This window comes from Pseudomonas sp. 2822-15 (genome assembly GCF_002742515.1).
Classification (GTDB): Bacteria; Pseudomonadota; Gammaproteobacteria; order Pseudomonadales; family Pseudomonadaceae; genus Aquipseudomonas; species Aquipseudomonas salomonii.
Genome location: NZ_LJRY01000183.1, coordinates 519,045 through 574,902 on the forward strand (window position 1 = coordinate 519,045; position 55,858 = coordinate 574,902).

The window sequence follows — 55,858 nt, forward strand, 5'->3', positions numbered from 1 at the left end:
GCGTAAAAGCGGCGGGATTGATCAGGATAAAGTCCACGCCTTCGCCACGCGCGGCATGGATGCGATCAATCAATTCGTACTCGGCATTGCTTTGCAGGTACAGCAAATGGTGGCCGGCTTCACGCGCCCGGCGTTCCAGATCAAGGTTGATCTGTTCCAGGGTCACCGCCCCGTAGACGCCCGGTTCGCGGGTGCCAAGCAGGTTCAGGTTGGGTCCGTGAAGAACCAGAAAGGTCGCCATCGGCTGTTCCTTGTTATTGATGTGGGTGCGTCAGAACCCGGCGACTATGCCGCAAAGCCTTTGTGACTGTCCAGTTCTATGCAGTAGGCGGCACGATTAGCGATGATTGCGCAAAATTTGTGACTGTGAGGCTTGATTTGGTCAGTGATTGATCGTTCCCACGCTCCGCGTGGGAATGCCGCCCCCGGACGCTCCGCGTCCCGCTCTGAAGTCGTGACGCGGAGCGTCGCAGGATGCATGACCACGCAGAGCGTGGGCACGATCTCGATCGCATTAGACGCGAAACGCCTGCACGGCAGTGTTCAGCTGCCCACCCAGTTCCAGCAAATGCTCACCCTGGCTACGTCCTTGGCCGATGCGCAGCAAATTATCCTCGCCCAGTTGGTGAATCCGCTCGCTGTTGTCACGAATCTCACTGACGGCGCCACTCTGCTGCGCGGTCACATCGGCGATGCGCACGGCAGTGTCGGAGATGGTCTGGATCGCCCCGACGATTTCATCCAGCGCGCCGTCGGCCGCCTGGGCCTGCTGGGCGGTGGCCTCGGCGTGTTCGACCTGGGCGCGCATGCCCTGCACCGACTGATGGGCGGCGCTTTGCAGGCCGGTGATCAACCCCTGGATTTCAGCAGTGGCGCCCGCCGTGCGTTGGGCCAGGGTGCGCACTTCGTCAGCCACCACGGCAAACCCGCGCCCGGCTTCCCCGGCGCGGGCCGCCTCGATGGCGGCGTTGAGGGCCAGCAGGTTGGTCTGGTCGGCAATCGAGCGAATCACGGTGAGCACGCCGCCGATGGTGGCGGATTCTTCCGCGAGTTTCTCGATCATCTGTGCGTTTTGCTGCACTTCACCCACCAGCGCATGCAAGCCGGTGAGGCTCAGGCCGATCACCCGTTGGCCTTGTTCCACGGCCAGGCCCGCACTACGGCTGGCACCCGCAGCTTGGCTGGCGTCGCCGGCCACTTGCTGGATGGTGGCTTCCAGCTCGCCCAAAGAGTCGCGGATCTGTGCGGTATCACCCGCTTGGCGCTGCGCACCATCATGCAAGCCACTGCTCAGCTCGGCCAGGGCGCGACTGCTACCGGCGACTTCTTCGGCATTCCCGCGAATGGTGCCCACCAGGGCCACCAGATACGCGCGCAAGCGGTTCAGCGAGGCTTCAATATCGTGCAGTTCGCGGTTGGTCTTGCCCAACGCAATCGGCTGGCTGAAATCACCTTCGGCCCAGGTCGACAGCGCCGGCGCAAGGTTGGTCAGCAACCGCGCCAGGCGCCGTTGCAGGGTGTCGATCAGCAGGGCAATCAACAGGATCAGGCCGATCATCACGCCTTGCAGCAGGCGGACTTCACCCTGGATCCTGGCGTGTTGGGCACGCACCACCGGCTCCAGGCCGGAGATGGCCTGCTGCACGGCGGCAATTTTCAGGTGGGTGGCGGCCGCCAGTGCGGTGCGCTGCTGGATTTGCTCGCGGGTACGCTGGAGTTCGGCGGGATAGCGGGTCAACAGGCTGTTGAGCTCGCGTTTGAGGTCGACGCCAGTGTCCTGGGCTTCGGTTTTTGTAGTGTTTTCCAGGCCCATCATGGCGGAAAAATCATCGGCGCCGGATTCGCTGCTGGCCTTGACGCCCAGCAATGGCAACGCCGCCAACAGGTCCGCCTGGGTACGGATACTGGCGACTTCGCGTTCCACGTCATCGGCCAACTCCGCGCGCCCGCTGCTGACCAGCTTGTCGCGGGCCAGGGACAGTTTGCCCAGGTGCTGGGACGCGGCCAGCAAGGGCGGCAGGTAGCGAGCGGCGTCCGGTGCGTTGGCGCCTGTGGCGTATTGGCTCAGTTGCTCCAGGTTCGCGCCCAGCTCACGTTCGGCTTGCAGCAACAGGGCTTGCGGATCGCCCGCCAGTTTGCCGGCGGCGAGCAGCTCGGTTTTGCTGAAGGTATCCAGATCCACCAGGCTGGGGCGCAGGTTTTGCGCAAGTTCTGGCGGCAACTCGTCCAGATGCTGCAACAGGCTTTCCAGGCTTTGACTGGCGCTGCTCAAGCGCAGAGCATCGCCGCTGGACAGGTAGTCGTCAATGTTGCGCGCGGCCTGGTTCTGAAAGGTCTGCGACAGGCTCAGGTAGCGTTCCATCAGCAGATAAGGCCGTTCCAGTGCGCGTTGCGACCACCAAAGCGTGGCCCCAAGGGCCAGGCACACGGCCACCAGCAGAAGGGTATTGAGATTGGTCAGCAGCTTCAGGCGCATGCGTGGTTTCAACCGACAGCAAAAGATAAGTGCCTGAAGTTATTGCGTTTCCATTACAAAGTTATGACGGATTCGGTGAATTCCGGTGAAAAGGTGGCACTTTGCTTTGATGTGCGCGCGGCTTGCACGCGGTTGCGTCCTGCGTTTTTGGCGCGGTACAGCGCCTCGTCGGCCTGGGCAGCCATCATCAGGCTGTCGGAATCGTCGCACAGCTCCACCAGCCCGGCGCTGAAGGTGCACCACAAATCCTGCGGCTGGGCCGGGTAGTGAATTTCGGCAAAGCGCCCACGGATTTCGTCCAGCACCTTGCAGGCCGATTCCAGGTCGGTGTCGGGCATCACAATGGCGAACTCTTCGCCGCCGTAGCGGCCGATGTAGTCGGTCTTGCGCAGGCGCTGCTTGAGAAACAGCGCCAGGCTCTTGATGACGCGGTCGCCCATGGGGTGGCCGTGGCTGTCATTGACGCGCTTGAAGTGGTCGATGTCGAGCATCGCAAAGCTCAGCGGCTTGTTCTCGCGGCGGGCGCGGAAGCTGCAGTCTTCGAGCAATTGCAGGATGTGAGTGTGGTTGTACAGCCCGGTCAGGCTGTCGCGCACCATCCGCGCCTTGAGGTTGCGCGCCCGCGCCGCGCGGTTGCGCACGGTGGTGATCAGGTGGCGCGGCTTGATCGGCTTGGTGAGGAAGTCGTCGCCGCCTTCGCTCATGGCGTCCAGTTGTTTATCCAGGTCGTCTTCGGCCGACAGGTAGATGATCGGCACACTGACGTAACGGTCGTTGTGGCGAATCACCTTGGCCAGCTCGGTGCCGGTGCAGGCGGGCATATACATGTCGAGGATGATCAGGTCCGGCTGGAAATCCGCCAGTTCGGCCATGGCCTGGATCGGTTCGATCAAGGTGCGCGTGACGATGCCGGCGCTGTTGAGCAGGCGCTCGGTGTGCAGTGCCTGGGCCCGTGAGTCATCGATGATCAGTACTTTATAGGGTTCGTACTGCGCGACGCAGGTCAGCACTTCGATCTTTTCCAAGAGGCTCGACGCTTCCAGGGTGCCGGTGAGGAACTCCTGGCCACCGGCGCGCACCGCGGCCAGGCGCGTTGGCGTGTCGGTTTCATGCAGGCTGAAAAACAGCAGCGGCAGCTTTTGCTCGAGGCCTTCCTGGGCTTCGGCGGCCAGCTTGAGGCCCAGGCCCGCACCGCAGAAGTCCACATCCATCACAATCGCTGACGGCAGGCGCTCGGCCAGGGAGGCGCGAAACGCCGCCACACTGTCCAGGGACTGGGCGCTCATGCCAAAGAACTCCAGCTGCTTGGCCAGGCGTTCGGCGCGGTCGTGATCGGCCAGCATCACGTAGATGGGCTTGCGCATCGGTGGCAGAAAGGTTTGTTCCAACTGGTCGCCCTGACGCAGGCCGGTGCGGGACAGGCGTTGCATCAGGCGGTTGAGTTCGGTGATGACCTGGCTGCTCAGGCGGCCGCGATTTTCGTCCACCACCTTCAGCGATTCGCCGATGTGCCGCGCCAGTTGGCCGTGTTCCGGCTGTTCGAAACGCTCGGCAAAGCGCAGCAGGCGCAGGTTGGCTTCGCTGAGTTCGGACAAATCGGTGTTCGACCATTCGCTGCGTTGCAGGCGTTGCCAGATCTCAAGAATTTGACGTGCCTGATGAATTACCCGCTGGGCAAAATGGTGCTTGAGACGCTCACGGCTGGGGTCTTCTGGCTCGGTCATATCCTGACTACTAGTGAGGGTGCATGCTGAGGTCGACTGATGGCTCTATGCTAGCACCTCTTTTCTGTTGCATGAGTGTCATACGTCAATTAAGTACACGTCTTGGGTATTCATTTATCGACTCAATGGTCGCGCTGCGTAAAAAGCGTGCATCCTTTATAGTCGAACGCCTCCCACCTGCCACTTTCGGTTAAAAGCCCCGCGCCGATGGGCACGATGGGGTAGGGTTGTGGTCGGAGTGTTTGACCGCACCCGGACAATTGACGTGCATGAACTCAAGTGATTGAAAGGATATCGCCATGCTGGACTGGAAAAACCGTGCAGGCAGTGCCAAAGGCCCCGCCCCTGAGCCAAAGTCGACCCAACGCGGCTACTTTCGCAACCTGCTGATGAGCAAGGCGCTGCTCAGCGTGCTGGCCTTGTACCTGTTGGTCACTGGCGGCCTGGGTTGGTACTGGAGCGAAGAGCCGGCACTGTTCCCGGTCCAGCAAAACGCCCAGCTTGCCGCCGAGAAGGAAGGCAAGCAGATGGTGATTGGCTACACCACCGTCGAAACCCTCAAGACCGTGGTCGGCACCTTGCTGAACAAGCCCGGTGGCTACATTTCCAACGACCGTTTCCCGCCAGGCCTGTGGATGGACAACATGCCGAGCTGGGAATACGGCGTGCTGGTGCAAGTGCGCGACCTGACGCGCGCCCTGCGTAAAGACTTTGCCCGTTCGCAGTCGCAGTCGGCTGAAGACGCAGATTTGGCCAAGGCTGAACCGCGCTTCAACTTCGACAACAAGAGCTGGGTGCTGCCGTCCAGCGAGTCGGAATACCAGGAAGGCATCAACTCCCTGAGCCGCTACGAAGCGCGCCTGTCCGACCCCAATCAGAAGGGCGCGCTGTTCTATGCCCGCGCCGACAACCTGAACAACTGGCTGGGCGATGTCGCCACGCGCCTGGGGTCGTTGTCGCAACGTCTGTCGGCCAGCGTAGGCCGGGTAAAATTGAACACCGCACTGAAAACCGAAGCCCTGGCGCCGGGTGAAGTACCGCAGGTCGATGAAGAAGTGGTGGAAACCCCATGGATGCAGATCGACAACGTGTTCTACGAAGCCCGTGGCCAGGCGTGGGCCTTGTCGCATTTGCTGCGTGCGATTGAAGTCGACTTCGCCGACGTGCTGGCCAAGAAAAACGCCACCGTCAGCGTGCGTCAGATCATTCGCGAGCTGGAAGCCTCGCAGGAACCGGTATGGAGTCCTATGATTCTTAACGGCAGTGGCTTTGGCATCCTCGCCAACCACTCGTTGGTCATGGCCAACTATATTTCCCGGGCAAACGCTGCAGTTATAGATTTGCGTCAGCTCCTCAACCAGGGGTGATGATGGACGCTACTCCCAATGAGGCCGCACACCGTGTGGCCTCTGATGCTGAACTGATCTGCTGGGTCGACGAGCAGGACAACCTGCTCGGTCACCTCGTCAGGTCCGACCTGCGCCAGCGCGGCCTGATCGGCCGGTGCACCTTTATCTTTCTGTTCAACACCGCCGGTGAGCTGTGTGTGCACCGACGCACCCTGAGCAAAGCCCTGTACCCCGGTTTTTGGGACACGGCGGCAGGTGGCATGGTGGCGGCGGGCGAGAGCTACGCGGTGTCGGCTGCTCGTGAGTTGGAAGAAGAACTCGGGGTGGGCGGTGTGGAATTGGTCGAGCATGACCATTTTTACTTTGAGGACGGTGATAGCCGGTTGTGGTGCACATCTTACTCGGCAGTGTGGGATGGCCCGCTGTGCTTGCAGCCCGAAGAGGTCATGGAAGCGCGGTTTTTGCCCCTTGAAACGGTCCTGCAGGAAGCTGAACTCAAGCCTTACTGCCCGGATGCTCAAGAGGGCCTGCGGCGCTATCTGGCCTCACGTCGCTAAAGTTGCATAAATTGGCGCTATTTGGCCCTTAGCAATCGGGCTTTTTGCCGTTACACTGCGCGCCTTTTCACCCGAACCGCCTTGGCGCTTCGGTAGCGCTGCCCCTGCCTGAGTGGGGCTTCGCGGTCGGTAAGTTGCCTTAGCGAATACCGATCAGTCTTTGTCCTCCCAAGAGGATTGCCGGTGGCCAAAAAAGCCGCATCCTTCGCCGCCCTTGGTGGCCTGGTATTTTCCACCGACGCAGGTCGACACTGCCCGGACTGTCGTCAGCCCGTGGATTCGTGTACCTGTAAACAGACCCTGATCCCTGAAGGCGACGGCATTGCCCGCGTACGACGCGAGAGCAAGGGCCGTGGCGGCAAGACGGTGACCACCATCACCGGCGTGCCCCTGGCCGAAGAGGCCCTGAAGGAACTCGCTACCACGCTGAAAAAGCGCTGTGGCACCGGTGGCGCGTTGAAAGACGGCGTCATCGAGATCCAGGGCGATCACGTCGAGTTGCTGTTGGCCGAGCTGATCAAGCTGGGTTACAAGGCGAAGAAATCCGGCGGCTAGCCGCCTCTGTGAAACCCACCCCGATGACCGCTTTGCTGAACGCGAAGGGTCGTCTCCATGGTTTTCACAGAGCCTGTTCCTGACCGGTGTCTAAACTCTGCCCTGCGAGTGGGGTCTACCTTCCTTACAGGCAAATCGTCATTTTCATTCTTTAGACTTCGCCAGCCTTGCAACAAGGCGTGGTGATCTTCGACTTTATATAGGGGACTTCGATGTCCGTACGACGCACACGCAAAGACGATGGCAGCCAATGGACAGTTGCGGACAGCCGCAGTGTTTATGGGATTCGCCATTGGGGGGCCGGGTATTTCGCGATCAATGATGCCGGTCGCGTTGAAGTCCGTCCGAACGGCCCGAACAGCACGCCGGTTGATCTGTACGAGCAAGTCGACGAGCTGCGCAAAAGCGGCCTGTCCTTGCCGCTGCTGGTGCGTTTCCCCGACATCCTGCAAGACCGTGTACGCCAACTGACCGGCGCGTTCGATTCCAACATCGAGCGCCTGGAATACCAGAGCAAGTACACCGCGCTGTACCCGATCAAGGTGAATCAGCAGGAAGCGGTGATCGAGAACATCATCGCCACCCAGAACGTGTCGATCGGCCTGGAAGCCGGCTCCAAGCCTGAGCTGCTGGCCGTGCTGGCCCTGGCGCCGAAGGGCGGCACCATCGTCTGCAACGGTTACAAAGACCGTGAGTTCATCCGCCTGGCGCTGATGGGCCAGAAGCTTGGTCACAATGTGTTTATCGTGATCGAGAAAGAATCCGAAGTCGGCCTGGTGATCGAAGAGGCTGCAAGCCTCAAGGTCAAGCCGCAGGTTGGCCTGCGTGTGCGTTTGTCGTCGCTGGCGTCGAGCAAATGGGCGGACACCGGTGGCGAGAAATCCAAGTTCGGTTTGTCGGCGGCGCAATTGCTGTCGGTGGTCGAGCGCTTCCGCGCTGCCGGCCTGGACCAGGGCATCCGCCTGCTGCACTTTCATATGGGTTCGCAGATCGCCAACCTGGCCGACTACCAGCACGGTTTCAAGGAAGCCATTCGTTACTACGGCGAACTGCGCAACCTCGGCCTGCCGGTCGACCACATCGACGTGGGCGGCGGCCTGGGCGTGGACTACGACGGCACGCACTCGCGTAACGCCAGTTCGATCAACTACGACATGGACGATTACGCCGGTGTGGTCGTGGGCATGCTCAAGGAATTCTGCGACGCGCAGAGCCTGCCGCACCCGCACATCTTCTCCGAAAGCGGCCGCTCCCTGACCGCCCACCACGCCATGCTGGTGGTGCAGGTCACGGACGTTGAAAAACACAACGACGAAATCCCGCAGATCGAGAACAAGGAAAGCCTGCCGGAAACCGTGCAGTGGCTGGTCGACCTGCTGGGCCCGACCGACATCGAAATGGTCACCGAGACTTACTGGCGCGCCACTCACTACATGAGCGACGTGGCCACCCAGTACGCCGACGGCAAGCTGACCCTGGCGGAAAAAGCCCTGGCCGAACAGTGCTACTTCGCCGTGTGCCGTCGCCTGCACAACTCGCTCAAAGCCCGTCAGCGCTCGCATCGCCAAGTGCTGGATGAGCTCAACGACAAGCTGGCCGACAAATACATCTGCAACTTCTCGGTGTTCCAGAGCCTGCCGGACACCTGGGCGATCGGCCAGGTGCTGCCGATTCTGCCGCTGCACCGTCTCGACGAAGAACCGCTGCGCCGCGCCGTGCTGCAAGACCTGACCTGCGACTCCGACGGCAAGATCAAGCAATACGTCGACGAGCAGAGCATCGAGACCAGCCTGCCGGTGCACGGTTTGAACGAAGGCGAAGACTACTTGCTGGGTATCTTTCTGGTCGGCGCTTACCAGGAAATCCTCGGTGACATGCACAACCTGTTCGGTGACACCGACTCGGTGAACATCTACCAGCGTGAAGACGGTTCGGTGTACAGCGCCGGGATCGAGACCCACGACACCATCGAAGACATGCTGCGCTATGTGCACTTGTCGCCGGAGGAGTTGATGACGCACTACCGTGACAAGTGCGCCAGCGCGAAGATCAGTGCCAGCGAGCGTACGCAGTTCCTGGATGCGTTGCGTCTGGGTTTGACGCGTTCGTCCTACCTGTCCTCATAAGTACACTGCTCCCAGGCTGACAAAGATCTCAACGTGACAGAGATCCAGTGTGGGAGCGGGCTTGCCCACGATAGCGGTGTATCGGTCAGCACCTTCAGGGCTGACACACCGCCATCGCAGGCAAGCCCGCTACCACATTTGGATTTTCGTTTGGTCGTACCTTCTGTGTGAGGTCTGAACGATGTCGAGCAAATGGCTGCAAGCGTTAACCCTGGCAGTCGCCGCATTCCTCTCGGCCTGCTCTCCGATCAAAGTGCTCAACGCACTCACCCCTACCAACACGTTCACCAAAACTTCATCCATTGCCTACGGCCCTGACCCGCGTCAGCATCTCGATATCTATCGCCCCGTCACCGCCTTGCCCAACGCCCCGGTCGTGGTGTTCTTCTACGGCGGCAGCTGGAACAGCGGCTCCAAGGATGATTACGGTTTTGTCGGCGAAGCCCTGGCCTCTCGTGGCATTGTGGTAGTGATCGCGGACTACCGGCTCTACCCGCAAGTGCGTTACCCCGCTTTTCTCCAGGACGGCGCCCAGGCGGTGGCCTGGACTCACCAACACATCGCCGAGTACGGCGCCGACCCCAAGCAGCTCTACCTGATGGGCCATAGCTCCGGTGCCTATAACGCCTCGATGCTGGCACTGGATGCGCGTTGGCTGAACGAGGTCAAGCTGTCACCTTCGATGCTCAAGGGCTGGATCGGCCTGGCCGGGCCCTATGACTTCCTGCCGATTGAAAACCGCGATGTGCGCCCCGTGTTTTTCTTCCCGGACTCACCGCCCGATTCCCAGCCCATCAACCACGTCAGTCATGACGCACCGCCGAGCCTGTTGATCGCCTCGGTGAGCGACACGCTGGTCAACCCCGCGCGCAACACGGGCGGGCTGGCGAAGAAACTGCTCGAAGCGGGTGTGCCGGTCGAGACGTTTTACTTCACCAGAACCAGCCACGCGACATTGGTGGCATCCATTGCCAAGCCGTTGCGCTGGCTGGCGCCGGTGCTGGATCAGGTCACGGCGTTTATCCGCTCCACTCCAGGCCGGTGAGGCTGGCTTTACCGGACTATCAGGGTGTACTTGGCGGAGCTTTCGGGGCTGCTTTTCTCCATCGCGACAGACTGCAGCGTGTTTTGCGCTGAAGGGCTGACTGTCCAGCCATCGTCATTCTCCATCAGTGTTCGACCCTGTGGGGGTACCGTCGTTGTTATGCCTAGTCGTGTCACGACGATGTGAAAGTTCGTTTGATTCACAATCTCCACGCCGGCCGGGATGACGGGCTGCGTGGGGAGTGCTGACGGATCGTCATCCAGTTTGAACGACCATTCGGCCGTGTCCGGAGTGACTGGCGCAACCTGAACAGGCGGTTCGGCGACGGTTTCGGTTGGAGGCCTGGCTTTTTTCTTCTTGGACTTACGAAGCACCGCGACAGCTATCAAGACGACCACTATCAACGCGCCGATAATCCAGTAGGTGTTGTTGCTCATGGGGTTCTTCCTTGAGTTGAAAGGTGATCGCAGCCTGAAGCCAAAGACTCTTCAGGCGCGATCTCCATTCAACGCCGGAACGTCAGCGTTGTAACCTGTGAGAACTGACAGGGCCAATTACCCCAGCCATTGATTACGTTTGTTCAGCCGCCAGGCGATTGCACACAGCGTGAGGCTGCGCAGGGCCATGAACACCAGGAAACTTATCCACAGCCCGTGGTTGCCGTAGCCCTGTAACAACCACGCGAAGGGCAGCAGTATCACCACGGTCAGCAGCATGCCATTGCGCATCTCGCGCGCGCGGGTGGCGCCGATGAACAGGCCGTCCAGCAGGTAGCTCCACACCGCAATCAACGGCAGTACGGCCAGATAGGGCAGGTAAGTATCGGCGGTTTCACGCACGCTCGGGATGTCGGTTTGCATGGCGATAAACAGGTGCCCGGCGAAGGTGAACAGCAGCGCGAACCCCACACTGGCAATCAATGACCAGCCACAGGCAACCACCAGCGAGCGGCGTAGCGCCTGGCGATCATGCGCACCGATGGCGTGCCCGCACAGTGCTTCCACTGCGTGGGCCAAACCGTCGAGGGCGTGGGCCGTTAACAGCAGGCCGTTGAGCAACAGCGCATTGGCCGCCACGGTGGCATCGCCCAGACGGGCGCCTTGCACGGTGATCATGAAAAACACCGATTGCAGCGCCAGGCTGCGGATAAAGATATCGCGGTTCACCGCCAGCAGTGGGCGCCAGCTTTGCCAGCGCTTTAATGCCGCCCAGGCGATATGCCCGGGATACGCGCGCAGGGCTTTTTGCGTGAGGGCCAGGCCGAGCAGGGCGCCGGTCCATTCGGCGATAACGGAGGCGCGTGCGGAGCCGACCACACCCCACTCCAGGCCGAGTACAAACCACAGGTTCAAGGCGATGTTGACCAGGTTGGTAGTCAGCAGGATAGCCAGTGGTGCGCGGGCATTTTGCGTGCCGAGGAACCAGCCGACCAAGGCGTAGCTGGCGAGCGCGGCGGGCAGGCCGAACAAACGCGTGTGGAAAAAATCGCGAGTCAGCTGGTTCAGCTCGGGCGAGGGCTGCATCCACTCCAGGGCCAGATGGCTCAGCGGGATGCCCACCGTGCCCAGCAGCATCGCCAGCCCCAGCGCCAGGAGCAAACCTTGCAGCAGGATTTGCCTGAGTGCCGCGCCGTCCCCGCGCCCGGCGGCTTGTGCTGCAAACCCGGTAGACCCCATGCGCAGAAAGCCCATGGCCCAGGCCAGGAAGGTATACAGGCTGGCGCCCACCGCCACAGCGCCGAGTTGATGAGCGTGGGGCAGGTGGCCGATGACCATGCTGTCCACCAGGGCCACCAGCGGCACCGAGATGTTCGACAAGATCATCGGCGCCGCCAATGCCCAGACGCGGCGATGGGTGGAGCGGTCGCGCCAATCCGTCAGCAGGGTGAGTGTTTTCAAGTATTAATGCACAACCCAACTGAGCAACCACAGCCCCAGCATCAACCAGATAATCCCCATAATGATCGACGCACGCATAAACGCACGCACCGCCGAGTACAGCAACATCAACCCGATGATCAGGGCGGCGATGCTGATGATCGAGGTGTCCATGCCCAATGTGCGCGACAGGCCTTCAATAAAGTTGCCGCCTGCGTGGGTCAAGGCGCCGAACAACCCGCTGAGACCGTCGACGATAAAGCGGATGACGGAACCCAGTGCCTGGCCCAACCATTCGAAAAAGCTTTCTACCTGCATGTGTGTGTCCTGATGAAGAGGGGGGCGTCGCTGAGCCTTTGGTCGTTATTACACCAAGCGAGTTCCCTTTTAGCATAGAGGTTGATGCGTTACAGGGATTCACTTGCCTTCGCCCGGCATCCGCCCGAAGCTATACACCTTCAGGAGCCCCCGCATGAACCTCGAACACCTCACCGAACGCTTGCACCGTATTCGCGATACCAACGACTGGAAGCGCTTCCACAGCCCTAAAAACCTGGCCATGGCCGCCAGTGTGGAAATGTCCGAGCTGGTGGAAATCTTCCAGTGGCTGACCGAAGACCAGTCGCGCCAGCTGCCGGCTGACAAACTCGCCCACGCCGGGCAGGAAGTCGGCGATATCGTGCTGTACCTGCTGTTGCTGTGCAGTGAGCTGGGCCTGGACATGAACGAAGTGGTACGCGCCAAACTGGCCGACAGCGAACGGCGGTTCGCCCATGAGTGACCGTCACTTCGACCAGTTGGCCACGCGCTTTGCCGAGAAGATCTACGGTGGCGCCAAAGGCGCGATTCGTCTGGCGGTGTTGCAGGCCGACCTGACTGAAGCCTTGCCCGAGCGCCCGCTGCGCGTGCTGGATATCGGCGCGGGCCTGGGGCATATGTCGTTGTGGCTGGCCGAGCGTGGTCATCACGTGACCCTGGCCGAGCCCGCCGAGCCGATGCTTGAAGGCGCCCGTCAGCGGTTTGCCGAGGCGGGGCAGACCGCGACCTTTATCCACGCGCCCTGGCAGCAATTGCTCGGCCAGCTCACTGAGCCTTACGACCTGGTGTTGTGCCACGCCGTGCTCGAATGGCTGGCTGAACCTCACGCGATTCTGCCGGTGCTGCACCAGCTCACGGTGCCCGGCGGCTGGCTGTCGCTGGCGTTCTACAACCGTGATGCGCTGATTTACCGCAACCTGCTCAAAGGCCACTTCCGCAAAATGCGCAAGAACGACATGGCCGGCGAGAAGCAAAGCCTTACCCCGCAACAACCGCTCGACCCACGGGAACTGGCGGCGCAACTCGAAGGGCTTTGGCAGGTCGAAAGCCAAAGTGGCGTGCGGGTGTTCCACGACTATATGCCGGTGGAATTCCAGGCCCGCGCCGATCTGCAGGACTTGTTGGAGATGGAACTCGCTCACCGTCGTCACCCAAGCTTTGCCGGGCTTGGGCGTTATTTGCACTGGATCTGCCGTCCGGTTTAAGCGGCCCAGTCTGCGGAGGTCGAAATGCGTCGTCTCTGTTTGATCCTGTTATCGCTGGGCGTGAGCGCTTGCTCCACGCCCAACCCCTACGTGGCCGCCTCGGCCCCGATGCCGCCGGCTCCGGCCCAGGCGGCCAATACCTTTGATGCCAGTGCCTACCCGGCGCCGGTGCGCGACTATGGTGCCTACCGCAGTTGGGGCTGGCTCAACGGCCAACTGCCGGCGGGCACGGCCTGGGCCGATTCGGCGCAAATCGCCGAAGCGGTCAGCGGCGCCCTCGACCAGCGCGGCTTGCGCCCCTTGCATGACAACCGCGCTCCCGACCTGCTGGTGAGCGCCGATGTGCGCCTGGAAAAACGCCTGCGCCAGGTGCAGGACGACTATGGCTATGGCTACGGCGGCTATAACCGCTATGGCAATGGCTACGGCATGTACAACACGGTGCCGGTGGTACGCACGTATGAGGTGACGGTGGCGGTGGCGCGCGTGAGCCTGTTCGATGCCCGCACGCGCCAGCCGGTATGGAGCACCAGCGCCGAAACCACCAGCCAGGGCAGCCTGAGCGAACGCGCTGATGCATTGCGTGAAGCGATGCAAAAGGCAATGAGCGCTTATCCACCCAGTTAGCAGCTATTCTCATCTCAGGCTGATTCCGTCTTTTGGAGAACACCCATGCTTCGTCGCCTTGCTGCACTAGCCGTACTGGTCTTGTTGAGTGGCTGCCAGACCAGCCAGGTCAACCACGACTTTGATGCCAGCCGCGATTTTGGCGCCTACCGCAACTGGGCCTGGAAAGACCCGGCGCTGCAATACCGCCCGGATGATCCTCGGATCAAGAGCGACCTCACCGAGCAACGCATCCGCCAGGCCGTGGGTGAGCAACTCGACCAACACGGCCTGCGCCCCGCCGCCGCGGGTGCCAAGGCCGACCTGAATGTGCAGGCCTACCTGATCGTCGAAGACCGCCAGCAACAAGTCACCACTAACTACGGCGGCGCCTGGGGCGGCCCGTGGAATGGCTACTGGGGCGGGCCGATGTACAACGAAACGCGCAACATCACTTACAAAGTGGCGACCATCCAGATCGACCTGCTCGACGGCAAGGACGGCAAACTGGTATGGCGTGGCAGCGACGAGCAGATGATGGCCAGCACGCCGAACCCACAGGATCGCAGTGATGCGATTCGCAGCACAGTGAGCAAGATCCTCTCCAACTACCCTCCGCACTAAAGACCAGCGCAAAACTCTGTGGGAGCGGGCTTGCCCGCGATTGCGGTGGGTCAGTGGTGAATAGGGTGGCTGACACGCCCTCATCGCGGCACAGGTATCTACACAACGTTTGAAGGCAGGCAATTTCTCCTGTGGCGAGCAGGCTTGTCCTGCGTTGGGCTGCGAAGCAGCCCCAAACCCGGACGCTGAGTTCTTTCAGGAAAACTGCAGTGCCTTTACCGGGGCCGCTTCGCGACCCAACGCAGGACAAGCCTGCTCGCCACAACAGCCCACTTGCCACTAACCGGTTGTGTAGATATCGATGGCCATCGCGGGCAAGCCCGCTCCCACATTTTTGGTCTTCACCACCTTCAGCCCTTGTCTACACTCAATTGCATCCCAGGAGAGTAAGCGCTCGGCAACTCGCCGGCACAGGAGTGCTCGATGTCTCCCCGACTTGGTTCCAGGCAACGTGGCGCAATCGGCCTGATGGCTGCCGGCGTGTTGGCGGTGGTGCTGGCCTTTACTTTGCTGATGATCGACAGCGGCCGCCTGTACCTGGAGAAGCGCAAGCTGCAAGGCGTGGCGGACACGGCGGCGCTGGAAGCGGTGAGCCGCAGCGGCACGTGCCTGAGCGGTTTGAGCGCGGCGGCGTTTGCCGGGCAGAGTGTGGCGCGCAATCATTTTGTGGTGGGCAGCGGCAATACCCTGGTGACCCAATGCGGCAACGTAACCACCGCCGCGTCGGGCCGGCGCATCTTCAGTGCCAACCCTGCGGTGTCATCGGCGATTCAAGTGGTGGTGAGCAAAACCGTGACCACCAGCGTGGCCGCCGGGGTGTGGGCGTTGTTCTCCGGCAACCCGGTGAGCCTCAATACCGTATTGACTGCGACCGCCGTGGCGGCGGTGCCCACGCCGCCTTCGGCCCAACTGACCCTCAACAGCAACCTGGCCAGCGTCAACACGGCGAGTGCGAGCCTGTTGAATCCGCTGTTCAGTGGCTTGCTCGGCGGCAACGTCAACCTGACGGTCGCCGGGTGGAATGGTTTGCTCACTACCAATATCAACCTGCTCAGTTACCTCAACCAACTGGCGATCAACCTCAACGTGACCGCCGGCAACTACACCCAGCTGCTCAACACCACCGTCACCGCCGCGCAGTTGATCCAGGCCGCGGTCACCGTGCTGACCGCCAACGGCGCAACGGCGGACGTGATCACCGCCCTGGGCAGCTTGCAAGTCGCCGCGATCAACCAGGCACCGTTGACCGTCGGGCAGATTTTGCAATTGCAGACCGGCACCACCGCTGCGGCGCTGAATGCCAACCTGCAGGTGTTCCAACTGATCCAGGGGGTGGTGCAACTGTCCAACAGCAAAAGCGCGGCGGCGGCGACCTTGCCCGTGAGTGTGCTGGGGTTGGCCAATATCACCACCCAGGTCAAAGTGATCGAACCGCCGCAGTTGTCGGCCATCGGCAACCCGGTGCTGGCAGCGGCAAACCCTACAGGGCCAAATAAAATTTACGTACGCACCGCCCAAGTGCGCACGCAAGTGACCGTGAGCTTGCCGGTATTGAGTGCGTTGTCGGGGCTGAACACGGCGGTCAACGACTTGTTGGGGCCACTGACGCCGGTGCTCGGCAGCCTGCTGAGCCTGAACCTGGTGAGCACCATCAACTCGGCCTTGTGTTTGCTGGGCGCCGGTTGCCAGCAGGCGGATTTGCTGGTGCTGCCCGGCAACCTGCCGATTAACGTCGTGCTGGATGCCGGCGCCGCGAGCAGTTACGTCACCGCCTACAGTTGCCCGACCGGCAACGCCGGCACCAAGAGCCTGACGGCATACACCACCACCTCGCTGGCGTCGTTGAATGTGGGCAGTATCACCAATGCGTTTTCCAGCACCTTACCGATGACGGTAGCGCCGTTGCCGCTGATCGATATTGGCACCAAGACCTGTCACAAGATCCTCGGCATCGGCAGCTGTGACCCGCGCGTGCCGTTTGCCGGTGGCGGTATCGCGATCAAGGTGCAAAGCCCGATTGCGGCAAGTAATCAAACCCTGGTGTTCTCCAGTACTACGCCATTTGCCACACCACCGAATGTGGGGCTTACACCGACCTACAAGGCCGCGACGCCGGCCACCAATGTGGTGAGCAGCCTTTCAACCACGCTCAATGGCGTGGGCATCACGGCGTACCAACCGTCCGGAGCAAGCCCGCTGGGCATTCTGGCGCCTACGGTCACAGCGCTGCTCGGTGGTGTCAGCGCCATCGTCACTCCCGTCGTGGATGGCCTGCTCGGCCCGCTGCTCAACCCGATCCTCAACAACCTGCTGAGCATGCTCGGCATCAGCCTGGTGAATGTGAACGTCGGCGCCAACCTCACCTGTGGCCAGACCGGCGAGGCCTACCTGGTGATTTAAACGTCGGTGGCCCTGGGCAGTTCCACGCAGAACCGTGCGCCGTGTTCGCCATTGCTGACGCTCAGGCGCCCGCCCATGTTCTCGACAATGCCGTAACTCACCGACAGGCCTAAGCCTGTGCCCACGCCAATCGGCTTGGTGGTAAAAAACGGCTCGAAGATGCGCTCCAGCAAGCGTGGGTCGATGCCGCCGCCGTTGTCTTCGACCCAGATGCGCACGTGGCGGCTGTCGTGTTCGGTGTGCAGGGCGATCCAGGGGCGCAGTTCGGGGTTCTTCTCGCGTTGGCTCAACAGCGCATCGCGGGCGTTGACCATCAGGTTGATCAGCACTTGCTCCAGCTGGTCGACGTAGCCTTTGACCTGCACCGGGATATCCGCCTGGGTCAGGCGCACTTCAACGCCTTTGCCACGCAGGCCTTCACTGAGCAACGACAAGGTGCCCTCCAGTGCCTGCGCCGGGTCGAAAGGTTGCTGCTCGACCTCCGAACGGCGGCCGAACACGCGCATATGGTCGACCACCCGCGCCGCACGCTGCACCTGGGCGTCGATGCGCTGGAGCTTTTCGGTCAGATAATCGATCTGCACATCGCCAGTGCTCAGGCGCTTGAGCACATTGACGATGGCCATGCGCATCACGTTCAGCGGCTGGTTGATCTCATGGGCCAGGCCGGTGGCCATTTCGCCGAGGGTGGCCATTTTTGCGCTTTGCGTGAGTTGCTGCTGGGAGCGCCGCACTTCGGTGTTGTCGCGGCCCACGGCCTGCACTTCGACCAGGGCGCCGCGCTCATCGAAGACGCCTCGGTCCGACCACACCCACCAGGCATGTTCGCGGCCAGGCAATTGCAGGCTGATTTCCGCCGTGCTCACCGGGAACTCCGGCGTCAACTGCCGGATGCGCTGCACAAACGCTTCGCGCTGTTCGGTCGACAGCCATTCACCCAGGTTCACCCCGCGCAACTGCGCAGGCGGGCACTCCAGATAATTGGCCAGCGGCGTGTTGCCGAAGGTCAGGGTCAGGTCCGGGCGATAGCGGCAGATCATCGCCGGGGAGTCTTCGACGAGGATGCGGTAACGCTCCTCGCTGTCCTTGACCTGCTGGGCGGCCAGGGTCGCTTCGGTCACATCCAGCCACAGGCCGACGGCTTCGACCGGCACGCCCAGGTCGTCGCGCAGCAGCTTGGCTTCGTCGAGCAGCCAGTGGTAAGCCCCGTGGGTGTCTTGCACGCGGTAACGGCTGCGCACGCTGCCTTCACGCAGCAGTTGGCGGGTGCGCTGGAAGTACAGGTCGCGGTCGTCCGGGTGTACCCATTGCACCAGGCTGTCATGGGTGCATTCGGCGAGGGTGCGACCGAGCAAGGGCAGCAGGCTGTGACTGAAAAACACCGGTTGCAGCGCGCCATTCATATAGCGCTGCACATAGATCACCGCCGGTGAGCTGGCGATCAGGTTGTCCAGGCGCGCGCGGGCGGCGTCGGCTTGCAGTTGCTGGTTCTGGATGTCGCTGATGTCGAGCATAAAGCCGACCCAGCGCCGCTGTTCACCGGCGCCCAGCACCTGGCCCTGCACGCGATACCAGGTCGGCGTGGCGCCGTCGCCACGGTTCAGGCGCACGCTGGCGAGCAAGGGTTTGCCGAGGGTTTGCAGGTCGCGCAGGCGGCTGTGCAACTCCTGGCGGTCGGCCGGGTGGATGTGGTTCAGCCACGCCTCGAGGGGTTGCCGGGTCGGGCCGTCTTCCGGGTCGAGGTTGCGCATCAATTGGGTGGCAAGCTGGATTTCGTCGCTGGCGGGCAACAACTCAAACCAGCCCGTGCCCAACAGGCCTTGCAACGCTTCCTGGCGTTCGAGTTGTTGATGGTGACGGTGTTCGCGCAGGCGGCTGAGCAAGGGCGCGGCGAGGGCGGCGGCGAGGTTCAGCCAGTCGCGGTCGTTGCTGTGTGGCTGGCCGCTGTAGGCGCCGCACAGCAGCCAAGCGGCGATACCTTGACCGTCGCGATAGGGCACGAGGAAGCCATCGGCATTGCCGAAAATGCTGTGCAAACGCGGGTGCTCGCCGCGCCCATAAGGGGCTTGCAGGCTCAGCGGCGTGGTGCCGTTGAGGCTGTCCAGGCAGGTGCCCAGGCGCTGGCCGGTGTGCCAGAACAGCGGCGCGTCATGGTTGGCGTACTGGCTGTAAATCACCCAGCCCTGGTCTTCTTGATCGAGCAGGGCCAGGGCCACACAGGGAATACGCCAGCGTTGCGTCACACTGCACAACTGTTCGTTGAACACCTCGGGCAGGCGGCTGAGGCTGCACACGCGCAGTTGCTCACTGACGCGGCTGGTCAATTGGTGGTTCTGTTCGCGCTGCTCGGCCAATTGCCGGCTGTCGAGCAAGTCGCCAATGTCTACGGCGTGCAGCAGCCAGCCATTGTCATAGGGTTCAAGCGTGCCGCGGGTGTGCAGGATTTGCCCGGCGATCCCGTGGAAATCCAGGTCGAGGCTGTGGCGCTGCCAGTCGGTGGGCACGCCTTCAACCGTCACGGCGCTATGGGCACTCAGCAGCGCTTGCAAGTGCGGCGAGTTAACCAGTGGCGGCAACTGTGGGCGCAGCGTGCCGTTGAGGTCGAGCACGCGGCCCTGGCTGTCCAGGTGCACGTGCAGCCCGGCAGACGGCGGCGCGGGGGGGGCGATGTCCAGCGCACCATTGCGACCGAGCAGGCGCCCGAACAACCTGTCCCCCGAGGTCAAAACTGCAGGCTCGACTGGGCCTGCAATGTCGTCGGCAGTTGCGGCACGGTGCCGATGCCCGGCAGGACAATAAAGGGCAGCACCGCCTGGAGGTTGGCCGACGGGTAGTTGATCTGCACCAGCAACAGCCCACCGGTAAAGGTGGTGGTGACGTGTGTGGCTGCGTTGAATTTGTAGGCGTCAGGAATCCACCCCAGGCGGGCAGCCACCGCTGATTTGGCAGTGGCCTGTACGGCGGCGGGGTAGCCTTGCATATTGGGGTCCAGCCCCACGCTCAGGCGCACGGCTTCGGCGGTGGCCTGGTTGAACGACTGCAACAGCAGCAGCGGCAGGCTATAGCTGACCGTGCCGTAGAACACGGCAAAAAAAATCACGAACACGGCAATGAACTCGATGGCTGCCGTGCCTTTTTGCTTCTCGGGGAGGCTTGTTTTCATCACCGCGTCTACCCTGACGGCTACTACTTGATATCAGCATAGAATCAATCGGCGAAAAGGGATGTTTTTTACGTGATCCATAGCGCAGTGGTGCTGTTGTGGTTGGGGCTGTGTGCCGTGCAGGACGTTCGCCAGCGCTTGCTCGCCAATCGCCTGACGCTGGGCGCGGCCTTGCTGGCGCTGATCTACCTCGTGTGGACGGGCCACACCTGGCTTGGCGCTTCCGTCGGGCAGGGCCTGTGGGCGTTTTTTCTGGCGCTGCTGCTGACCTTGCCCGGTTACGCCCTGGGCCGCCTGGGCGCCGGTGATGTAAAGCTGCTCGCGGCCCTGGCGTTGGCCTCCAATGCCGATTACCTGCTGGGTTCATTTGTAGGGGCCGCCGTCGCCAATCTGCTGTGGCTTTTGGCAGCGCCAAAGCTTTGGCCGCTTATGAGTCAAGGGGTTAAAAACCATCTGGGTTATCTGGCACCGGATCCGTCAAGAAAACTGCCTTTTGCGCCGTTTTTGCTGGTGGGTTTTATAGTCGCGTGGTTTTGGATCCATTAATCGTTTGAGGGTATTAACGCTATGTACATAGTCGGAAAGTGCGTCTACGTTTAATACGTGGCTGTACAGGAAAATTCGTGGTGAAGGATTAGTCAAACTTTTGGCTTGCAATGCATGGAGTAGCGCGTGAACAAGCTTACCTCTGCAGTAAAAGTGCTCGTGGTCGACGATCAGCCGCTGATTGTGGAAGAGCTCTGTGAATTTCTTGAAAGCAGCGGTTTCCGCTGTGTCCCGTGTGAATCCAGCCAGCAGGCCTTGAAGCGTTTTACCGAAGACGCCGAGATTGGCCTGGTGTTGTGCGATCTGCATATGCCGGACATGGACGGCATCGAGTTGGTCCAGGAGCTGCAGAAGGTTGCGGGCAAGCAGCGCGCCTTTGAGGCGATCATGTTGACCGGCCGCGCGGACAAGCAGGATGTGATCAAGGCGCTGCGCGCAGGCATCGCGGATTACTACCAGAAACCGATCAATCTCGATGAACTGCTCGAAGGCTTGCAGCGCCAGGAAGCAGCGTTGGAGGAGCGTAAGAAAGAGCTGCAACTGGGGCGCTTGAACCAGAAGCTGCAATTTCTTTCCGAGTCCATCAACGACCTGTACCAGGACCTCGACAAGGCACGCCGCAGCCCGCCAGGGCATGAGGGTGACGAGGTGCCTGCAGAGGAGGCCGGGACGCTGGAGATTCCGGCGATCTTCAACCAGCTGTCCCCACGTCAGCTGGATGTTGCGCGGCTGGTGGGCAAGGGGCAGACCAACTACCAGATCGCCTGCGAGTTGGGGATTACCGAGAACACCGTGAAGCTGTATGTGTCCCAGGTGCTGCGCCTGACGCACATGCATAACCGCACGCAGTTGGCGCTGGCGTTGTCGCCCAGCAACTCGGCGATGCGTCAGCGAGTCACGGCCCACTGATCACCTGTGGCAGCGGGCTTGCCCGCGAAAGCGGTGGATCAGTCAATTTATCTGTCACTGACCCACCGCATTCGCGGGCAAGCCCGCTCCCACAGTTGACCGAGTTCGACTTCAGCGATGTGGTCCTATCAATTACCGCTCTTTACCGTCCCGCCTGCCTTCTGATCGAAGTACTCCGGAATCGTGTGCTTGTAGCTTTCCAGCAAGCGTTGCGCCGCCAGGTCACGTTCGGCGGCGGAGGCTTTTTGCCGGGTGTTTGATGCGGCTTTCCCGCTGGACTGCAAGGTCAGCCAGCTTTCGGTCACCGCCTGCTGCGGCGATGACGGGCCGGGCTCAATGGCCATGACCGTGAGGGGCAACGCCAGCACGGCGAAGCTGGCGAGATACGGTATTTTCATGATCAATTCCTCGGGGTGCTGGCGGCATCACTCACGGTCGCCACTTGGTCTTTGGCCTTGGCGACGGGAATGCTGGCGCCCTTGAGTTTCTCGGCGCGGGCCTGGGCGTCGGTGACTTGTTCGGGGCTCAGGTTCATTTGGCTGGCCACTTGTGCGGCCTGCTTCCAGTTGTCCTGATAGATCAGCAGGGTGACCAGGTTGATCGCCGCCAGCGGGTCGCTCTGCTTGAGCTCCATGGCGGTCATGAATTCGAAGCGCGCGTCTTCCAGGCGCAGTTGGTCGAGATACACCACGCCCAGGTCATTGCGGATTTTTTCATCGGTCGGCGCCAGCCGCGCCGCACGTTGCAGGTGCGCCATGGCTTGGCTGTTGTCGCCCTTGGCCGAAGCCAATTGGCCCAGGCCGTGCTCGCCTTCGGCCGCCATGCAGGTGCCGATCAGGCTTTGATAAAGCCCCTGTGCCTCGGCGCGTCCGAGCAGGCGATACGCCTTGGCCTGGCGCAGGCGTACCTGAGGCAAGTTGGCCGGCAGGTTTTGCAGGTTGGCCAGGCTGGCGTGCAGCTTGCCGTCGCCAGCCATTTCATCGGCCAGGTTCAGCGCCAGTTCCTGGTCAGACCCAGGTTTGGGGCAACTGCCGCCCGTCGTCAGGGCCGCCCACGGCGTTTGGCCGTTGGTGGCGCAACCCCCGAGCAGCAACAGGCTCAAACCGGCAATCAAGGCTTTCATCGGGCGGTCCTCATAAGTGACTCAAGGCCCGGGAGATGCCGATGAACGCCGGCCCCCCGAGCACGATCAGCAGGGCGGGAAACAGGAACACCATCATCACCACCGACATCTTTGCCGACATCTTCGACACGAATTCCTGAATGCGTGTGAGGCGGCGGTCGTCGAGCAATTGCTTGAGCGCCAGCAGCGATTTCATCGCGCCGCCGCCTTGCTGGACCAGTTGCTGGAGGATGGTGCAGGTGTCGGTGAATTCATCCACGGCCAGCATTCGCGCGGTCTTGCCCAGCTCTTCGCTCAGCTCCAGGCCGGAGTCGACACGCGTCAGGATCAGGCGCAGTTCATAAGTCAGGTCCGGCAGCAGGCGCTGCGCTTCAATGCTCAGCACGCGCAGCGCTTGTTCCACCGCCATGCCGGACTCGAAGAGGATGCGCAGCAGCGGAATGAAGGTCGAGACCTCACGGGAAATGCGCTGCTGACGGGCCTTGGCGGCCCAGGCCAGGATGCGTTTGGGCAACAGGTAGCCGATGCCCAAACCGATTGCGGGCGCCAGCCACGGCGCGGCCGTGTGGGGAAACAGCAACTGCTGGCCCACCAGCACCACGCCCAGCGCCAACAACGGCGTGCCGACCTGCAGGGCGGCGAACATGGAGCGTTGGCTGGCCTGGCGCCAACCGACGCGGCTGAGCAGCAGCTGGGTTTCGTTGTCCAGGCTGACCGAGCGTTGCGCGATAGGGCTGTTGCCCAATTGGCGCATCAACGTATTGAGCGTGCGTTCACGCCCCATCTGGCCCTGCAAGCGCTGGGCGACCAGGCGCTCGCCGCGCCGGTGTTTGAGCAGGTTGGCCAGCACCAGCGCCAGGGCGGCCAGGAGCAATACGGCGCTGATCAGCAGTGGGATAGCCATCTCATACGCTCCGCAGCATGCGCCACAAGGCGAAACAGCCCAGCAGCTGCATGCCGAGTGCCACGAACAACAGCATGCGCCCGGTGCCGTCGTTCCACATGGTCATCAGGTAAGCCGGGTTCACCGCCAGGAAGTAGCCGATCATCGAAATCGGCAGGGCGCCGAGCACGTAGGCGGTCACGCGGGTTTCGCCGGTCAGGGCGCGCAATTGGCGGGCGGCCTGCTCGCGCTCGCGGATCATCTTGATCAGGTTTTCCAGCAGTTCGCTGGCGTTGCCGCCATAGCGATGGTTGATCTTCAAGCCCAGCGCAAACAGACGAAACTCATCACGCTCGTAGAACTCGGCAAAGTCGTGGGTCGACTCCGGCAGGCTGACGCCCAACTGCACGTTGCGCTGGATGCGGCCCATGGCCTGTTTCAGCGGGTCTTCGGTGATCTCGATGCCACCGAGCACCGAGTCGGCCAGGGTGCGCCCGGACTTGAGGCTGCGCACGGTGTGGTCGAGCAATTGCGGCAGCTGTTCGATCATGCGCTTGATGCGCCGTTGGTACCGCCAGGCAATGTACAGGCGCAGCAGCAACGGCGGCAGCACCAGCATCACCAGCAGCCCGAGCCAACCGGCCACCAGCAGCCCCAACGCCACGCCCAGGGCCCAGATCGCCAGCCACAGGCCCAGGCTGTCCGTGGGTTTGCCCAGGCCTGCGCGCAGGAACATCCGTTCCACGCCACTCCACTGGTTGGCTTGTTCGCCGGACTGCGGCTGGCCCTCGGCGAGCCGGCTCAGTACCCGTTCGGTCTGGGCACGGCGCAGGCCGTTCTGGAAGGAGCGGACCGACAGGCCGATCAGGATCAGGCAGATGAGTAGCAAAATGGCCCCGGTCATGGTCATGTCCCTTTCAAGGCTAAGCCGGTTCGCGGCGCAGTTTATCGCCGGCGGGGTTGACCGCTTCGCGCAAGAAACCGAAGCCGGTGCGCCGGTCATGGCGGAACAGGGTATTGGTCACGTACACGTCTTCGCGGATACCCACCACCTCAACCACTTCGCTGACGCAACGACGCCCGTCCGGCAAACGGGTCAACTGGATCACCACATCGAGCGCCGCGCAGATCATTTGCCGCAGGGTTTTCTCCGCCACCACGCGGCCGGTCAAACCCACCAGGGTTTCAAGGCGCAGCAGCGCGTCGGCGGCGTTGTTGGCGTGCACGGTACTCATGGAACCGTCGTGGCCGGTGTTCATGGCAGTGAGTACATCAAGCACTTCCACGCCACGGATCTCGCCAAGGATGATGCGGTCGGGGCGCATCCGCAGGGCGTTGCGGATCAGGTCGCTGGCCTTGACCTCACCGTGGCCCTCGGCATTCGGCGGGCGGGTTTCCAGGCGCACCACGTGGGGGTGGCCCAGTTGCAGCTCGGCCACGTCTTCGATGGTGACCAGGCGTTCATGGGGGTTGATCAGTTGGCTGAGAATGTTCAGCAGCGTGGTTTTACCGGTGCCGGTACCGCCGCTGATCAGGATATTGCAGCGCTTGCCCACGGCTTCCTGGAAGAAGTCGAAAATGTTCTGGTCGATGGTCTGCATTGCCACCAGGTCGCTGCTTTTGAGCATGTCCTTGCGAAACTTACGAATCGACAGGCACGGCCCGTCCAGGGCAATCGGCGGGATGATCGCGTTGACCCGGCTGCCATCCGGCAGGCGTGCGTCGACCATCGGCGATGACTCATCCAGGCGCCGCCCCAGCGGTGCGAGGATGCGTTGCATCACGCGTTCAACGTGGTGCGAATCGATAAAGCGCAGGTCGCTTTGATGCAGCAAGCCGTCACGTTCGATAAACACCCGATGCGGGCCGTTGACCAGGATTTCGGTTACGGACGGGTCGCGCAGCAACACTTCCAGCGGGCCGAAACCGGTCAGCTCATCGACGATCTCTTCGGCCAGGCGTTCCATCTCATACCGGGAAATCGCCAGGTGCATGCGGTTGATGTATTCGGCCACTTTGTCGATGACAAACTGCGCCAACAGCGGGCGTGAACCCTCCAGCAAATTTTTCCCCGACTCCTCGATGGCATCGATGATGTAGCGATGCAGCACCAGCTTGAGCCCGTCGTGGTCAGTGTTGCCACCCAGGCTGCGGGCGGGGGCGCCGAAGAGTTTTTCACCGTTCATTTTCCAGCCCTCAGCAGGCGTTCAAACCAGGTGTGCGAGGGTTGCTTCATGCCTTCGGAGCGCTTTGCCAGGCGCTCGCCCAAGGTTTTGAGGTTGTGGGTCAGGGTTTCGCGTGGGGCCAGGGCGAACAGGGTTTGCCCTTGGTTCTTGGCATTCAGGCGCACCTCCGGGCTCAGCGGCAGCACCGCGACCACCTCCAGGCCATAGCTTTTGCTCAGGGCGTCTGCGTCGGGCGCGCAGCCTTTGATGTAGCGGTCGACCAGCAGCTTGGCGTGTTCCAGCTTCATGCCCTTTTCGCGCCACTGGTTCAGCACGCCGAGGTTGCGACGGCAGTCCAGCACGCTTTGGTCGGTGCACCACAGCAACTTGTCGCAGTGGCTGACAAAGGTGCGCAGCGCTTCGCTGTCGGGCTGGCCGGCGAGGTTCACCACGATGTGCTGGAAGTGCTGGCGCAAGGCACTGAGCAGCATGTACAACTCGGCTGCGCTGGTCTGTTCCAGAGGCTCGTCGTTGGGGGCGTAGGCGAGAATGCGCAGGCCGTCTTCAGCGCAGGTAAACGCGCTGTTGATCAAGGTGGTGTCCAGGCGTCTGAGGTGGCGCAAGGCGTCGCCGAAATTGAACGAGCTTTCCAGCCCCAGCAACGCCAGGCTGTCACCGCGCGGCAGGCCCAGGTCGAGCAACAGGGTTTGCTGGCCGCTCTTTTGCACCACCAGCGCCAAGTGGCTGGTCAGCAGCGCGCCGTCGGCGTTGCTTTGGGTGCCGTAGAGCACGGTGAGGCCACCCAGTTGAGTGTTGGTGGCCACCGGCGGCAGGCGTTTGCTCAAACGGCGCACCAGCCCGGCGACTTCGCTGGAGCGTGAGCCATAGGCGACAAAATCGCGGGCGCCGGCGCGCATGGCATTGAGCACCAACTGGTTGTCCATGCCATCGCCGAGGGCGACGATGGCGAGCATCGGTTTGGCCTCCAGCGCGCCTTCGATCAGCGCGCTTTGGGCCACCACGTGTTCGCGGTCGAGGCCGATAAACACCAGGTTGGCGAAGGTCACGTCCACCAGCGCGAGCAACTCGTCGAGGGTGCCGCTGCCGGCACTGACAACTTGGCCAAGCGGTGCCAGGGCGCCCTGCAGCCATTCCAGGTCGGTGGTGTTGCGGGTGATTGCCAGAAACGTCTGGCTCAGGCTATCGCTCATTGAGACAACCCATTAAGTCGGTCGAAATTGCCGTTTTCCAGGAAGTACAGGCGGTACCAGTTCGGGTCGTAGTTGCGCAGCTTCTCGCCGGGCAACGACGGCAGTTGGGCATTGGCGGCCAGCGGCTGCACCAGGTGCGGGGTGACGATCATCAGCAGCTCTTTGTCCTGGCGGTTGACCGAGGAATCACGAAAGAACGCGCCGAGAATCGGGATATCGCCCAGGCCTGGAAACTTGCTGATAGTGGTGGTGTTGGTGCTGCTGATCAGGCCGCTGATCACGAAACTTTCACCGTCGGCCAGTGACACGCTGGTGTCGGTGCGGCGGATGGCCAGTGCCGGCACCTGGACGCCTTGTATGGTCACGGCGTTGGTGTAGTCCAGCTCGCTGACTTCCGGCGCCACCTTGAGAGAAATACGGTTACGGTCGACCACTGTCGGCGTGAGTGTCAGGCGAATGCCGAATTCCTTGTACTCAATCGAGATGTTGTTGCTGGCGCTGCTGGGTACCGGGATCGGCACTTCGCCGCCGGCCAGGAACGTCGCGCTTTGCCCGCTCAAGGCCACCAGGCTTGGGCGGGCCAGGGTGTAGGCAAAACCGCTGCTTTCCAGTGCGTTGATCATGGCGGAGACACGCCCGCCACCGAAGCCGATATTGAAGTTACTGTCGCTCACCGGCAGTCGAAAGGTGCCGGCAGTCGGGGATACCAGTTTAGGGCTGCCCAGGAAAAAGTTGCTGCCGATGCCGAGGATCTTGGTGCTGGCTTCCTTGAGTTTGGAGCGGCTGACTTCGACGAAACGGATATCGGTCTGCACCTGGCTGGGCAGCGTCGGGTCTTCGGACGGCGACAGCGACAGGCTGGTCAATGCCGAGGTGGCCTTGCCTTTGACGAACACCATGCTCTGGCGCGGCGTGTTCGAACAGGCCGTCCAGACCATCAGGCTGGTGGTGCCGGAGGCGATGCCGGTGAGCAGGAAGCCGCGATCACCGTTGAGATGTACGTCGGCGATTTTCGGGTCGCCGATGGCCAGGCGCGTGATAGCGACGGGGGATTGCAGTTCCTGTTGCAGGCCCTCGCCCACGGAGAGCGCTGCGGGTAATTGGCCCAGGCTGCCGCAGTTGCCCGGGGCGGCTGCAACGAGCTCCACAGACAGGTTCGACAGCATCAGGGCACAGGCGATTTTCAGCGTGAACACCGGTGCGAAACGTCGGTTCATGCACAGCATCCTTGTTCAGTCGGGCGTTTGTTGGGTGGCTTGATTGCCGCGTATCACCTCGACACCGGTGCGGCGCGCGGGGCCACCTTGGGCGACTTTTTTGGGCGCCTGGACGAAGGCCAGTTGGGTGAATTGGTAGAGGTCGCGGTTAGCGCTTTGCAGCTTGCCCGGTGCATCGCTCTCACCGGCCCAGTAGTGGCTCAGCAAGCGTTCATCGGCGCTGCGCACCGCCAGGCGCAAGGTGCCGGCCTGGGTCGCCAGCATCAGTTGGCTCAGCAGTTGTTCGGGCACCGCCAGCACCACGGTGCGAGAGGGCGCGTGCCGTTGGGCTTTTTCTTCGGCGGTCATTGCCGGCGGTGAAGCGGGAACGCCGTCGTTGGTCAGGCCCATTTGATCGCCGACGCTGAGCAGGCGCATGGCGGGGATCACCACTTGGGCGGATTGTTCGACGTTGGCGACGTCCTGGCGCAGGTACAGCAGCACGTCCACATAGTCGCCAGGGCTCAACTGGCCGGCAGCGCCAATCACTTCATCCACGGCCACCGCCAGCGCGCGTTCGTTTGGGCGAATCATCCGTGCCAGTGGGCCACCGGGGCTGAAGCTTTCGTCGTTGAGCCAGGTGCCGGCCTGCAGGGCGCGCCACGGTGTGCGGCCGATGGCCTGGTCCACGCTGGTCATGCTTCCAGCGGGCGCCGTGCGCAGTTTTTCGATGCTCAGGTCGGCGGCGGTCAAGGCAATAAAGGGCGGGACATCGTGGGCCAGTACCACCACCGATTGGCGGGTCTGGTCCTCGACCACGGCGACGGCTTTTTCGACGGGTGCGGTTGGCGGCGGTGGCGGCGCCGGGGCAGGTTCGCGGCTGAGCACCAACCCCCAGTAACCGGCAAACAGCGCACCGACCAAAAGCACACCGGCCAGTACCATGCTCAGACGCGTGTTCATGACGGCTCTCCTTTTCCTGTTGGACTAAAACCCGTCGATCCGAACAGGCTAATTCCGCAACCTGGCTGCTATGAACAGTGACTAACTATTTCGCTATTTGAAGGTAGTTCAGCTAGGACAAAATGCCATTACTGACAGAAAGATTTCTTCGCAGCGAGCCTGGATAGCCTTGAAAACAAGGGATTCAGGCGCCAGCAAAATGACCACTACTTTGTGATTAATCAGTTCTTACAGTTGTGAGGGTGGGGTTTGTTGACAATGCTCAGGTGGCACATGGCAATTACTGTGCAGCACCGAGCTAGGGCGCCCAGCCGCCATAGGAGACGTATTATGATCCTTGATCTGTTGATGAAAGTTCACGTCCAACTTCAGTCGCTTTTTCACCGCAAGGACGGTGCGACCGCGATTGAGTACCTCATTCTCGTGGCGATTGTTGCGTTGGTGATATTGGCAGCCGGGACTACTCTCGGGCCGCAGATCACCGCCTTCTTTACCAGGATTGGGGCCGCGATTTCCCCGGCTGCTACAGGTGGTTGAGTTTCAGGCAGTATGCTGTGAGTACAGCCGTCACTGATTGGCAACGCCAGGTCGTACCCATGAACGCTGCCGCTAAACCTTATCGCCAGCAGATCCTGTTGGTGGACGACGAAGAAGATGCCCTCGTAGAACTGGCGGAGTCGCTGGAGAACGAGGGCTTCGTTTGTTTTACCGCGAACTCCGTGACTTTCGCTTTGCAGGAGCTGACCCTGCACCCTGACATTGCCCTGGTCATCACTGACCTGCGCATGCCGGAGGAAAGTGGCATCTCCCTGATCAAGCGCCTGCGCGAACACACCGATCGCCAACACCTGCCGGTGATCGTGATGTCCGGCCATGCCGAGATGGATGATGTGAGCGACATGCTGCGCTTGCAGGTGCTGGATCTGTTTCGCAAGCCCATTTATCTGGTGCGGTTGATTGATACGCTTAACAGTCTTTTTCCTCTGCAGAAATCTCGCCCGTAGCAGAGAGTTGGGTTAATACAATTGTGTGGGAGCAGGCAAGCCAGCTCCCACTTTTTGATTGCGCAGACTCACAACTGATAACTGAAACTCAAGGTATACCGCGGCCGCCGGTTAAAGCTGTCCAGGGCGATGTCCGACATCGGCTTGGCCGCTTCCAGGGCGATGTTGTAGTACTTGTTATCGCCAAAGCGCAAGCCCACGGCCGCCGAGGACATGTCGTTGCCTTTGACCGGCAGCTCGTTGAACCAGGTCTTGGCGCGGTCAAGCACCACATAGGGTTGCAGGATCTTCACCCAGTCGCCCGCGCGGTTGAAGCTGTAGTTGACCTCGTACGCCACGCCCCAGCCCTTGTCGCCCGAAGCTTGATCATCGGGGTAGCCACGGCCGAAGTTCTGCCCGCCGAAGGTGGCGCGCTCGCTGTCGGGCAATGTGGCGTCGCTCCAGTAGAACGCACCCGAAAGCACGCCTTGCCAGTTGTCGAAGAACTTGTCGCTCTGCACCCCGGAGAGGCGCAGGCGGAAGAAGTCCAGATCAGGTTTTGCCGTGCCCAGGTCGCTGTGAGCTCTGGCCCCCAGGCCGTTGATGCCTTGGTACAGGCCGGCGCTGACGATGCGCAATTGACGGGTGTCGGACTTGCGCCAGTCGCCCTCGAACGCAAGGGCGCGCAGGTCGCTTTCGATGTCGAAACGGTTGGGGTAGCCCACCAGTTGATAGCGCGTGGTCTGGTCCACGGCATACAGGCGTGTGGCCAGGGTCAGCGATTCATTGGGTGAGGCAATCAGCGGGTGGCTGAGGCCGATGGTGTAGCGGTCGATTGACTGGTGTGGCTTGAGTTCGAAGCCACCGTCCAGCTGGATATTGCTGCTGGGGTCGGCGCGATAACGCTCGGCACCCAGTATCAACTGGCTGCCCTCGGCATTGATGAACTGGCTGTAGCCCACGCGGTAGTAATGTTCTTTGTCGTCGCCCGGCGGGAACAGGCCGCTGACGTAGAGTTGCTCACCCATGGACGTCTGTGAATTGCTGGTGGCGGTGAGCAACGCTTGGGTGCCGTTACGGTTGTTGTCGACCAGGCTCATGCTGGTGGTAAACGGCTTGCGCGAGGCCTCGATCTTCATGTGCGTGGCGCCATCGGTGGTGCCCGGCGGCGGCACTTGGGCCTGCAGGGTCACGCCGGGGATACGCCCCATCAGCGTGGTATAGCGCTCGAACGTCTTGCGCGTGAGCGGGCGCTCGGCCAGCAGTTTGTTAGCCAGCTTGTCGACGTAGGCCGAGACTGAACCGATGTCGCCGCTTTGCTCGTAATCCTTGATGTAACCCTCCACCAATACCACGCGCACCAGGCCGTTTTCGAAGGTCTGTTGCGGCAGGAACGCGTAGGACAGCAGGTAGCCGTCCTGCTGGTAGCGACGCGTGATCGTGCGGGTGGCTTCGATCAGTTGCGCAAGGTTGGTTTCACGGCCAATCAACGGCGCGTAGGCCTTGGCCGTTTCGTCCAGCGGGTAGATCGTACCGCCCTCGATCTGCAGCTTGCGGATGGTGACTTTGGTGTCCATCAGCAACGGCTGTTTCTGGGTGGCGGGCGCTTGCGGCAACTGGGTCTGGGGTGTGCTCGGCCGATAAGCGTCGGCGGGGAGGTTGGGCACCGGCAGGTTGCGGATGGTGTCGTTGCTGTTGAGGAAGCTGGGAAGGGTCTCGGCCTGAACGTAGGCACTGAGGGTGAGCAATAACAACGGCGTCAACACGCGCATAGGACACTCCATGGTCAAACTGCAGCAGCGTTTCGGGCCCGCCGGGTTCTGGGACGCGGTTCGGGAGGGCGAGGTTTTTTAGACAAGACCGGCCCATAAAAAAGACGAGAGACTTATAAGGGTCTCTCGTCTCAACCAAGCGTAGGCGCTGTAGGGGAGGCCGTCTAATCGGCCAGGTGCAATTTATTTTTTGCCGGTAAGGCCATTCAGTAAACCGCCCAGACCGCCGCTTGTGCCCGTGGTTGTGGTGCCACTGCCCGATGTGCTGGCGCCGGTGCCGCCGGTGAGGCCGCCGAGCAAACCACCGCTGCTGCCACTGGTGCCACCGGTGACCAAACCACCTACCGAGCCTACGGTGTTGCCGACTGTGGTGACGGTGGTGCCTACCGCGTTGGTGACTGGGTTGGCATTGGCGGCGGTCAGGTTAGTGCCGAGACTGCTCACTGCACCGCCGACTTGGGTTACCAGGCCGTTGACTGGCGCGCCGACGCCTGTGGTGGTGCCGACGTTTTGGGTCAGGGTGGCCACACCGGACGTTACTGGGTTGAGCGCCGCGCCGACGTTAGTGGCCAAGCCTGCGACCGGCGCCGTGGCGGCGGTGTTGGCGACGCCAGTGCCGCCGATAACGGTGCCGAGCGAGGCGACTGTGTTGCCCACTGCGCCACCGGTGACACCGGCAGCACTCACAGTGCCGTTGGTGTTGCCGGCATTCAGGCCGTTACCCACGTTGGCCACTAGGCCGCCGACCAACTCCGGTATACCGGGCGCTGCGGCGCCGCTGGCTGGAGCCACATAGCCGCCGGATTTATCGAGTGTGCCGCCTACGCCCGTCAGGGCGCTGCCGACGATGGTGGTCACAGGGTTGCCCGTACCGCCAGCACTGGCGACTTGAGTGCCCAGGCCGGTGACGGTGCTGCCGACTTTATCCAGCAGCCCATTCACAGGAGTGCCCAGGCCGGTTGCCTTGCCGAGGTTGCCGGTGGTGTTTTCCACCAGCGACACCACAGGCACCAGTATTTTGCCGCCCACTGTGTTAGTCAACGAACCCAATGGGCCAGTGGTGCTGGCCGTGCTGACGGTATCGCCGAGCATGGTAACGGCCTGGCCGACTTTATCCACGACACCTCCTACCGTGCCGCCCACGCCACCGGTCAAGCCGCCCACCACGGGCACGCCGCCAAGGGTGGTCGACAGCGATTTCCCGGTGGTCGACAGACCAGTGCCCAGGTCGGCGACGCCATTACCGACACCTGCGACAGTGATGCCCAGGGAGTTGCTGTTAGTGCCCAGCGAACCAAGGCCGCTGGTGACGCCAGTGCCGATGCTGGTGACTGCAGTGCCGGTCGCCGTGACCAGGCCGCCGGCTGTTGTGCCGACGATAGGCACATTGTTCAAGGTCGAACCCAGGTCACCGACTGCTGCGCCTACGTTACCGACAGTGCCGCCCAGGGTGCCGGCAATCTGGCCGGTAACCAGAGGTGTAGTGGTCGAACCTGTGCCACCGCCGGTTCCGCCACCTGTGCCACCGCCAGTACCACCGCCAGTACCACCGCCAGTACCACCGCCAGTACCACCACCAGTTCCGCCACCGGTGCCACCGCCAGTACCACCACCGGTTCCGCCACCGGTGCCACCGCCAGTACCACCACCGGTTCCGCCACCTGTACCGCCGCCAGTGCCACCACCGGCTCCGCCATCAGTACCGCCGCCAGTGCCACCACCGGTTCCGCCACCTGTGCCGCCGCCAGTACCCCCGCCGGTTCCGCCATCTGTGCCGCCACCAGTACCACCGCCGGTTCCACCACCAGCGCCGCTACCTGCACCTGCATCAGGCGAAGAGGCCGCCACACTGCTGTGATGCCCGCCACCACCGCTGCTGCAGCCACCGAGGCTCATCGCCATGACCAGGGCCAGCGCGGTACTTGCTTTCCAAAGCACTACTTGAGTTTTCATGATTGAGTTCCCTTGCACCTGTACAACCTTGGTTGTTTTCAAACGCTCGCTATTTCTTGGGATAGCGATACGTTTGTCCGTGTTGTCATCACAGACCCGGGCACTCTTTCGCGCAACGCTCAACTTGGTATTAACGATTTATATACACCAGGCAGTGGTCGGCTTAATGACTAATACCAAGGGTGTAATCGAGAGATGTATCAAGATATTTATACTTTATAATTCATGGGTTTGAATAAAAAAACGGACGCCGAGGCGTCCGCTATAACTTAGGGTGTATATATACAATTAATGTGCATGTTTCCGGCGATGGGCCGCCACTTGCCAAGCATATGTTGAATATCGCCAGTGCCCTTCAACTGCAACTCTCCGCTCGAGCCTGCGGCACTGCTGAGCAATATCACTTCACTGGGCAGGCGTACCGGTTTTTTGAACTCGACTTCTATTTCTACATTGGCGGCAGGCAAATGTTCATTCAGCGCGGCCAATGTTCGCGCGGTATTCCACAGCCCATGGGCGATAGCCTGGGGAAAGCCGAACAGCTTGGCCGTCAGCGCGCTCAAGTGGATCGGGTTGTAGTCGCCGGATACCCGCGCATAGTGGCGACCGATATCGGCGGGCGCCTTCCAGCGCGCGACTTCGCTGACAGTGCCGCAGATGGATAAAGGCGCCTCTTGCGCTTCGCCGTCCAGCTTCACGCCTCGACACAACATGCGGCTGTCGGCTTCCCACAACAGCCCCAGCGCGTCCTCCACCTTCGTCACAATGTCAAAGGTCGCCCCCTTGGCGTGGGGCTGCAGATTGTGTGCGTATACGCCGACTATCAGATTGTTCACGCCGCCCAATGGCCGGTGGATGCGGATACGATTGCTCAGGTGAATCAGCCCCAACAGCGGAAAGGGAAAATGTTTGTCGGTGAGCAATTGCATCTGCAAACCGAACGCCAGGATATGCGGATAAGTACCCGGCAGCACCGGGCTGTCGGCAAACCCGCAGACCTTGCGATAGGCCGCGACGTGCTCAGGGTTCACGCGTACATGGCAGCGCAATCCGCCATCAGGCAAGGTGCTGCCGCTGATCTTGCGCTTGAGCGCCGCGCGCCAATACAGCGGCAACAGAAACGGGGTGCTGTCCAATGTCTGCCACTGCATAGTCACGCTCCCAGCAGGCTTTGCCCACACACCCGCAGCGCCTGGCCGCTGACGGCCCCGGAGCCCGGCTGGCCGAGCCAGGCGACGGCTTCTGCCACGTCTTGCGGCAAACCACCCTGGCCCAAAGAACTCATGCGCCGCCCGGCTTCACGCAGGGCGAAGGGAATGTGTGCGGTCATCTGGGTTTCGATAAAACCCGGCGCGACCGCGTTGATGCTGATGCCGCGCTCGCCCAGCAGGGGCGCCCAGGCCTGGGCCAGCCCAATCAGCCCGGCCTTGCTCGCGGCGTAGTTGGTTTGCCCGCGATTACCGGCAATCCCGCTGATCGACGCCAGCAGCACCACGCGGCCGTTGTCGTGCAGGGTGCCGCTGTCGAGCAGCGCCTTGGTCAACACTTGCGGCGCATTGAGATTGACCGCCAATACCGCGTCCCAGTATTCCGGGGTCATGTTGGCGAGGGTTTTATCGCGGGTGATGCCGGCGTTGTGCACCACGATATCGATACCGTCCGGCAGGTGTTCGATCAACTGTGTGGCCGCGTCTTCGGCGCAGATATCCAGCACCACGGTGCGCGCGCCTAATCGAGCGGCGAGGGCTTCGAGATCGGCCTTGGCCTGGGGCACATCCAGCACGATCACTTCGGCGCCGTCGCGCGCCAGGGTTTCGGCAATGGACGCACCGATACCGCGAGCCGCGCCGGTGACCAGCGCCTTGCGCCCAGCCAGTGGCCGCGTCCAGTCTTCAACCGGGGTGGCGCAGGCTTGCAGGCGAATGACCTGGCCAGAGATGTACGCACTTTTCGGCGACAGGAAGAAACGCAGCGCACCTTCCAGCTGATCCTCGGCACCGTCGCCCACATACAACAGTTGCAGCACGCCGCCGCTGCGCAGTTCCTTGGCCAGTGAGCGGCTGAACCCTTCGAGGGCGCGTTGGGCACTGGCGGCGAACGGATCGCTGAGGCTTTCCGGCGCGCGTCCCAGAATCACCACGTGCGCGCTGTGATCGAGATTTTTCAGCAAGGGCTGAAAGAATTCGCGCAGTTGCTTGAGCTGGTCGGTGTGCTGCAAGTCGCTGGCGTCGAACACCACGGCCTTGAGCCTGGGGCCGTGGCCCGGGATCCAGGTCGACGACTCGGCGCCGTAGGTGTAAATCGCGTCGGTCAGTTTGTGCGCAAACTCCTGCACCTTGGCGGTCAGCGCCCCACCGCCCAGCAGCAGTGCACCCTCTACCGGGCGCAGGCGTCCGGCCTGCCAGCGTTCCAGGCGTACCGGTGACGGCAGGCCAATGGCGGCGACCAGGCGATGGCCGAGGCTTGAGTTGGCGAAGTCGATATAACGGTCAGACATGGAACGCTCTCCGAGTGCTGGGGTTCAAACGGTGGACCATCAATAGGTGAAAGTCGTTCGATTGAGCCTAGGCTAGGCTTGATGATTCCACTCACAACCTTCAGGGAGCTTTCCATGACTCAATTGCGCCGTGTAGCGATCATTGGCGGTAACCGCATCCCCTTCGCCCGTTCCAATGGCCCATATGCCACGGCGAGTAACCAGGCGATGCTCACCGCTGCCCTCGAAGGCTTGATCGAGCGCTACAACCTGCACGGCCTGCGCATCGGTGAGGTGGCGGCCGGTGCGGTGCTCAAGCATTCGCGCGACTTCAACCTTACCCGCGAATGCGTGCTGGGCTCGCGCCTGTCGCCGCAAACCCCGGCCTATGACATTCAGCAGGCGTGCGGCACCGGGCTGGAAGCGGCGTTGCTGGTGGCCAACAAGATTGCCCTGGGCCAGATCGAGTGTGGGATTGCCGGCGGCGTCGACACCACCTCCGATGCGCCGATTGGTGTGAATGAAGGGCTGCGCAAAATTTTGCTGCAAGCCAACCGCAGCAAATCCATGGCGGATAAATTAAAAGTCCTGTTACAACTTCGTCCCCATCACCTTAAGCCGCAGCTGCCGCGCAATGGCGAGCCGCGCACCGGCCTCTCCATGGGCCAGCATTGCGAACTGATGGCGCAGACCTGGCAGATCCCGCGCGCCGAGCAGGATCAACTGGCGTTGGAAAGCCATCAGAAAATGGCCGCGTCCTACGCCGAAGGCTGGCACAACGATTTGCTCACCCCGTTTCTGGGCCTCACCCGCGACAACAACCTGCGCCCCGACCTTACCCTGGAAAAACTCGCCAGCCTTAAACCGGCGTTCGAGCGCAGTGAAAAGGGCACGCTCACTGCCGGTAACTCCACGCCACTCACCGACGGCGCCTCCTTGGTGCTGCTGGGCAGTGAAGCCTGGGCCAAGGAGCGCGGCTTGCCGATTCTGGCTTACTTGCGCGATGGCGAAGCGGCGGCGGTAGATTTCGTCAACGGCGCCGAAGGCCTGCTCATGGCGCCGGTCTACGCGGTGCCACGCTTGCTGGCGAGAAATGGCCTGACGCTGCAGGATTTTGACTACTACGAGATTCACGAGGCTTTTGCTGCCCAGGTTTTGTGCACACTCAAGGCCTGGGAAGACCCGGAATATTGCAAGAGCCGCCTGGGGCTGGATGCGCCGCTGGGCGCCATTGACCGCAGCCGGCTCAACGTCAAAGGCAGTTCATTGGCGGCCGGGCACCCGTTTGCCGCCACGGGCGGGCGCATCGTCGCCAACCTGGCCAAACTGTTGGACGCGGCGGGCGAGGGCCGAGGGCTGATTTCGATCTGCGCCGCCGGCGGTCAGGGTGTGACGGCGATCATTGAACGCTGATTGCCGACTAAATTGGCATATTGAGTGCATTCTTCAGTGGTCAGAGGTCGGTAGCCCCTCCCACCGGCGCGCCGATTGCCGTATAACGAGTGCCATACGCGTATTTGGTAATAAAGGACCCACAATAAAAGCTGATGAAGACTCCTAAACGCATTGAACCCCTGATCGAAGACGGTCTGGTCGACGAAGTGCTGCGCCCTCTCATGAGCGGTAAAGAAGCAGCTGTTTATGTGGTGCGCTGCGGCAATGAATTGCGTTGCGCCAAGGTTTACAAGGAGGCGAATAAACGAAGTTTTCGTCAGGCATCCGAATACCAGGAAGGCCGTAAGGTTCGTAACAGCCGTCAGGCCCGGGCCATGGCCAAAGGCTCCAAGTTCGGCAAGAAAGAAACCGAAGACGCTTGGCAGAACGCTGAAGTGGCGGCGTTGTTCCGCCTCGCCGGTGCGGGCGTTCGCGTGCCTCAGCCGTTCGACTTCCTGGAAGGCGTACTGCTGATGGAACTGGTGGCTGACGAGTACGGCGATGCAGCGCCGCGTCTTAACGACGTCACGCTGGAGCCGGACCAGGCGCGCGAATACCACGCCTTCCTGATTTCCCAGATCGTGCTGATGCTGTGTACCGGCCTGGTGCACGGTGACCTGTCCGAGTTCAACGTACTGCTCACGCCAACCGGCCCGGTGATCATCGACCTGCCCCAGGCAGTGGATGCGGCGGGCAACAACCACGCGTTCAGCATGCTGGAGCGGGATGTGGGCAACATGGCTTCCTACTTCGGGCGTTTTGCCCCGGAGTTGAAGAAGACCAAGTACGCCAAGGAAATGTGGGCGCTGTACGAAGCCGGCACCTTGCACCCGGCCAGCGTGTTGACCGGCGAGTTTGACGAGCCTGAAGAGCTGGCGGACGTGGGCGGTGTGATCCGCGAAATCGAAGCGGCGCGGCTGGATGAAGAGCGCAAGCAAGCGGTTCGGGCGGCGGATGACGCGCCACCGAGCAAGACCGCGGAAGAACCGCCGCCGCCTTGGATGCAGTGATCTTCAATTAGAAGACGATCAAAATGTGGGAACTGGCTTGTGTGGGAGCTGGCTTGCCTGCGATGCAGACACCTCGGTATGTCAGTTACACCGCGGTGATGCTATCGCAGGCAAGCCAGCTCCCACATGATCCAGCTCCCACATTTGATTTGTGCAGAATTAATCAAGCGCAACAGCTGCCCGATGCCAACTCCTTGAGAATCGGGCAATCCGGCCGATGGTCACCCTGGCAGTGTTCCACCAGATCCTGCAAGGTATCGCGCAATTGCCCCAGTTCCAGAATCTTCTGGTTCAGTTCCTCGATATGCTGGCGCGCCAGGGCTTTTACGTCGGCGCTGGCCCGCTGACGGTCTTGCCACAAGGTCAGCAGCTTGCCGACCTCCTCCAGTGAAAACCCCAGATCCCGCGAGCGTTTGATAAACGCCAACGTGTGCAAGTCATCGCTGCCATACACGCGGTAGCCGCTGTCGGTACGATGCGCGGCTTTGAGCAGGCCGATGGATTCGTAGTAGCGAATCATCTTGGCGCTCAGCCCGCTCTGGCGGGCGGCCTGGCCGATGTTCATGGGCGTTGATCCTCGTAGTCCTTGGGTTTCCAGGTTTTTAACAGTAACGCATTACTCACCACGCTGACGCTGGACAAGGCCATGGCCGCACCCGCCAATACCGGGTTGAGCAGGCCGAATGCCGCCAGGGGAATGCCGATCAAGTTATACACAAAGGCCCAGAACAGGTTCTGGCGGATTTTCGCGTAGGTCTTGCGGCTGATCTCCAGCGCGGCCGGCACCAGGCGCGGGTCGCCGCGCATCAACGTGATACCGGCGGCATGCATGGCCACATCGGTGCCGCCGCCCATGGCGATGCCGATGTCGGCGGCGGCCAGGGCCGGAGCGTCGTTGATGCCATCACCGACCATGGCGACGACGCCGGTCTTTTTCAACTCGGCCACGGTGGCGGCCTTGTCGGCCGGCAGCACTTCGGCGTGTACATCATCGATGTCCAGTGCCTCGGCCACCACGCGGGCGCTGCCGCGATTGTCGCCAGTGAGCAAATGGCTGCTGATGTGTTGAGCCTTGAGTTGTTCCACGGCGTCCAATGCGCCGGGCTTGAGGGTGTCGCCAAACGCAAACAGCCCCAACACACGTGGGTGTGCCCCTTGTTCAATCAACCACGACAAGGTGCGGCCTTCGGCTTCCCAGGTTTTGGCAGACTCGGCCAGATCACCTGCGCTCAAGCCGTTCTCTTCGAGCATGCGGCGGTTGCCCAAGGCCAGTTGCCGGCCATCGAGCGTACCGGCAATGCCACGGCCGGTCAGGGACTGACTGGCACTCACGTCTGCCACATTCAGCCCTTTTTCGCTGCACGCATCCAGCACGGCCTTGGCCAGTGGGTGCTCGCTGCCGCGTTGCAAGGCGCCGGCCTGTTGCAGCAAGAGGTCTTCATTGCCGTCCAGCGCCGCCAAGTGCGCAATTTTTGGCGCGCCGGAGGTCAGCGTGCCGGTCTTGTCGAACACCACCGCGCTGACGGCATGGGCGCGCTCCAGTGCTTCGGCGTCCTTGATCAGGATGCCGTAGCGTGCGGCAACGCCGGTGCCGGCCATGATTGCGGTCGGCGTGGCCAGGCCCAGGGCGCATGGGCAAGCGATCACCAGGACCGCGACGGCATTGATGATCGCCGTTTCCAGCGAGGCGCCGTACCACCACCAGCCCACCAGCGTAGCCAAGGCCAGCACCAGCACGGCTGGCACAAAGACCTGGCTGACCTTATCCACCAGTTTCTGAATCGGCGCTTTGGCGGCCTGGGCGTCTTCCACCAGGCGGATGATCCGCGCCAGCACGCTCTCTGCGCCCAGCGCCTGGGTGCGGACCAGCAAACGGCCTTCGCCATTGATGGCGCCGCCGGTGACCTTATCGCCCGGCTGTTTCGGCACGGGCAGGCTCTCGCCGCTGATCAAGGCCTCGTCGGCATGGCTTTGGCCGTCCACCACTTCGCCGTCCACCGGGAAGCGCTCGCCGGGTTTGACCAGCACCAGCTCGTCGAGCTTTAACGCAGTGATGGCGACGTCTTCTTCACGGCCTTCAACCACGCGAATCGCGCGTTCCGGGCGCAGGGCTTCGAGGGCGCGGATGGCGCTGGCGGTCTGGCGCTTGGCGCTGCTTTCGAGGTATTTGCCCAGCAACACCAGGGCGATCACCACGGCTGACGCTTCGAAATACAGGTGCGGCATAGTGCCCACGGGCGCGGTGAGCCATTCATAAATGCTCAGGCCATAACCGGCGCTGGTGCCGATGGCCACCAGCAGGTCCATATTGCCAGCACCGGCGCGCACGGCTTTCCAGGCCGCTCTGTAGAAGCGCGCGCCCAAGATGAATTGCACGGGAGTGGCCAACGCGAATTGCACCCAGGCCGGGAGCATCCAGTGCAGGCCGAACGGCTCCACCAGCATCGGCAGCACCAATGGCAGCGCCAACGCGATGGCTAACAACAACGACCAGCGCTCGTGGTGCAGACGCTGGGCCTGTTTAGCGTCGGTGACAGTCTCGCTTTGCGGCAGGGTGGCGGTGTAGCCGGCCTTGTCGACGGCGGCGATCAACACGCCGGGGTCCATCTGGCCCAGCACTTCGACGTGGGCACGTTCGTTGGCCAGGTTGACGCTGACGCTCTGCACCCCCGGCACCTTGCCCAGCGCGCGCTCGACACGCCCGGCGCAGCTGGCGCAGGTCATGCCGCTGATGGGCAGGTCAAAGGTGGTGGATCCATTCATGGGGCAGTCCTCCAGAGAAGTTGCCCCCAGCATCAACCTTGACCTGTGGGGAAGGTCAAGCGCCTTTAATACTCCAGTGCGGCGGGTTTAAGGTACATACCGTCCGGGCCTTGGGCGATACGCAGTTTGCGTATGTCTCCGGCCTTCAGCGTGATGTTCTGCGCAGGCGGTGCGAGCATGCCCGGCAGGCAACCTGGCGATTGGCCCGGCAGCAGCTTGAGGCGCAGCGATACATTGCCCGCCGGCAAGTTGAACGAGGTGGCCTGTTCTTGGAACAGACGCCCGGCCAACTGGTCCTGGATATACAGGCCGATTTCGCAATTGGTCGGCACTTCCAGGCGCTCGCGGGAAATGATCAACACTGCATAATCTTGATCCGCATAGGCCATGGGCGCAGCGGCGGACAAGCTCAACAGGCCGATAAGGCTAAAAAACGACCAGCGCATGGCGAATGCTCCGTGGTTCAAATCCAAGATGCGTGAAGCTTGGCCGAGGCAACGCCGGAATACCAGCCCAGCCGCAATTTTGAGCGCTTGACCTTGCCATCGTGGCAAGGTCGAGACTGGCCCCAACCTCATCAAGGGAGTCATGTCATGCAAGTATTCAGTGTTGAAGGAATGACCTGCGGCCATTGTGTTAGAGCGGTCACTCAAGCAGTACAGAGCCAGGACCCGGCGGCGAGCGTCAACGTCAACCTGGCCGCCAAGGAAGTCGGGGTTGAAAGCCGGCTGTCCGCCGAGCAGGTTATCGCGCTGATCACCGAAGAAGGCTACAGCGCCAGGCTCGCGTAAATTTTCCGATAGTTAGCGAGCTATCGTAATGTTCATCACACCCAAGCGCGGCTAGACTGTCGGGCTGCCGACTCACTTGGGTGTCTGATGAACCTGCGCATAATCCTGATTCTGGGCGCCTTGAGCGCCTTCGCGCCGTTGGCGATCGATTTTTACCTGCCGGGCTTTCCGGCGATGGCCACCGCCTTTGCCACCGACGAAAAACACATCCAACTGACCCTCGCCGTGTACTTCGGCGGCCTGGCCATCGGCCAGTTGATCTACGGTCCGCTGGCGGATCGTTTTGGTCGGCGTGTGCCGCTGCTCAGCGGCGTGACCCTGTTTACCCTGGCGTCTTTCGCCTGTGCCTACGCGCCGTCCCTGGACTGGTTGATCGGCGCGCGCTTTGTGCAAGCCCTTGGCGGCTGCGCGGGCATGGTGATTTCGCGGGCAGTGGTCAGCGATAAATGTGATGCCGTGGGTTCGGCCAAGGTTTATTCGCAGTTGATGCTGGTGACCGGTCTGGCGCCGATCCTCGCGCCGTTGGCAGGTGGGGTGATGGTCGGGCTGTGGGGCTGGCAGTCGATTTTCCTCGCGCTGTCGATCTTCAGCGTGATGGCCGCCATCGCTGTTGCGGTCGGGTTGCCGGAAACCTTGCCGGCCGACAAGCCGCGTCAACCGCTGTCCGGCTCGCTGAGCCGCTATGTCAGCCTGTTGTCGGACCGGGTTTATCTGGGTTACGCCCTCACCGGCGGTATCTCGATTGCCGGGATGTTTGCCTACATCGCCGGTTCACCGTTCGTCTTTATCAAACTCTATGGCGTGCCCGCTGAGCATTACGGCTGGGTATTTGGCTCCAACGCCGCCGGCTTCATTTTGGTTGCGCAGCTCAATGCGCGGTTGCTGGCCAAGCGTGGCCCGGCGTTTTTGCTGTCGCGCACCGTGTGGGTCTACGTGGCAGCGGCGTTGACGCTGTTGGGCATTGCTGCCCTGCGCACCGAAGCGTTGTGGCCATTACTGGTGCCGCTGTTTATCTGCATCGCCAGCCTTGGCTGCATTTTGCCCAACACCTCGGCGTGTGCCATGGCCGGGCAGGGCGCACGGGCCGGCAGCGCCTCGGCGCTGCTTGGTTGCATTCAGTTCGGTGTGGCGGCAGGTGCGGCATCGTTGGTCGGCGTGTTGCACGACGGCACGGCGATGCCGATGGCGATGGTCATCAGCTTGTGCGGTGTATTGGCGGTGACGATTGCAGTGTCGACCCAGCGCCTGCAACGGGCGAGGGCCGCGCAGGCGCAGGTCTGAAGTGCGGATCAGCCGGCGGCGGAACGTTGCTGGCTGAGGGGAATGCGGTGGGGCGCCTGGATGCGCGCTTGCAGGGTGTCGGCAAAGGCTCGGGCCTCGGCCTCACTGCGGAAGGTGAAGGCGTCGCCGTCGAGGCTGACCTGCCATTTGTTGCCTGGGGATTTTGCTAACGCTCTTATCAGGATCTTCATTGCTGACTTCCTCACGTAAAAGAATCGTGGCAAAGGCGGCCAATATAAACCCGAATGCGTTCGCAAATATGACAAAGATCAACTCTCTGACTAGCGGTGTCGTCCATTACTAACATGAATAATGGACGACGCTGACAGAACTTTTTTAGAACCCTTCCAGCACGATCTTGCCCTTGGCCTTGCCGCTTTCCAGCAACGCATGGGCGCGGCGCAGATTTGCCGCGTTGATCACGCCGAAGTGCTCTCCCACCGTGGTTTTCAGGGTGCCGGCGTCGATCAGTTCGGCCACCCGGTTGAGCAGGTTGTGCTGTTCGATCATGTCCGGCGTCTCGAACATCGAGCGTGTGTACATGAACTCCCAGTGCAACGACAGGCTCTTGCGCTTGAGTTTGCTCACATCCAGCACCTTGGGGTCGTCGATCAATGCCAGCTTGCCCTGCGGCTGCAGGGCTTCGACCAGTTCGTCCAGGTGATGGTCGGTCTGGGTCAGGCTGGCGACGTGGGTCACTTGGGGCTGGCCGGCGTTTTTCAGGGCTACGCTCAGCGGCTGGCTGTGATCGATCACCACATCGGCGCCGAGCGCCTTGGCCCATTCCTGGGTTTCCGGGCGTGAGGCGGTGCCGATAACGTTCAACGCGGTGAGCTGTTTGGCCAGTTGGGTCAGGATCGAACCCACACCACCGGCGGCGCCGACGATCAGCAGGCTCTGGTCTTCATCTTCCTTACCTTCACGCACTTGCAGGCGCTCGAACAGCAATTCCCAGGCGGTGATGGCGGTGAGTGGCAGTGCGGCGGCTTCGGCAAAACCCAGGCTCTTGGGCATATGGCCGACGATGCGCTCATCCACGGTGTGCAGTTCGCTGTTGCCGCCTGGGCGCACCAGGGAGCCGGCGTAGAACACCTTGTCGCCGGCCTTGAACAGCGTCACTTCGCTGCCGACCGCCTTGACCACGCCAGCCACGTCCCAGCCCAGCACCTTGGCGGCGCCGGTTTCCGGGGCGACGTTCTGGCGTACTTTGGTGTCCACCGGGTTGACCGAGATGGCTTTGACTTCCACCAGCAGGTCACGCGGGCCGGCGACCGGCTCCGGCAGTTGGATGTCTTGCAGGGATTTTTCATCGCTGATCGGCAGCGAGGCGTAGTAGGCAATGGCTTTCATGGTGGCTCCGGGAAAAGGGGGGATGATCAGGCAAGAAATTTCAGGCGCTTGAGTTCGAAGTGTTCGAGCACATCCGCAGCCTTGGCGCGGAAGTTTTGGATATGGGCGCTCTGGTCGTGATCGGCCAGCGCCGCGTCGTCGCTCCAGCGCTCGAGCATGTAGAAGGTCTCCGGGTGTTGCAGGTCCTGGTGCAGGTCGTACTGCTCGCAACCGGCTTCCAGGCGAGTCGGTTCCAACAGGCCGCGCAGCAGGGTTTCCAGCTTGGCCTGCTGGCCGGGTTTGGCGATCAGCGTGGCGATGACGTTAAAGGCAGCGGACATATTCAACTCCAGACACGTGATGAACGGGATGGGCAGATGATTAGCTATTTCCAGCGCCGATAAAAGCGGCTAAAACAGCAGTCTGTTTCAATAAAATTTTGATAATAGGCGAGGGTAGATGCTGCGTTTTGATGATTTGCAGTTGTTTGTGCGGGCGGCGGACCTCGGCAGTTTGTCGGCCGCCGCGCGCATCATGGACCTCTCGCCTGCCGTGGCCAGCGCGGCGCTCAAGCGTATCGAACAGCAACTGGGCACGCGCTTGCTGGCGCGCTCCACCCGCAGTTTGCGCCTGACTGCCGAAGGCGAGGGTTTTTTGGAATATGCCCGCGCCGCGCTGAGTTCGCTGGACGAAGGGCGGCGCCTGTTGGCCAGCGGCCAGGACCATGTCAGCGGCGTGCTGCAACTGTCGGCGCCGTCGGATTTCGGGCGCAACCAACTGTTGCCGTGGCTCGATGAGTTTCAGCTGGAGTACCCGCAATTGAACATCCGCCTGCTGCTGGGCGACCGCATCGCCGACCTGTTCCGCCAGCCGGTGGATATCGCCCTGCGCTACGGCGAGCCTGAAGATTCCAGCCTGGTCGCGCTGCCCATCGCCCCGGACAACATTCGCGTGCTGTGCGCCGCGCCCAGTTACCTGGCGCGGCATGGCGAGCCCCGACATCTTGAGCAACTGGCGCAACACAATTGCCTGCTGTACATGCTGGGCAGCCGCGTCCACGACCACTGGGGTTTTTACGACGGCAAGCGCGAGGTCGGCCTGACGGTCAGCGGTGACCGCTTCAGTGACGACGCCGATGTGGTGCGCCGCTGGGCAGTGGCGGGTGTCGGCATTGCCTACAAATCGTGGCTGGATGTGAGCACCGACGTGCTGGCAGGGCGCCTGCGCCTGGTCTTGCCGGAGCTGCGCGGCGAGCGCACGCCGCTCAACCTGCTGTGCGCCCACCGTGCTCAATTGAGTAAACCCATCAACCTGCTGCGGGAAATGCTCGTGTCCCGTTGTGCGGCTTTGACCGCGCAAAGGCCGGGGCGATAGAGCGTTAGGCAATAGCCTCCACCAAAGCCGGAAATTTCACTCAGAGCCTGTCCCCATTCGCGCTGTCGGACGCCGCGGAATGGGCGGTTTGCGCCCCTATACTTTGGTTCCAACCGCAGCAGACAAATGATTTACAAGGAGTGAATACATGGAAGAAGCACCTTGCATCAGTCAGATCGCCAGCTTGCTCGCTGAGCCCAAACGCACCGCCATGCTCTGGTCACTGATGGACGGTTCGGCGAAAACCGCAGACGAACTGGCGATGCTCGCCGGCCTTTCCGCCGCCTCGGCCAATGCGCATCTGGCGCGCCTTATCGGCAGCGGTCTGCTGCGCAGCGAGGCCAAGCGTGGCAAGCGCTGGTTTCGCGTGGCCGCCGCTGATGTCAGTGCTGCCGTCGACGCATTGGCCTGTACCACCCTGGCCTGTGCCGCACGCAGTGCGCCGCAGGTTTGCCCGCGTGTATCCCTGGCACCGCCACCGTTGCGGCGCGCGCGTTTATGCCAGGGGCATCTGGGCGGTGAGCTGGCGGCGGGGCTTTATCAGCGCATGCTGGAAGCCGGCTGGATCGACCGCTACGAACAGCGTACCGACGTGACCGTCACCGGCGCGCAGCACTTCGCGACACTGGGCATCTTTACCCAGGCGCTGTCTGCGCCGCTGGCCTGCGATTGTTTTGACTGGAGCCAGCAGCAACCGCACCTGGGGGGCGCATTGGGCGCCGGGTTGTTGCAGTTGTTTTTGCAGTGCGGCTGGATCAACGCGGTCAACGAGTCGCGTGCCTTGCTGGTGACGGACCTGGGGCTTGCGGAAATCAACCGTCTGGCCACGGCGTAGGCGGGTGCGTCGTTCAGAGTTGCAGTCAGGTCGTATCCAGCAACAACCGGGTAAAACGATGCCGCACACTCGCCTTGGGGATTTTTCACACAGGGGGTGCGGCATGGGTATGCAAGGCTATAGCGCGGCAGAGCGGCTGGAACGGTTGCCCATCAGCGGTTACCACCGAATCATCTTCATCATCATCGCCCTGGCGTTTTTTTTCGACTCCATGGACCTGGCGATGATGACCTTCCTGTTGGGCTCGATCAAAACCGAGTTCGGCCTGAGCACGGCCCAGGCCGGGTTACTCGCCAGTTCGAGTTTTTTCGGCATGGTGGTCGGCGCGTCGTTGTCCGGCATGTTGGCCGACCGCTTCGGGCGCAAGCCGGTGTTTCAGTGGAGCATCGTGTTGTGGGGCGTCGCCAGTTACCTGTGCTCCACGGCGCAGACGGTGGAAACGCTGACGCTGTTTCGCATCCTGCTGGGGATCGGCATGGGCATGGAGTTCCCGATTGCGCAGTCAATGCTCTCGGAGCTGATTCCCGCCAAGGGCCGTGGGCGTTACATCGCCTTGATGGATGGCTTCTGGCCGTTGGGGTTTGTGGCGGCGGGTGTGCTGTCCTACTTTTTGCTGCCGGTGATTGGCTGGCGCGACATCTTCCTGGTGTTGGCGGTGCCGGCGGTGTTTGTGCTGGCGATTCGTTTTTTTATCCCGGAGTCACCGCGCTGGCTGGAACAGGCCGGGCGGCATGCAGCGGCGGATAAGGTGTTGCTCGGCATTGAGCAGAAAGTACGCGACTCGTTGGGGCGTGCGGACTTGCCGGAGCCGATCGCTTTGCCTCGGGTTGAGAGCGTGCCGGGCACGTTTTTCTCGGCGTTCCAGCAGTTGTGGTCGGCGCAGTATCGCCAGCGCACGATGATGATCTGGAGCGTGTGGTTCTTCGCGCTGCTGGGTTTCTACGGGCTGACGTCCTGGCTGAGTGCGCTGTTGCAGCAGTCGGGTTTTGCCGTGACGCAATCGGTGTATTACACGGTCATTATTTCCCTGGGCGGGATACCAGGGTTCTTGATGGCGGCCTGGCTGGTGGAGCGTTGGGGCCGTAAACCGGTGTGTGTTGTGACGCTGCTGGGCGGCGGGGTGATGGCGTTTCTGTATGGGCAGAGCGCGGTGTTTGGCGGCAACGTGGGGCTGCTGATTACCTCGGGGCTGTTGATGCAGTTCTTTCTGTTTGGCATGTGGGCGGTGCTGTACACCTATACGCCGGAGCTGTATCCCACCTCGGCGCGGGCCACCGGTTCCGGGTTTGCCTCGGCGATTGGCCGGGTCGGGTCATTGCTGGGGCCGTTAGTAACCGGGCTGGTGTTTCCGATAACCGGGCAGGGTGGGGTGTTTGCCTTGGGGGCGCTGTGTTTTGCGGTGGCGGCGCTGGTGGTGTGGGTGTTTGGGATGGAAACCAAGGGCAAGACCCTGGAAGAACTGACCCAATCTCAAGGCTGATGAGGTCAATGTGGGAGCTGGCAAGCCAGCTCCCACATTTTTTGACCTGCGCTTATTCAGTTATGGCTTTACGAGCCGCGCATCCAGGCTGTTCTGCGCCAGGCGTTTGGCCTGGTCCTGGGTCATGCCGAGGGAGGTGTACAGCGCGTGGAAGTTCTCGGTGACATAGCCGCCGAAGTACGCCGGGTCATCCGAGTTCACCGTCACCTTCACGCCACGCTCAAGCATGTCGAGGATGTTGTGCTGGGCCATGTCGTCGAACACACAGAGCTTGGTGTTGGACAGCGGGCACACGGTCAGCGGGATCTGCTCGTCGATGATGCGCTGCATCAGGCGTTCGTCTTCGATGGCGCGCACGCCATGGTCGATACGCTGGATTTTCAGCAGGTCGATGGCCTCCCAGATGTACTCGGGCGGGCCTTCTTCACCGGCGTGGGCCACGGTCAGGAAGCCTTCATGGCGGGCACGGTCGAACACGCGCTGGAACTTGCTCGGTGGGTGACCCATTTCCGAACTGTCCAAGCCTACGGCTACGAATGCATCGCGGAACGGCAGCGCCTGGTCGAGGGTTTTCTCGGCTTCGGCTTCGCTCAGGTGGCGCAGGAAGCTCAGGATCAAACCGCTGGTGATGCCCAGTTGCTGCTCGCCATCTTTAAGCGCAGCGGCGATGCCGTTGAGCACCACTTCGAATGGCACGCCACGGTCGGTGTGGGTTTGCGGGTCGAAGAACGGTTCGGTGTGGATCACGTTCTGTTCTTTGCAACGCAGCAGGTAGGCCCAGGTCAGGTCATAGAAATCCTGGGAAGTGCGCAGCACATCGGCGCCCTTGTAATACAGGTCGAGAAACTCTTGCAGGTTGTTGAAGGCGTAGGCCTTGCGCAGGGTTTCGACGTCATTCCACGGCAGTGCAATCTTGTTGCGTTCGGCCAGGGCGAACAGCAACTCAGGCTCCAGCGAGCCTTCCAGGTGCAGGTGTAATTCAGCCTTGGGCAGGGCGTTGAGCCAATCGTACATGTTCTAAATTCTCATCAGGTGCAATGGCGGCATTCTACAGGCCATGGCGGAAATAATCGGCAAAACCTGACCAGCAGGAGAGTATTGGTTTTATTCGCACAAGAGTCCTCTGAACTAAGATGTAACGAAACGTTAGCGAAGTGGCGCAGTCTGTACCCCATCAATGACTGATTTGCTGCACAAAAAGGCCCGGAATGCTCACATCCCTCAAGCAAGAAAAATTCATGTGGCTGGCGTTGATCGCTGCCATCGCCGCCTACCCGTTGGAGCACTGGATGCTGCACAGCGGGCAGATGGTCGCCCTGCTCGGCGGCATGGCGCTCATCGCTTTTATTGTCATGGCGTCGATGCGCGTCGCCCACCACGCCGAGCAACTGGCGGAAAAGGTCGGTGACCCCTACGGCACCATGATCCTCACCCTTGCCGCCGTGCTGGTGGAAGTGGTGATCCTGGCGATCATGATGAGCAACGAGCCGTCGCCGACGTTGGTGCGCGACACGATTTATTCGGCGGTGATGCTCGATATCAACGGCATCCTCGGCCTGGCCGCGCTGATGGGCGGCATCAAGCATGGCGAACAGTCCTACAACGATGATTCGGCGCGCAGTTACAGCGTGATGATCCTCACCGCCATGGGCGTGTCGATGGTGGTACCGGAATTTATCCCCGAAGCCGACTGGAAAATTTACTCAGCCTTCACCATCGGCGCGATGGTGTTGCTCTACACCCTGTTCCTGCGCATGCAGGTGGGGCCGCACAGTTATTTCTTCAGCTACAGCTACCCGCAGAAGCGTCGCAAAAAACAGCCGGAAGAACAGCAGGAGCCGCCGATCAACCTGGCGTTTTCCATCGGTACGTTGGTGTTTGGCGTGATTGTGATTGGCGCATTGGCCGAGGTGATGTCCAAGACCCTGGACCTGGGCCTGGAAGGCACGGGCGCACCGCCGGTGATTACCGCGATTGTGGTGGCGGCGATTTCGGCCGCGCCGGAAATTCTCACAGCGTTGCGTGCCGCCTTGGCTAACCGCATGCAGTCGGTGGTCAACATCGCATTGGGTGCGTCGTTGTCGACGGTGATCCTGACGGTGCCGGTGATGGAAGCCATGGCGCTTTACACCGGCCAACCGTTCCAGATGGCGATGACGCCGGTGCAAACCGTGATGGTGTTGATCACGCTGGTGGTGAGTGCGATCAACCTCAACGATGGCGAAACCAATGCCATCGAAGGGATGACGCACTTTGTGTTGTTTGCGACCTTTATCATGTTGTCGTTGCTTGGGGTGTAAGCGGCCCTCAAGCACACCCTAAATCCCATGTGGGAGCGGGCTTGCCCGCGATGGCATCCACTCGGTATGGCTGATAGACCGAGGTGTCTGCATCGCAGGCAAGCCAGCTCCCACAGTTGGCTTTGTGTAGGGCTCAGGTGCCGGCGATCAGTTGTTTCGCCGCCTGGCTGTGATCGGCAATCAAGCCTTTAAGGTCCAGCCCTTCAACCTGTCCATCGATCACCCGCCATTTGCCGCCGATCATCACCCGGTCCGCGCGGTCGGCGCCGCACAGCAGCAGCGCCGAAATCGGGTCATGGCTGCCGGAAAAACGCAGCTCATCGAGCTTGAACAGCGCCAGGTCAGCCTGTTTGCCCACGGCCAACTCACCGATATCCGTGCGCCCCAGCAACTGCGCCGAGCCTTTGGTGGCCCAGCCCAGCACGCCTTCCGGGGTGATCTTTTCCGCGCCGTAACGCAGGCGCTGGATGTACAGGGCCTGGCGCGCTTCGAGGATCATGTTCGAGGCATCGTTGGAGGCCGAACCGTCGACGCCCAGCCCAATCGGCGCGCCGGCGGCGAGCAGGTCCAGGGTCGGGCAGATGCCGGAAGCCAGGCGCATATTCGAGCTTGGGCAATGGCAAATACCGGTGCCGGCCGCGCCGAGGCGGGCGATCTCGTCCGGGTTGAAGTGAATGCCGTGGGCCAGCCAGGTGCGCGGGCCAAGCCAGCCGACACTGTCGAGGTAGTCCACCGTGCGCAGGCCGAAACGCTGCAGGCAGAAGTCTTCTTCGTCGAGGGTTTCGGCCAGATGCGTGTGCAGGCGCACGTCGAGGCTGTTGGCCAGTTCGGCGCTGGCTTGCATGATTTCCGGTGTGACCGAAAACGGCGAACAGGGCGCCAGAGCGATCTGGATGTGCGCGCCGTCGCCGCGCTGGTGGTATTCGCGGATCAGGCGCTGGCTGTCTTCGAGGATAACCTGGCCTTGTTGCACGGTTTGCTGCGGCGGCAGGCCACCATCGGCTTCGCCCAGGCTCATGGAGCCGCGAGTAAGCATGGCGCGCATGCCCAGTTCGCGCACGCTTTCTACTTGTACATCGATGGCATTTTCGAGACCGTCAGGGAACAGGTAATGGTGGTCTGCCGCCGTGGTACAGCCAGACAGCAGCAACTCTGCGAGGGCGACTTTGGACGCCAGTGCGAGTTTTTCCGGAGTCAAGCGTGCCCAGACCGGGTACAGGGTTTTCAGCCAGGGGAATAAAGGCTGGTTGACCACCGGGGCCCAGGCGCGGGTCAGGGTTTGGTAGAAGTGATGGTGGGTGTTGATCAGGCCGGGAAGCACCACATGCTCGCGTGCATCGAACACTTGTGCACAGGGCACGGCGGGTTCTTTCCCCCAGCCCAGCACTTCGGTGATCACACCGTCTTGCAGCACCAGGCCACCACGGGCGTCGAGGCCATTGGCGGTGAAAATCGCGAGGGGGTTTTTTAACCAGATACGGGTCGCAGGCATTGGCCGGCTCCTCTGAATGATGGGTTCAGGTTTGCCAGCTCAGTGTTGCCCTGTCTGCTGATCCAGGGTCGCCGGTGAGGGCGAGGAGCAGAGTTTACGTGTAGTCCATGATCAGGTCTATCTGCAGTAGCGAGGTGCTCTTGAGACCATCGCGGGCAAGCCCGCTCCCACAGGTTGAACCGAGCTGTTACCAGGCGATGGTGTCGCCTTTGTAGTCCACGAAGTGATGGCCGCCTTTGCCGGTGTAGGCATTCACCTGATCCACCAGGCCGCGCACGCTGGTGTCGACGTCGATGTGCGCGTTTTCGCCGCCCATGTCGGTCTTCACCCAGCCCGGATGCAGCGACAGCACCGTGAGTTTAGGGTCACTCAGTTGCGTGATAAAGCTGTTGGTCATGGAGTTCAGTGCAGCCTTGCTGGCCTTGTACAGCGCCAGGTCGGAGCCATCGGGAATCGTCACGCTGCCCAGCACCGAACTCATGAACGCCAGCACGCCGGTGTCTTTGCGGATCTGCCCGACAAAACGCTGGGCCAGGTTGATCGGCGCCACAGCGTTGGTGAAGAACAGCTGGCCGACTTCCGCCAGGGTGGCGTGGCCCGGCTCCTGGTTGGCAGGGCCTTTGACCCCGGCGTTGACGAACAGCAGGTCGAAGGTGCGCTCTTTCAGGCGTTGGGCCAAAGCGATCACCGCTTGCTGATCGTCCATGTCCAGCTTCTCGATCTGCACCTGGCCCACGGCTTTGAGCGCATCGGCCTTGTTCGGGTCACGCACGGTGGCGGTCACCTCCCAGCCGTCCTGCAGCAGTTGCTTGACCAGGCCAAGGCCCAGGCCGCGCGAGGCGCCGATGATCAGTGCGGTTTTTGGCGTAGACATGAAAGGCTTCCTTTGGAGTGGAGGTTCACGGATTTAATGGACAACGTTGCCCGAGCCTTTGCTGCAACTCCTGGCGCAGATGGCCGAGTTCAGTGATGCGGGTGTCGATCAGGTTGAGCTTGTCTTGCAGCAATTGTGTGACGGCAGCGTCGGGATCGGGCGCCTGCCATAAGGCGGCGACGCTGGTGCCGATCTCGCCGAGGCTGAAACCCAGGCGCTGCGCAGTCTTGATATAGAGCACCAGTTGCAGCATGTCCGGCGGGTAGTCGCGGTAACCGTTGGCGCTGCGTTGCGCGGCGATCAACCCGCGCTGCTCATAGAAGCGCAAGGTGTCGCGGCTGACCTGGCTGGCCTGGGCTAATTCGCCGATACGCATGAGACGGGCTCGAGAGGGCTTGACCCTGGAGCATACTCCAGGCTTTAGCCTGCTGGCTTCTTGAATTGAAGGAGCTTGCTGCTATGTGGACACCAAAACACTACCGAACACTGGTGCGGGCCAGCGCCTGGTATGACTTGATCATCACCGCGGCGTTTGTCACGCCGTGGAGTTTTGCATCAGTGCACGGCCTGTTGCAGAGCTTGAACCTGCCGGGCGAGCTACCGCCGTTTCTGCCTGCGCATGTGCTGATGGCCAACCTGCTCGGTTCGATTGTGTGCGTGTGGGCAGTGCTGCGTATTCGCGACCCTCAACGCCAATTCGGGCTGTATGACGCGGCCGGCCGTGGGCTGTTTGCGACCTGGCAGCTGTACGCGCTGATGCAGGGCGCCACGTCGGTGCTGTGGATAATTCTGCTGTTGGAAGTGCTGTGGGGCGTTGCGCAATTACTCCCGGTGAATACTGATCAAAAAGTGATCGGCGCCCGTAAGCCCTTATGACAGAAGGGTTACAGGCGGGTGTGCTCAGGTTATCCACAGGCAGGTGCACAGTAGATGTGGGCAGTTTCAGCGTTCGAGCAGGATGCGCCCACGGCTGAGGTCGGCGAGCTGGGTTTGCAGCGTGTCGATGTGCGCCTCGCCGAGTGCGAGCTGTAGCTCGACGCCATTGGCGGTGAAGGTTTCTTCCACCACCAGCCCGCCCAGTTCGGCCACGCGCAGTTTCACCAGGTTCAATTCCGAGAAACTGCAGGCACAACTGAGCGGCACGCGGCTGATCAGCTCGATGCGTTCGGCATTCTGCAGGCATTTGTTCGCACCGCCGCCGTAGGCACGGGCCAGCCCGCCGGTGCCCAACTGGATGCCGCCGTACCAGCGAATCACCAGCACGGCGACCTGATCAAAGCCTTGGGCTTCGATGGCGGCCAGGATCGGCCGCCCGGCCGTGCCGCCGGGTTCGCCATCGTCGTTGCTGCGGTACTGGTCGGCGAGCTTCCAGGCCCAGCAGTTGTGCGTGGCGTTGAGGTCGCTGTGCTGCTCGAAAAACGCCTGGGCGTCTTGCGCGCTGGTGATCGGCGCGGCCAAGGTGATAAAGCGGCTTTTGCGTATTTCTTCACGAAATTCGCAAAGGCCGGTCAGCGTGAAAGGCATAAGTCGCTTCGTTTATAGGGCCGGCTTGATGCCGCAGCCTTTGAGGATGATATGGATCAGGTTGGTGCCGGCGTCTTCCATGTCCTGCTTGGTCAGCTTGGTGCGACCGGTGACGCGACAGATCTGGGTGGCGAAGTCGGCGTAATGCTGGGTACTGCCCCACAGCAGGAAAATCAGGTGCACGGGGTCGATGGGGTCCATCTTGCCGGCCTCGATCCACGCCTGGAACACCGCTGCGCGGCCACTGAACCAGGCGCGATAGTCTTGGCTGAAATATTCGGTCAGGCATTCACCGCCGCTGATGATCTCCATGGCGAAGATCCGCGAGGCTTGCGGGTGGCGTCGGGAGAACTCCATTTTGGTGCGGATGTAGCGTGTCAGCGCCACGGCAGGGTCGTCCTCGGCGGTCAGCGCGTTGAAGGTGCTGTCCCACAGTTCGAGGATATTGCTCAGTACCGCAATGTACAGGCCGAGCTTGTTGGTGAAGTAATAATGCAGGTTGGCCTTGGGCAGCCCGGCACTCGAGGCAATGGTGTTCATGCTGGTGCCTTTGTAGCCATGGCGCGCGAATTCGTCTTCAGCCGCCTGGAGAATCGCTTGTTCATTCTTTTGCCGAATACGGCTGGCAGGTTTACCGGCGTGGTTGCTGTGGGCAGGAACTTCGAGGCTCATGGAGGTTTCCGTGCTGATCGATAGAGACGACGTGTGCACAGATAACCCACCCTCAAGCCTCAGACAAGTCCCGATGCAATAAAACCGTCAAAGCGGTTCCAGTGTGTCGCTTTCCGGCGCGTGGTTTGCGCCAACCGCAGCCGCTTTGGCCTCGGGCAATAACAGGCACAACACGATGGCCGTCAGGCCGCCGCTGGTGATGGCCGAGTCGAACAGGTTTTGTACCAACGGCGGCATCAAGTGCAGTAACTGAGGTTGGGCGGCAATGCCCAGGCCGACACCAAAGGAGGTGGCGATGATCAGCATGCTGCGTCGGTCCAGCGGCGCCTGGGCCAGAATGCGCACGCCGGCGGCGGCCACGCTGCCGAACATCACCAGGGTTGCGCCGCCCAATACCGGTTTGGGAATTTGCTGCAGCACTGCGCCGACCAGCGGAAACAAGCCGAGACAAAACAGCAGCACGCCAATGTATAAGCCGACATAACGGCTGGCCA

At 61.7% G+C, this 55,858-nt stretch carries 55 protein-coding genes and 1 pseudogene (2 of these 56 only partly in view); 23 read left to right on the plus strand and 33 right to left on the minus strand.

The features are described from left to right. From aroQ to AOA59_RS14450, 3 genes and pseudogenes are all read right to left on the minus strand, one after another. Positions 1-241, minus strand: the 5' portion of a protein-coding gene (gene aroQ / locus AOA59_RS14440) for a type II 3-dehydroquinate dehydratase (protein ID WP_056860456.1). It extends 215 nt beyond the left edge of the window; 241 of the gene's 456 nt are visible here — the first part of the coding sequence; it begins with the start codon at positions 239-241; its stop codon lies off the left edge, out of view. 273 nt (positions 242-514) lie between these two features. Continuing rightward, positions 515-1,030: pseudogene (locus AOA59_RS33530) on the minus strand (methyl-accepting chemotaxis protein); the annotation flags it as partial. Between the two features lie 1,499 nt (positions 1,031-2,529). After that, positions 2,530-4,200, minus strand: coding sequence for a PleD family two-component system response regulator (locus AOA59_RS14450; protein WP_069786893.1), 1,671 nt, complete (start codon positions 4,198-4,200; stop codon positions 2,530-2,532). 389 nt (positions 4,201-4,589) lie between these two features. Between AOA59_RS14450 and AOA59_RS14455 the strand changes: the two genes are divergently transcribed. The 5 genes from AOA59_RS14455 (at position 4,590) to AOA59_RS14475 (ending at position 9,832) form a co-directional block, all read left to right on the plus strand. After that, a complete protein-coding gene (locus tag AOA59_RS14455) occupies positions 4,590-5,567 on the plus strand; it encodes a DUF2333 family protein (protein ID WP_370589438.1) in 978 nt (325 codons plus the stop codon). Positions 5,568-5,569: 2 nt separating this feature from the next. After that, positions 5,570-6,106: an NUDIX hydrolase gene (locus AOA59_RS14460; RefSeq protein ID WP_065930608.1), complete on the plus strand. Its 537-nt coding sequence runs from the start codon at positions 5,570-5,572 to the stop codon at positions 6,104-6,106. Between the two features lie 183 nt (positions 6,107-6,289). After that, on the plus strand, positions 6,290-6,661 hold the full coding sequence (locus AOA59_RS14465) for a translation initiation factor Sui1 (RefSeq protein WP_012722004.1): 372 nt from the start codon (positions 6,290-6,292) through the stop codon (positions 6,659-6,661). 212 nt (positions 6,662-6,873) lie between these two features. Continuing rightward, positions 6,874-8,787, plus strand: a complete 1,914-nt coding sequence (gene speA, locus AOA59_RS14470; RefSeq protein WP_056860452.1) for an arginine decarboxylase — start codon at positions 6,874-6,876, stop codon at positions 8,785-8,787. 181 nt (positions 8,788-8,968) lie between these two features. Next, complete coding sequence (locus AOA59_RS14475) at positions 8,969-9,832, plus strand: alpha/beta hydrolase (RefSeq protein ID WP_099488004.1); 864 nt, start codon at positions 8,969-8,971, stop codon at positions 9,830-9,832. An 8-nt stretch (positions 9,833-9,840) separates the two neighbouring features. On the opposite strand, the gene AOA59_RS14480 is transcribed toward AOA59_RS14475, so the two are convergent. From AOA59_RS14480 to AOA59_RS14490, 3 genes are all read right to left on the minus strand, one after another. Then, the gene (locus tag AOA59_RS14480) at positions 9,841-10,269 is read right to left on the minus strand and encodes a hypothetical protein (protein WP_099488006.1); all 429 of its coding nucleotides are present in this window, start codon (positions 10,267-10,269) and stop codon (positions 9,841-9,843) included. Between the two features lie 117 nt (positions 10,270-10,386). Continuing rightward, complete coding sequence (locus tag AOA59_RS14485) at positions 10,387-11,730, minus strand: MATE family efflux transporter (protein WP_099488008.1); 1,344 nt, start codon at positions 11,728-11,730, stop codon at positions 10,387-10,389. Positions 11,731-11,733: 3 nt separating this feature from the next. Next, entirely contained in the window at positions 11,734-12,027 is a 294-nt protein-coding gene (locus AOA59_RS14490) for a hypothetical protein (protein WP_017136733.1), read from the minus strand. A 154-nt stretch (positions 12,028-12,181) separates the two neighbouring features. Between AOA59_RS14490 and AOA59_RS14495 the strand changes: the two genes are divergently transcribed. The 5 genes from AOA59_RS14495 (at position 12,182) to AOA59_RS14515 (ending at position 16,862) form a co-directional block, all read left to right on the plus strand. Continuing rightward, positions 12,182-12,490 carry a MazG-like family protein gene (locus AOA59_RS14495; RefSeq protein ID WP_065930604.1) on the plus strand — a complete coding sequence of 103 codons (309 nt, stop codon included), beginning with the start codon at positions 12,182-12,184 and terminating at the stop codon, positions 12,488-12,490. Then, complete coding sequence (locus AOA59_RS14500; protein WP_065930603.1) at positions 12,483-13,232, plus strand: methyltransferase; 750 nt, start codon at positions 12,483-12,485, stop codon at positions 13,230-13,232. Before AOA59_RS14495 ends, AOA59_RS14500 begins: the two co-directional genes overlap by 8 nt. A 24-nt stretch (positions 13,233-13,256) precedes the next feature. Then, positions 13,257-13,859, plus strand: coding sequence for a DUF4136 domain-containing protein (locus AOA59_RS14505; protein ID WP_099488010.1), 603 nt, complete (start codon positions 13,257-13,259; stop codon positions 13,857-13,859). Positions 13,860-13,904: 45 nt separating this feature from the next. Continuing rightward, entirely contained in the window at positions 13,905-14,462 is a 558-nt protein-coding gene (locus AOA59_RS14510) for a DUF4136 domain-containing protein (RefSeq protein ID WP_099488012.1), read from the plus strand. 423 nt (positions 14,463-14,885) lie between these two features. Further along, on the plus strand, positions 14,886-16,862 hold the full coding sequence (locus AOA59_RS14515; RefSeq protein ID WP_099488014.1) for a pilus assembly protein TadG-related protein: 1,977 nt from the start codon (positions 14,886-14,888) through the stop codon (positions 16,860-16,862). Here the strand turns inward: AOA59_RS14515 and AOA59_RS14520 are convergent. Then, positions 16,859-19,588 carry an ATP-binding protein gene (locus AOA59_RS14520; protein ID WP_099488016.1) on the minus strand — a complete coding sequence of 910 codons (2,730 nt, stop codon included), beginning with the start codon at positions 19,586-19,588 and terminating at the stop codon, positions 16,859-16,861. The genes AOA59_RS14515 and AOA59_RS14520 overlap by 4 nt on opposite strands. Then, positions 19,585-20,025, minus strand: coding sequence for a TadE/TadG family type IV pilus assembly protein (locus tag AOA59_RS14525; protein ID WP_099488017.1), 441 nt, complete (start codon positions 20,023-20,025; stop codon positions 19,585-19,587). Before AOA59_RS14525 ends, AOA59_RS14520 begins: the two co-directional genes overlap by 4 nt. Positions 20,026-20,097: 72 nt before the next feature. Here AOA59_RS14525 and AOA59_RS14530 point away from each other — a divergent pair, with 72 nt between their 5' ends. Both AOA59_RS14530 and AOA59_RS14535 read left to right on the plus strand, forming a co-directional pair. Continuing rightward, positions 20,098-20,571 (plus strand): prepilin peptidase, encoded by a 474-nt coding sequence (locus tag AOA59_RS14530; RefSeq protein ID WP_099488019.1) that lies wholly within the window; start codon positions 20,098-20,100, stop codon positions 20,569-20,571. A 126-nt stretch (positions 20,572-20,697) separates the two neighbouring features. After that, positions 20,698-21,480, plus strand: coding sequence for a response regulator transcription factor (locus tag AOA59_RS14535; protein ID WP_065930596.1), 783 nt, complete (start codon positions 20,698-20,700; stop codon positions 21,478-21,480). A gap of 128 nt (positions 21,481-21,608) precedes the next feature. Here the strand turns inward: AOA59_RS14535 and AOA59_RS14540 are convergent, their stop codons facing one another. The 8 genes from AOA59_RS14540 to cpaB are packed head-to-tail and all read right to left on the minus strand — an operon-like array spanning position 21,609 to position 29,021. Next, a complete protein-coding gene (locus AOA59_RS14540; protein WP_099488021.1) occupies positions 21,609-21,878 on the minus strand; it encodes a DUF3613 domain-containing protein in 270 nt (89 codons plus the stop codon). Between the two features lie 2 nt (positions 21,879-21,880). After that, positions 21,881-22,603: a tetratricopeptide repeat protein gene (locus tag AOA59_RS14545; protein ID WP_099488023.1), complete on the minus strand. Its 723-nt coding sequence runs from the start codon at positions 22,601-22,603 to the stop codon at positions 21,881-21,883. Between the two features lie 10 nt (positions 22,604-22,613). Beyond that, a complete protein-coding gene (locus tag AOA59_RS14550; protein ID WP_099488025.1) occupies positions 22,614-23,507 on the minus strand; it encodes a type II secretion system F family protein in 894 nt (297 codons plus the stop codon). A gap of 1 nt (position 23,508) precedes the next feature. After that, positions 23,509-24,390: a type II secretion system F family protein gene (locus AOA59_RS14555; RefSeq protein ID WP_065930918.1), complete on the minus strand. Its 882-nt coding sequence runs from the start codon at positions 24,388-24,390 to the stop codon at positions 23,509-23,511. Between the two features lie 19 nt (positions 24,391-24,409). Continuing rightward, complete coding sequence (locus AOA59_RS14560; RefSeq protein WP_065930593.1) at positions 24,410-25,672, minus strand: CpaF family protein; 1,263 nt, start codon at positions 25,670-25,672, stop codon at positions 24,410-24,412. Next, positions 25,669-26,862, minus strand: a complete 1,194-nt coding sequence (locus tag AOA59_RS14565) for a pilus assembly protein (RefSeq protein ID WP_099488026.1) — start codon at positions 26,860-26,862, stop codon at positions 25,669-25,671. The genes AOA59_RS14560 and AOA59_RS14565 overlap by 4 nt, the downstream gene beginning before the upstream one ends. Beyond that, positions 26,859-28,079, minus strand: a complete 1,221-nt coding sequence (locus AOA59_RS14570) for a type II and III secretion system protein family protein (RefSeq protein WP_099488028.1) — start codon at positions 28,077-28,079, stop codon at positions 26,859-26,861. The genes AOA59_RS14565 and AOA59_RS14570 overlap by 4 nt, the downstream gene beginning before the upstream one ends. A gap of 15 nt (positions 28,080-28,094) precedes the next feature. Continuing rightward, entirely contained in the window at positions 28,095-29,021 is a 927-nt protein-coding gene (cpaB, locus tag AOA59_RS14575) for a Flp pilus assembly protein CpaB (RefSeq protein WP_099488030.1), read from the minus strand. Positions 29,022-29,351: 330 nt separating this feature from the next. Between cpaB and AOA59_RS14580 the strand changes: the two genes are divergently transcribed. Together AOA59_RS14580 and AOA59_RS14585 are read left to right on the plus strand one after the other, a co-directional pair. Further along, entirely contained in the window at positions 29,352-29,558 is a 207-nt protein-coding gene (locus AOA59_RS14580; RefSeq protein ID WP_056860433.1) for a Flp family type IVb pilin, read from the plus strand. Between the two features lie 59 nt (positions 29,559-29,617). Continuing rightward, positions 29,618-30,025, plus strand: a complete 408-nt coding sequence (locus tag AOA59_RS14585; RefSeq protein ID WP_099488031.1) for a response regulator — start codon at positions 29,618-29,620, stop codon at positions 30,023-30,025. 68 nt (positions 30,026-30,093) lie between these two features. On the opposite strand, the gene AOA59_RS14590 is transcribed toward AOA59_RS14585, so the two are convergent. The 4 genes from AOA59_RS14590 to AOA59_RS14610 all read right to left on the minus strand — a co-directional run bounded on the left by AOA59_RS14590 (position 30,094) and on the right by AOA59_RS14610 (position 36,226). Further along, positions 30,094-31,776, minus strand: coding sequence for a ShlB/FhaC/HecB family hemolysin secretion/activation protein (locus AOA59_RS14590; protein ID WP_099488033.1), 1,683 nt, complete (start codon positions 31,774-31,776; stop codon positions 30,094-30,096). 183 nt (positions 31,777-31,959) lie between these two features. Then, positions 31,960-33,729, minus strand: coding sequence for a collagen-like triple helix repeat-containing protein (locus tag AOA59_RS14595; protein WP_256593056.1), 1,770 nt, complete (start codon positions 33,727-33,729; stop codon positions 31,960-31,962). Between the two features lie 269 nt (positions 33,730-33,998). Then, positions 33,999-34,880 (minus strand): MaoC/PaaZ C-terminal domain-containing protein, encoded by an 882-nt coding sequence (locus AOA59_RS14605; protein WP_099488035.1) that lies wholly within the window; start codon positions 34,878-34,880, stop codon positions 33,999-34,001. Between the two features lie 2 nt (positions 34,881-34,882). Further along, positions 34,883-36,226 carry a 3-oxoacyl-ACP reductase gene (locus AOA59_RS14610; protein ID WP_099488036.1) on the minus strand — a complete coding sequence of 448 codons (1,344 nt, stop codon included), beginning with the start codon at positions 36,224-36,226 and terminating at the stop codon, positions 34,883-34,885. A gap of 114 nt (positions 36,227-36,340) precedes the next feature. Between AOA59_RS14610 and AOA59_RS14615 the strand changes: the two genes are divergently transcribed. Both AOA59_RS14615 and AOA59_RS14620 read left to right on the plus strand, forming a co-directional pair. Continuing rightward, positions 36,341-37,618: an acetyl-CoA C-acetyltransferase gene (locus AOA59_RS14615; protein ID WP_069786909.1), complete on the plus strand. Its 1,278-nt coding sequence runs from the start codon at positions 36,341-36,343 to the stop codon at positions 37,616-37,618. A gap of 134 nt (positions 37,619-37,752) precedes the next feature. Then, on the plus strand, positions 37,753-38,649 hold the full coding sequence (locus AOA59_RS14620) for a PA4780 family RIO1-like protein kinase (protein WP_017134705.1): 897 nt from the start codon (positions 37,753-37,755) through the stop codon (positions 38,647-38,649). Positions 38,650-38,812: 163 nt separating this feature from the next. Here AOA59_RS14620 and cueR read toward each other — a convergent pair whose 3' ends face one another. The 3 genes from cueR to AOA59_RS14635 form a co-directional block, all read right to left on the minus strand. Beyond that, positions 38,813-39,214 carry a Cu(I)-responsive transcriptional regulator gene (cueR, locus tag AOA59_RS14625; protein ID WP_017134706.1) on the minus strand — a complete coding sequence of 134 codons (402 nt, stop codon included), beginning with the start codon at positions 39,212-39,214 and terminating at the stop codon, positions 38,813-38,815. Next, a complete protein-coding gene (locus AOA59_RS14630; RefSeq protein ID WP_099488038.1) occupies positions 39,211-41,412 on the minus strand; it encodes a cation-translocating P-type ATPase in 2,202 nt (733 codons plus the stop codon). Before AOA59_RS14630 ends, cueR begins: the two co-directional genes overlap by 4 nt. 65 nt (positions 41,413-41,477) lie before the next feature. After that, positions 41,478-41,858: a hypothetical protein gene (locus AOA59_RS14635; protein WP_017134708.1), complete on the minus strand. Its 381-nt coding sequence runs from the start codon at positions 41,856-41,858 to the stop codon at positions 41,478-41,480. A gap of 147 nt (positions 41,859-42,005) precedes the next feature. On the opposite strand from AOA59_RS14635, the gene AOA59_RS14640 reads away from it, so the two are divergent. Together AOA59_RS14640 and AOA59_RS14645 are read left to right on the plus strand one after the other, a co-directional pair. Further along, entirely contained in the window at positions 42,006-42,203 is a 198-nt protein-coding gene (locus AOA59_RS14640; RefSeq protein ID WP_099488040.1) for a heavy-metal-associated domain-containing protein, read from the plus strand. 87 nt (positions 42,204-42,290) lie between these two features. After that, entirely contained in the window at positions 42,291-43,484 is a 1,194-nt protein-coding gene (locus tag AOA59_RS14645; RefSeq protein ID WP_056860424.1) for a multidrug effflux MFS transporter, read from the plus strand. Between the two features lie 8 nt (positions 43,485-43,492). Here the strand turns inward: AOA59_RS14645 and AOA59_RS14650 are convergent, their stop codons facing one another. The 3 genes from AOA59_RS14650 to AOA59_RS14660 all read right to left on the minus strand — a co-directional run bounded on the left by AOA59_RS14650 (position 43,493) and on the right by AOA59_RS14660 (position 45,154). Then, on the minus strand, positions 43,493-43,675 hold the full coding sequence (locus AOA59_RS14650; RefSeq protein ID WP_017134711.1) for a hypothetical protein: 183 nt from the start codon (positions 43,673-43,675) through the stop codon (positions 43,493-43,495). A gap of 145 nt (positions 43,676-43,820) precedes the next feature. Continuing rightward, on the minus strand, positions 43,821-44,834 hold the full coding sequence (locus tag AOA59_RS14655; RefSeq protein ID WP_099488042.1) for a zinc-binding alcohol dehydrogenase family protein: 1,014 nt from the start codon (positions 44,832-44,834) through the stop codon (positions 43,821-43,823). Between the two features lie 26 nt (positions 44,835-44,860). Further along, a complete protein-coding gene (locus AOA59_RS14660; RefSeq protein ID WP_069786913.1) occupies positions 44,861-45,154 on the minus strand; it encodes a putative quinol monooxygenase in 294 nt (97 codons plus the stop codon). Positions 45,155-45,272: 118 nt separating this feature from the next. On the opposite strand from AOA59_RS14660, the gene AOA59_RS14665 reads away from it, so the two are divergent. The 3 genes from AOA59_RS14665 (at position 45,273) to AOA59_RS14675 (ending at position 48,502) form a co-directional block, all read left to right on the plus strand. Then, positions 45,273-46,187 (plus strand): LysR family transcriptional regulator, encoded by a 915-nt coding sequence (locus tag AOA59_RS14665; protein WP_017134714.1) that lies wholly within the window; start codon positions 45,273-45,275, stop codon positions 46,185-46,187. Between the two features lie 148 nt (positions 46,188-46,335). Then, the gene (locus tag AOA59_RS14670) at positions 46,336-47,022 is read left to right on the plus strand and encodes a helix-turn-helix transcriptional regulator (RefSeq protein ID WP_065930583.1); all 687 of its coding nucleotides are present in this window, start codon (positions 46,336-46,338) and stop codon (positions 47,020-47,022) included. Positions 47,023-47,125: 103 nt separating this feature from the next. Continuing rightward, positions 47,126-48,502 carry an MFS transporter gene (locus tag AOA59_RS14675; protein WP_099488044.1) on the plus strand — a complete coding sequence of 459 codons (1,377 nt, stop codon included), beginning with the start codon at positions 47,126-47,128 and terminating at the stop codon, positions 48,500-48,502. Between the two features lie 60 nt (positions 48,503-48,562). Here AOA59_RS14675 and AOA59_RS14680 read toward each other — a convergent pair whose 3' ends face one another. Continuing rightward, on the minus strand, positions 48,563-49,516 hold the full coding sequence (locus AOA59_RS14680) for an adenosine deaminase (RefSeq protein ID WP_017134717.1): 954 nt from the start codon (positions 49,514-49,516) through the stop codon (positions 48,563-48,565). Positions 49,517-49,710: 194 nt separating this feature from the next. Between AOA59_RS14680 and AOA59_RS14685 the strand changes: the two genes are divergently transcribed. Next, on the plus strand, positions 49,711-50,802 hold the full coding sequence (locus AOA59_RS14685; protein ID WP_099488046.1) for a calcium:proton antiporter: 1,092 nt from the start codon (positions 49,711-49,713) through the stop codon (positions 50,800-50,802). A gap of 133 nt (positions 50,803-50,935) precedes the next feature. Here the strand turns inward: AOA59_RS14685 and AOA59_RS14690 are convergent, their stop codons facing one another. The 3 genes from AOA59_RS14690 to AOA59_RS14700 form a co-directional block, all read right to left on the minus strand. Further along, on the minus strand, positions 50,936-52,294 hold the full coding sequence (locus AOA59_RS14690) for an 8-oxoguanine deaminase (protein ID WP_099488048.1): 1,359 nt from the start codon (positions 52,292-52,294) through the stop codon (positions 50,936-50,938). A gap of 187 nt (positions 52,295-52,481) precedes the next feature. Next, the gene (locus AOA59_RS14695) at positions 52,482-53,168 is read right to left on the minus strand and encodes an SDR family oxidoreductase (RefSeq protein WP_099488050.1); all 687 of its coding nucleotides are present in this window, start codon (positions 53,166-53,168) and stop codon (positions 52,482-52,484) included. Between the two features lie 25 nt (positions 53,169-53,193). Further along, on the minus strand, positions 53,194-53,544 hold the full coding sequence (locus AOA59_RS14700; protein WP_069786917.1) for a MerR family transcriptional regulator: 351 nt from the start codon (positions 53,542-53,544) through the stop codon (positions 53,194-53,196). A gap of 83 nt (positions 53,545-53,627) precedes the next feature. Here AOA59_RS14700 and AOA59_RS14705 point away from each other — a divergent pair, with 83 nt between their 5' ends. Beyond that, positions 53,628-54,044, plus strand: a complete 417-nt coding sequence (locus AOA59_RS14705; protein WP_099488052.1) for a hypothetical protein — start codon at positions 53,628-53,630, stop codon at positions 54,042-54,044. 66 nt (positions 54,045-54,110) lie between these two features. Here AOA59_RS14705 and AOA59_RS14710 read toward each other — a convergent pair whose 3' ends face one another. The 3 genes from AOA59_RS14710 to AOA59_RS14720 all read right to left on the minus strand — a co-directional run. Beyond that, complete coding sequence (locus tag AOA59_RS14710; RefSeq protein WP_065930576.1) at positions 54,111-54,692, minus strand: YigZ family protein; 582 nt, start codon at positions 54,690-54,692, stop codon at positions 54,111-54,113. Positions 54,693-54,704: 12 nt separating this feature from the next. Continuing rightward, entirely contained in the window at positions 54,705-55,364 is a 660-nt protein-coding gene (locus AOA59_RS14715) for a TetR/AcrR family transcriptional regulator (RefSeq protein WP_017134724.1), read from the minus strand. Between the two features lie 87 nt (positions 55,365-55,451). Then, positions 55,452-55,858, minus strand: partial view of a uracil-xanthine permease family protein gene (locus AOA59_RS14720; protein ID WP_099488077.1) — the end only. Its footprint extends 988 nt past the window's final position; the window shows 407 of its 1,395 coding nt (coding positions 989-1,395); its start codon lies off the right edge, out of view; its stop codon occupies positions 55,452-55,454.

Bases quoted from the DNA above. Each gene is read 5' to 3' on its own strand.
- AOA59_RS14450 (WP_069786893.1), bottom strand. From the start codon at position 4,200: ATGACCGAGCCAGAAGACCCCAGCCGTGAGCGTCTCAAGCACCATTTT.
- AOA59_RS14455 (WP_370589438.1), top strand. From the start codon at position 4,590: ATGAGCAAGGCGCTGCTCAGCGTGCTGGCCTTGTACCTGTTGGTCACT.
- AOA59_RS14460 (WP_065930608.1), top strand. From the start codon at position 5,570: ATGGACGCTACTCCCAATGAGGCCGCACACCGTGTGGCCTCTGATGCT.
- speA (WP_056860452.1), top strand. From the start codon at position 6,874: ATGTCCGTACGACGCACACGCAAAGACGATGGCAGCCAATGGACAGTT.
- AOA59_RS14475 (WP_099488004.1), top strand. From the start codon at position 8,969: ATGTCGAGCAAATGGCTGCAAGCGTTAACCCTGGCAGTCGCCGCATTC.
- AOA59_RS14480 (WP_099488006.1), bottom strand. From the start codon at position 10,269: ATGAGCAACAACACCTACTGGATTATCGGCGCGTTGATAGTGGTCGTC.
- AOA59_RS14490 (WP_017136733.1), bottom strand. From the start codon at position 12,027: ATGCAGGTAGAAAGCTTTTTCGAATGGTTGGGCCAGGCACTGGGTTCC.
- AOA59_RS14495 (WP_065930604.1), top strand. From the start codon at position 12,182: ATGAACCTCGAACACCTCACCGAACGCTTGCACCGTATTCGCGATACC.
- AOA59_RS14500 (WP_065930603.1), top strand. From the start codon at position 12,483: ATGAGTGACCGTCACTTCGACCAGTTGGCCACGCGCTTTGCCGAGAAG.
- AOA59_RS14505 (WP_099488010.1), top strand. From the start codon at position 13,257: ATGCGTCGTCTCTGTTTGATCCTGTTATCGCTGGGCGTGAGCGCTTGC.
- AOA59_RS14510 (WP_099488012.1), top strand. From the start codon at position 13,905: ATGCTTCGTCGCCTTGCTGCACTAGCCGTACTGGTCTTGTTGAGTGGC.
- AOA59_RS14515 (WP_099488014.1), top strand. From the start codon at position 14,886: ATGTCTCCCCGACTTGGTTCCAGGCAACGTGGCGCAATCGGCCTGATG.
- AOA59_RS14525 (WP_099488017.1), bottom strand. From the start codon at position 20,025: ATGAAAACAAGCCTCCCCGAGAAGCAAAAAGGCACGGCAGCCATCGAG.
- AOA59_RS14540 (WP_099488021.1), bottom strand. From the start codon at position 21,878: ATGAAAATACCGTATCTCGCCAGCTTCGCCGTGCTGGCGTTGCCCCTC.
- AOA59_RS14545 (WP_099488023.1), bottom strand. From the start codon at position 22,603: ATGAAAGCCTTGATTGCCGGTTTGAGCCTGTTGCTGCTCGGGGGTTGC.
- AOA59_RS14550 (WP_099488025.1), bottom strand. From the start codon at position 23,507: ATGGCTATCCCACTGCTGATCAGCGCCGTATTGCTCCTGGCCGCCCTG.
- AOA59_RS14555 (WP_065930918.1), bottom strand. From the start codon at position 24,390: ATGACCGGGGCCATTTTGCTACTCATCTGCCTGATCCTGATCGGCCTG.
- AOA59_RS14560 (WP_065930593.1), bottom strand. From the start codon at position 25,672: ATGAACGGTGAAAAACTCTTCGGCGCCCCCGCCCGCAGCCTGGGTGGC.
- AOA59_RS14565 (WP_099488026.1), bottom strand. From the start codon at position 26,862: ATGAGCGATAGCCTGAGCCAGACGTTTCTGGCAATCACCCGCAACACC.
- AOA59_RS14570 (WP_099488028.1), bottom strand. From the start codon at position 28,079: ATGAACCGACGTTTCGCACCGGTGTTCACGCTGAAAATCGCCTGTGCC.
- cpaB (WP_099488030.1), bottom strand. From the start codon at position 29,021: ATGAACACGCGTCTGAGCATGGTACTGGCCGGTGTGCTTTTGGTCGGT.
- AOA59_RS14580 (WP_056860433.1), top strand. From the start codon at position 29,352: ATGATCCTTGATCTGTTGATGAAAGTTCACGTCCAACTTCAGTCGCTT.
- AOA59_RS14585 (WP_099488031.1), top strand. From the start codon at position 29,618: ATGAACGCTGCCGCTAAACCTTATCGCCAGCAGATCCTGTTGGTGGAC.
- AOA59_RS14590 (WP_099488033.1), bottom strand. From the start codon at position 31,776: ATGCGCGTGTTGACGCCGTTGTTATTGCTCACCCTCAGTGCCTACGTT.
- AOA59_RS14595 (WP_256593056.1), bottom strand. From the start codon at position 33,729: ATGAAAACTCAAGTAGTGCTTTGGAAAGCAAGTACCGCGCTGGCCCTG.
- AOA59_RS14605 (WP_099488035.1), bottom strand. From the start codon at position 34,880: ATGCAGTGGCAGACATTGGACAGCACCCCGTTTCTGTTGCCGCTGTAT.
- AOA59_RS14610 (WP_099488036.1), bottom strand. From the start codon at position 36,226: ATGTCTGACCGTTATATCGACTTCGCCAACTCAAGCCTCGGCCATCGC.
- AOA59_RS14615 (WP_069786909.1), top strand. From the start codon at position 36,341: ATGACTCAATTGCGCCGTGTAGCGATCATTGGCGGTAACCGCATCCCC.
- AOA59_RS14620 (WP_017134705.1), top strand. From the start codon at position 37,753: ATGAAGACTCCTAAACGCATTGAACCCCTGATCGAAGACGGTCTGGTC.
- cueR (WP_017134706.1), bottom strand. From the start codon at position 39,214: ATGAACATCGGCCAGGCCGCCCGCCAGAGCGGGCTGAGCGCCAAGATG.
- AOA59_RS14630 (WP_099488038.1), bottom strand. From the start codon at position 41,412: ATGAATGGATCCACCACCTTTGACCTGCCCATCAGCGGCATGACCTGC.
- AOA59_RS14635 (WP_017134708.1), bottom strand. From the start codon at position 41,858: ATGCGCTGGTCGTTTTTTAGCCTTATCGGCCTGTTGAGCTTGTCCGCC.
- AOA59_RS14640 (WP_099488040.1), top strand. From the start codon at position 42,006: ATGCAAGTATTCAGTGTTGAAGGAATGACCTGCGGCCATTGTGTTAGA.
- AOA59_RS14645 (WP_056860424.1), top strand. From the start codon at position 42,291: ATGAACCTGCGCATAATCCTGATTCTGGGCGCCTTGAGCGCCTTCGCG.
- AOA59_RS14650 (WP_017134711.1), bottom strand. From the start codon at position 43,675: ATGAAGATCCTGATAAGAGCGTTAGCAAAATCCCCAGGCAACAAATGG.
- AOA59_RS14655 (WP_099488042.1), bottom strand. From the start codon at position 44,834: ATGAAAGCCATTGCCTACTACGCCTCGCTGCCGATCAGCGATGAAAAA.
- AOA59_RS14660 (WP_069786913.1), bottom strand. From the start codon at position 45,154: ATGTCCGCTGCCTTTAACGTCATCGCCACGCTGATCGCCAAACCCGGC.
- AOA59_RS14665 (WP_017134714.1), top strand. From the start codon at position 45,273: ATGCTGCGTTTTGATGATTTGCAGTTGTTTGTGCGGGCGGCGGACCTC.
- AOA59_RS14670 (WP_065930583.1), top strand. From the start codon at position 46,336: ATGGAAGAAGCACCTTGCATCAGTCAGATCGCCAGCTTGCTCGCTGAG.
- AOA59_RS14675 (WP_099488044.1), top strand. From the start codon at position 47,126: ATGGGTATGCAAGGCTATAGCGCGGCAGAGCGGCTGGAACGGTTGCCC.
- AOA59_RS14680 (WP_017134717.1), bottom strand. From the start codon at position 49,516: ATGTACGATTGGCTCAACGCCCTGCCCAAGGCTGAATTACACCTGCAC.
- AOA59_RS14685 (WP_099488046.1), top strand. From the start codon at position 49,711: ATGCTCACATCCCTCAAGCAAGAAAAATTCATGTGGCTGGCGTTGATC.
- AOA59_RS14690 (WP_099488048.1), bottom strand. From the start codon at position 52,294: ATGCCTGCGACCCGTATCTGGTTAAAAAACCCCCTCGCGATTTTCACC.
- AOA59_RS14695 (WP_099488050.1), bottom strand. From the start codon at position 53,168: ATGTCTACGCCAAAAACCGCACTGATCATCGGCGCCTCGCGCGGCCTG.
- AOA59_RS14700 (WP_069786917.1), bottom strand. From the start codon at position 53,544: ATGCGTATCGGCGAATTAGCCCAGGCCAGCCAGGTCAGCCGCGACACC.
- AOA59_RS14705 (WP_099488052.1), top strand. From the start codon at position 53,628: ATGTGGACACCAAAACACTACCGAACACTGGTGCGGGCCAGCGCCTGG.
- AOA59_RS14710 (WP_065930576.1), bottom strand. From the start codon at position 54,692: ATGCCTTTCACGCTGACCGGCCTTTGCGAATTTCGTGAAGAAATACGC.
- AOA59_RS14715 (WP_017134724.1), bottom strand. From the start codon at position 55,364: ATGAGCCTCGAAGTTCCTGCCCACAGCAACCACGCCGGTAAACCTGCC.